The 57671-nt window shown below is 41.8% G+C and carries 51 protein-coding genes, 2 pseudogenes and 1 other annotated feature (2 of these 54 running past the window's edge); of the genes and pseudogenes, 8 read left to right on the top strand and 45 right to left on the bottom strand.

Features of this window, described 5'->3' with window-relative positions; genetic code table 11:
• The 6 genes from flgB to dprA form a co-directional block, all read right to left on the bottom strand.
• Nucleotides 1-252, bottom strand: partial view of a flagellar basal body rod protein FlgB gene (flgB, locus tag CALPO_RS0102515; protein WP_035172013.1) — the 5' portion only. Its footprint begins 147 nt before the window's first position; the window shows 252 of its 399 coding nt (coding positions 1-252); it begins with the start codon at nt 250-252; its stop codon lies beyond the left edge, outside the window.
• Between the two features lie 129 nt (nt 253-381).
• Entirely contained in the window at nt 382-1098 is a 717-nt protein-coding gene (gene codY, locus CALPO_RS0102520; RefSeq protein WP_026485926.1) for a GTP-sensing pleiotropic transcriptional regulator CodY, read from the bottom strand.
• Nucleotides 1099-1113: 15 nt separating this feature from the next.
• Entirely contained in the window at nt 1114-2502 is a 1389-nt protein-coding gene (gene hslU, locus CALPO_RS0102525; protein ID WP_026485927.1) for an ATP-dependent protease ATPase subunit HslU, read from the bottom strand.
• Nucleotides 2503-2525: 23 nt separating this feature from the next.
• Entirely contained in the window at nt 2526-3056 is a 531-nt protein-coding gene (gene hslV / locus CALPO_RS0102530; RefSeq protein WP_026485928.1) for an ATP-dependent protease subunit HslV, read from the bottom strand.
• Between the two features lie 75 nt (nt 3057-3131).
• A complete protein-coding gene (gene topA, locus CALPO_RS0102535) occupies nt 3132-5219 on the bottom strand; it encodes a type I DNA topoisomerase (protein WP_026485929.1) in 2088 nt (695 codons plus the stop codon).
• A 58-nt stretch (nt 5220-5277) separates the two neighbouring features.
• Nucleotides 5278-6360 (bottom strand): DNA-processing protein DprA, encoded by a 1083-nt coding sequence (dprA, locus tag CALPO_RS0102540; RefSeq protein WP_051585788.1) that lies wholly within the window; start codon nt 6358-6360, stop codon nt 5278-5280.
• Nucleotides 6361-6530: 170 nt separating this feature from the next.
• On the opposite strand from dprA, the gene CALPO_RS13065 reads away from it, so the two are divergent.
• Nucleotides 6531-7157 carry a ribonuclease HII gene (locus CALPO_RS13065; RefSeq protein WP_051585789.1) on the top strand — a complete coding sequence of 209 codons (627 nt, stop codon included), beginning with the start codon at nt 6531-6533 and terminating at the stop codon, nt 7155-7157.
• On the opposite strand, the gene CALPO_RS0102550 is transcribed toward CALPO_RS13065, so the two are convergent.
• The 32 genes and pseudogenes from CALPO_RS0102550 to CALPO_RS0102685 form a co-directional block, all read right to left on the bottom strand.
• A complete protein-coding gene (locus CALPO_RS0102550) occupies nt 7152-8597 on the bottom strand; it encodes a multicopper oxidase family protein (RefSeq protein WP_084295131.1) in 1446 nt (481 codons plus the stop codon). The genes CALPO_RS13065 and CALPO_RS0102550 overlap by 6 nt on opposite strands.
• A 151-nt stretch (nt 8598-8748) precedes the next feature.
• On the bottom strand, nt 8749-9102 hold the full coding sequence (locus CALPO_RS14785; protein ID WP_322786091.1) for a carbohydrate ABC transporter permease: 354 nt from the start codon (nt 9100-9102) through the stop codon (nt 8749-8751).
• The gene (locus tag CALPO_RS14790; protein WP_218915135.1) at nt 9103-9618 is read right to left on the bottom strand and encodes a carbohydrate ABC transporter permease; all 516 of its coding nucleotides are present in this window, start codon (nt 9616-9618) and stop codon (nt 9103-9105) included. It lies immediately after the preceding gene.
• A gap of 18 nt (nt 9619-9636) precedes the next feature.
• The gene (locus CALPO_RS0102560; RefSeq protein ID WP_218915136.1) at nt 9637-10530 is read right to left on the bottom strand and encodes a carbohydrate ABC transporter permease; all 894 of its coding nucleotides are present in this window, start codon (nt 10528-10530) and stop codon (nt 9637-9639) included.
• A gap of 96 nt (nt 10531-10626) precedes the next feature.
• Nucleotides 10627-11964 carry an ABC transporter substrate-binding protein gene (locus tag CALPO_RS0102565; RefSeq protein WP_026485933.1) on the bottom strand — a complete coding sequence of 446 codons (1338 nt, stop codon included), beginning with the start codon at nt 11962-11964 and terminating at the stop codon, nt 10627-10629.
• Nucleotides 11965-12255: 291 nt separating this feature from the next.
• Nucleotides 12256-13215: a beta-galactosidase trimerization domain-containing protein gene (locus CALPO_RS14795; RefSeq protein ID WP_218915137.1), complete on the bottom strand. Its 960-nt coding sequence runs from the start codon at nt 13213-13215 to the stop codon at nt 12256-12258.
• Entirely contained in the window at nt 13212-14249 is a 1038-nt protein-coding gene (locus CALPO_RS14800; protein ID WP_218915138.1) for an alpha-L-fucosidase, read from the bottom strand. Before CALPO_RS14800 ends, CALPO_RS14795 begins: the two co-directional genes overlap by 4 nt.
• An 18-nt stretch (nt 14250-14267) precedes the next feature.
• A complete protein-coding gene (locus CALPO_RS0102575; RefSeq protein WP_035172019.1) occupies nt 14268-16568 on the bottom strand; it encodes a glycoside hydrolase family 95 protein in 2301 nt (766 codons plus the stop codon).
• A 126-nt stretch (nt 16569-16694) separates the two neighbouring features.
• A complete protein-coding gene (locus CALPO_RS14100; RefSeq protein WP_084295132.1) occupies nt 16695-17099 on the bottom strand; it encodes a dehydroquinate synthase/iron-containing alcohol dehydrogenase family protein in 405 nt (134 codons plus the stop codon).
• A complete protein-coding gene (locus CALPO_RS15305; protein ID WP_084295133.1) occupies nt 16993-17370 on the bottom strand; it encodes an iron-containing alcohol dehydrogenase in 378 nt (125 codons plus the stop codon). Before CALPO_RS15305 ends, CALPO_RS14100 begins: the two co-directional genes overlap by 107 nt.
• Nucleotides 17325-17858: an iron-containing alcohol dehydrogenase gene (locus tag CALPO_RS14105; protein ID WP_051585791.1), complete on the bottom strand. Its 534-nt coding sequence runs from the start codon at nt 17856-17858 to the stop codon at nt 17325-17327. The genes CALPO_RS15305 and CALPO_RS14105 overlap by 46 nt, the downstream gene beginning before the upstream one ends.
• A 13-nt stretch (nt 17859-17871) precedes the next feature.
• Entirely contained in the window at nt 17872-19347 is a 1476-nt protein-coding gene (locus CALPO_RS0102585; RefSeq protein ID WP_035172022.1) for an alpha-L-fucosidase, read from the bottom strand.
• A 102-nt stretch (nt 19348-19449) separates the two neighbouring features.
• Nucleotides 19450-21273 (bottom strand): L-fucose isomerase, encoded by a 1824-nt coding sequence (locus CALPO_RS0102590; protein WP_035172025.1) that lies wholly within the window; start codon nt 21271-21273, stop codon nt 19450-19452.
• 59 nt (nt 21274-21332) lie between these two features.
• Nucleotides 21333-22598, bottom strand: coding sequence for an alpha-L-fucosidase (locus CALPO_RS0102595; RefSeq protein ID WP_051585792.1), 1266 nt, complete (start codon nt 22596-22598; stop codon nt 21333-21335).
• Nucleotides 22599-22640: 42 nt separating this feature from the next.
• Nucleotides 22641-23492: a carbohydrate ABC transporter permease gene (locus CALPO_RS0102600; protein WP_051585793.1), complete on the bottom strand. Its 852-nt coding sequence runs from the start codon at nt 23490-23492 to the stop codon at nt 22641-22643.
• Nucleotides 23493-23513: 21 nt separating this feature from the next.
• Nucleotides 23514-24395, bottom strand: coding sequence for a carbohydrate ABC transporter permease (locus CALPO_RS0102605; RefSeq protein ID WP_035172027.1), 882 nt, complete (start codon nt 24393-24395; stop codon nt 23514-23516).
• 89 nt (nt 24396-24484) lie between these two features.
• Nucleotides 24485-25801, bottom strand: a complete 1317-nt coding sequence (locus CALPO_RS0102610; protein WP_026485940.1) for an ABC transporter substrate-binding protein — start codon at nt 25799-25801, stop codon at nt 24485-24487.
• A 535-nt stretch (nt 25802-26336) separates the two neighbouring features.
• The gene (locus CALPO_RS0102615) at nt 26337-27395 is read right to left on the bottom strand and encodes a uroporphyrinogen decarboxylase family protein (protein ID WP_026485941.1); all 1059 of its coding nucleotides are present in this window, start codon (nt 27393-27395) and stop codon (nt 26337-26339) included.
• 747 nt (nt 27396-28142) lie between these two features.
• A complete protein-coding gene (locus tag CALPO_RS0102625; protein WP_026485942.1) occupies nt 28143-28943 on the bottom strand; it encodes a polysaccharide deacetylase family protein in 801 nt (266 codons plus the stop codon).
• Nucleotides 28944-29223: 280 nt separating this feature from the next.
• Nucleotides 29224-30084 (bottom strand): carbohydrate ABC transporter permease, encoded by an 861-nt coding sequence (locus CALPO_RS0102630; protein ID WP_026485943.1) that lies wholly within the window; start codon nt 30082-30084, stop codon nt 29224-29226.
• A 14-nt stretch (nt 30085-30098) separates the two neighbouring features.
• Nucleotides 30099-30983: a carbohydrate ABC transporter permease gene (locus CALPO_RS0102635; RefSeq protein ID WP_026485944.1), complete on the bottom strand. Its 885-nt coding sequence runs from the start codon at nt 30981-30983 to the stop codon at nt 30099-30101.
• A gap of 121 nt (nt 30984-31104) precedes the next feature.
• Nucleotides 31105-32424 (bottom strand): extracellular solute-binding protein, encoded by a 1320-nt coding sequence (locus tag CALPO_RS0102640; protein ID WP_026485945.1) that lies wholly within the window; start codon nt 32422-32424, stop codon nt 31105-31107.
• 255 nt (nt 32425-32679) lie between these two features.
• The gene (locus CALPO_RS0102645; protein ID WP_026485946.1) at nt 32680-34293 is read right to left on the bottom strand and encodes a response regulator; all 1614 of its coding nucleotides are present in this window, start codon (nt 34291-34293) and stop codon (nt 32680-32682) included.
• Nucleotides 34280-36040, bottom strand: coding sequence for a sensor histidine kinase (locus CALPO_RS0102650; RefSeq protein ID WP_026485947.1), 1761 nt, complete (start codon nt 36038-36040; stop codon nt 34280-34282). Before CALPO_RS0102650 ends, CALPO_RS0102645 begins: the two co-directional genes overlap by 14 nt.
• A gap of 96 nt (nt 36041-36136) precedes the next feature.
• Nucleotides 36137-36313 (bottom strand): annotated as a pseudogene (locus tag CALPO_RS14575) (transposase); the annotation flags it as partial.
• A gap of 49 nt (nt 36314-36362) precedes the next feature.
• Nucleotides 36363-37311: pseudogene (locus tag CALPO_RS13085) on the bottom strand (transketolase family protein).
• Between the two features lies 1 nt (nt 37312).
• Nucleotides 37313-38146 (bottom strand): transketolase, encoded by an 834-nt coding sequence (locus tag CALPO_RS0102660; protein WP_281172736.1) that lies wholly within the window; start codon nt 38144-38146, stop codon nt 37313-37315.
• Nucleotides 38143-38793 (bottom strand): fructose-6-phosphate aldolase, encoded by a 651-nt coding sequence (gene fsa / locus CALPO_RS0102665; RefSeq protein WP_026485949.1) that lies wholly within the window; start codon nt 38791-38793, stop codon nt 38143-38145. The genes CALPO_RS0102660 and fsa overlap by 4 nt, the downstream gene beginning before the upstream one ends.
• 33 nt (nt 38794-38826) lie before the next feature.
• Complete coding sequence (gene xylB, locus CALPO_RS0102670) at nt 38827-40338, bottom strand: xylulokinase (RefSeq protein ID WP_026485950.1); 1512 nt, start codon at nt 40336-40338, stop codon at nt 38827-38829.
• Nucleotides 40339-40353: 15 nt separating this feature from the next.
• On the bottom strand, nt 40354-41496 hold the full coding sequence (locus tag CALPO_RS0102675) for a TIM barrel protein (protein ID WP_156940119.1): 1143 nt from the start codon (nt 41494-41496) through the stop codon (nt 40354-40356).
• 33 nt (nt 41497-41529) lie between these two features.
• Nucleotides 41530-43899: a glycoside hydrolase family 3 N-terminal domain-containing protein gene (locus tag CALPO_RS0102680; RefSeq protein WP_035172029.1), complete on the bottom strand. Its 2370-nt coding sequence runs from the start codon at nt 43897-43899 to the stop codon at nt 41530-41532.
• 35 nt (nt 43900-43934) lie between these two features.
• Nucleotides 43935-46007, bottom strand: a complete 2073-nt coding sequence (locus CALPO_RS0102685; protein WP_026485953.1) for an alpha-glucuronidase family glycosyl hydrolase — start codon at nt 46005-46007, stop codon at nt 43935-43937.
• Between the two features lie 300 nt (nt 46008-46307).
• Between CALPO_RS0102685 and nadD the strand changes: the two genes are divergently transcribed.
• From nadD to CALPO_RS0102720, 7 genes are all read left to right on the top strand, one after another.
• Entirely contained in the window at nt 46308-46892 is a 585-nt protein-coding gene (gene nadD / locus CALPO_RS0102690; protein ID WP_035172271.1) for a nicotinate-nucleotide adenylyltransferase, read from the top strand.
• Between the two features lie 23 nt (nt 46893-46915).
• Nucleotides 46916-47491, top strand: coding sequence for a bis(5'-nucleosyl)-tetraphosphatase (symmetrical) YqeK (gene yqeK, locus CALPO_RS0102695; protein WP_026485955.1), 576 nt, complete (start codon nt 46916-46918; stop codon nt 47489-47491).
• Between the two features lie 8 nt (nt 47492-47499).
• Nucleotides 47500-48723: an LCP family protein gene (locus CALPO_RS0102700; protein WP_026485956.1), complete on the top strand. Its 1224-nt coding sequence runs from the start codon at nt 47500-47502 to the stop codon at nt 48721-48723.
• An 11-nt stretch (nt 48724-48734) separates the two neighbouring features.
• Entirely contained in the window at nt 48735-49091 is a 357-nt protein-coding gene (gene rsfS / locus CALPO_RS0102705; protein WP_026485957.1) for a ribosome silencing factor, read from the top strand.
• A gap of 6 nt (nt 49092-49097) precedes the next feature.
• Nucleotides 49098-49301, top strand: a binding site (T-box leader).
• Between the two features lie 51 nt (nt 49302-49352).
• Nucleotides 49353-51833 carry a leucine--tRNA ligase gene (gene leuS / locus CALPO_RS0102710; protein ID WP_026485958.1) on the top strand — a complete coding sequence of 827 codons (2481 nt, stop codon included), beginning with the start codon at nt 49353-49355 and terminating at the stop codon, nt 51831-51833.
• A gap of 1 nt (nt 51834) precedes the next feature.
• Nucleotides 51835-52494, top strand: a complete 660-nt coding sequence (locus tag CALPO_RS0102715) for a helix-turn-helix transcriptional regulator (protein ID WP_026485959.1) — start codon at nt 51835-51837, stop codon at nt 52492-52494.
• A gap of 85 nt (nt 52495-52579) precedes the next feature.
• Entirely contained in the window at nt 52580-53419 is an 840-nt protein-coding gene (locus tag CALPO_RS0102720; RefSeq protein WP_026485960.1) for a helix-turn-helix domain-containing protein, read from the top strand.
• A gap of 11 nt (nt 53420-53430) precedes the next feature.
• On the opposite strand, the gene CALPO_RS0102725 is transcribed toward CALPO_RS0102720, so the two are convergent.
• The 7 genes from CALPO_RS0102725 to CALPO_RS0102755 all read right to left on the bottom strand — a co-directional run.
• Nucleotides 53431-54636, bottom strand: coding sequence for a D-alanyl-D-alanine carboxypeptidase family protein (locus CALPO_RS0102725; protein ID WP_026485961.1), 1206 nt, complete (start codon nt 54634-54636; stop codon nt 53431-53433).
• A gap of 89 nt (nt 54637-54725) precedes the next feature.
• Nucleotides 54726-56012: a GTPase ObgE gene (gene obgE, locus CALPO_RS0102730; RefSeq protein ID WP_026485962.1), complete on the bottom strand. Its 1287-nt coding sequence runs from the start codon at nt 56010-56012 to the stop codon at nt 54726-54728.
• Nucleotides 56013-56402, bottom strand: a complete 390-nt coding sequence (locus CALPO_RS13090; protein WP_051585794.1) for a Spo0B domain-containing protein — start codon at nt 56400-56402, stop codon at nt 56013-56015.
• A gap of 101 nt (nt 56403-56503) precedes the next feature.
• Nucleotides 56504-56791, bottom strand: a complete 288-nt coding sequence (gene rpmA, locus CALPO_RS0102740) for a 50S ribosomal protein L27 (RefSeq protein ID WP_026485963.1) — start codon at nt 56789-56791, stop codon at nt 56504-56506.
• On the bottom strand, nt 56791-57126 hold the full coding sequence (locus CALPO_RS0102745; protein ID WP_026485964.1) for a ribosomal-processing cysteine protease Prp: 336 nt from the start codon (nt 57124-57126) through the stop codon (nt 56791-56793). Before CALPO_RS0102745 ends, rpmA begins: the two co-directional genes overlap by 1 nt.
• Nucleotides 57127-57131: 5 nt before the next feature.
• Nucleotides 57132-57443 (bottom strand): 50S ribosomal protein L21, encoded by a 312-nt coding sequence (gene rplU / locus CALPO_RS0102750; protein WP_026485965.1) that lies wholly within the window; start codon nt 57441-57443, stop codon nt 57132-57134.
• Nucleotides 57444-57519: 76 nt separating this feature from the next.
• Nucleotides 57520-57671: the 3' portion of a bifunctional folylpolyglutamate synthase/dihydrofolate synthase gene (locus CALPO_RS0102755; protein ID WP_026485966.1), read on the bottom strand. It continues 1147 nt past the right edge of the window; the window shows 152 of its 1299 coding nt (coding positions 1148-1299); its start codon lies beyond the right edge, outside the window; it ends in the stop codon at nt 57520-57522.

The raw sequence follows: 57671 nt of genomic DNA on the forward strand, positions 1-57671 counted from the left end.
ACCATCTACTTTTTCTACCACAGGCTGCAGATTTTCTACATTTTCATTCCCTATAGGTATGTGCCTCGGATTCGTCACATATCCCGCAAAAGACTTTCCACTTAATGCATCTGCCAAAATGTCCTCAAATCTGACTATAGACCTCTTAAAACCCGGCGTATCAACGTTGGCGATGTTATTAGAAATGACCTGATTTCTTAACCATGCGGCATTTACGGCACTGGATAAGATATTAATTGAATTAATTTCCATGTAGAACACCTCTCAATAATTATTCGACATCATTTTTATATTTCCTTCAAAAATTCTCATATTTTGTGCTGTGTAACAACTTGAAGCACAAAAAAGCGCTGCGAAATCAAACGCAGCGCTTAAGTTCTTTTATTTGATTTTATTCAATTCATCCAACAACTTGTCGTTTAGTATCTTTATATAAGTTCCTTTCATTCCTAAAGACCTTGACTCTATAACCCCTGCGCTTTCAAACTTTCTCAGGGCATTCACTATAACAGAACGGGTGATTCCTACCTTATCGGCAATTTTACTTGCTACCAGAAGTCCCTCGCTGGAATTTAGCTCTTTGAATATATGCCTTATAGCCTCAAGCTCTGAATAAGACAGTGTGGCAATAGCCATCTGGACCATAGCCCTTTTTCTCACATCTTCTTCCACTTCTTCGTTCTTTGACCTGAGTATTTCCATACCTACCACTGTTGCCCCGTATTCGGCCAGTACAAGGTCATCATCGGTAAACCTCTCATATCTGATCATCAAAAGGGTGCCAAGCCTTTCTCCACCGCAGCTTATGGGAACCACGGTAATAAACTTATCGCTTATCACGTCATTTTCGCTGGTTTCATTTATCTCCATGAGCCTCGCGTTGTACTCATCCAAAAGCTTATTGCCTTCAATAAAATTTTCTGCCAGTTTAAAAGAAACCATCTGCCCTAGTATCTTGCCTCTGCGGCTGGTTATATACACATTGGCATCCAATACTTCGCTTAAAATGCGGGCGATATCGTTAAAATCCACCGGTTGCCCACCTGATTTCTGCAGTATCCTATTGACTTTTCGCGTTTTTTCCAGTAAATCACTCATCAGTAACCCACCTCATTAAAGTATAAAATCATTGATATCGTTCTGCGGCATCATTTCATCCAGTTGCTTTTTTACAAATTCGCCGTCGATGATTATAGATTTTTCAACAAACGGAGCGTTGAATGAAAGATCCTCAAACAGTTTTTCCATAACCGAATACAGCCTTCTCGCGCCTATATTCTCGTATTGCTCGTTCATCTCGTAAGCGATATTCGCAATGGCTTCTATAGCGTCGTCGGTTATCTGTACATCTATCCCTTCCGTTGCCAACAACGCTTTGTACTGCTTGACCAGTGCATTTCGAGGTTCTGTCAATATCCTCTTGAAATCCTCAGCTGTCAAATTGTCCAGGTGAACTCTAACAGGAAATCTACCTTGAAGTTCAGGGATCAGGTCGGATACCTTTGAAACATTAAAAGCTCCTGCCGCTATAAACAGTATGTAATCCGTCTTTACAGGCCCATACTTGGTCATCACAGTGCACCCTTCTACTATAGGCAGTATATCCCTTTGCACCCCTTCACGGGATACATCAGGGCCTGAGGAGTATTCTCTTCCAGCTATCTTATCTATCTCATCGATGAAAATAATACCTTCCTGCTCTGCCCTTCTTATGGCTTCAGAAGTCACTTCATCCATGTCGATTAATTTTTGAGCTTCTTCCTGTTGAAATATGCGCCTGGCCTCTTTTACCGTCACTTTTCTTATCTTCTTCTTTTTATTTAAAATCCCTGAAAACAGATCCTGAAAGTTAACGTTCATCTCTTCCGGTCCCAAATTGGTAAAAAACTCAATAGAAGGCAAAGAAGAGTCCTCGACCTCTATTTCTATGAGTTCATCCTCCAATTCTCCGTTTCTTAATTCTTCCAGCACATGTTTCCTTTTGGCCAGCGTTTCCTCATCTGGCATATCCTCACCTTCATTGCGCTGCGTGCCCAGCGAAAACAAAAATTCCATAGGATTGCTCTGAGGTCTCGCCTTTTTCCTGGAAGGCACAAGTTCTTTTACCAATCTCTCCTCGGCTAGTTTTGCAGCCTTATCGCTTACTTCATTTATTTTTTCTTCTTTCACCAGCCTTATAGATGCCTCTACCAAATCTCTTACCATGGACTCTACATCTCTGCCCACGTAACCTACCTCAGTATACTTGGTAGCCTCTACCTTTATAAAAGGTGCTCCTACCAATTTCGCCAGGCGTCTGGCTATTTCTGTTTTTCCAACGCCGGTCGGACCTATCATTATAATATTATGGGGCGTCACTTCATCCTTTAAATCTTCGGGCAATAAAGACCTTCTGTACCTGTTTCTCAGAGCCACTGCTACGCTTTTTTTTGCCTCTGTTTGCCCTATTATGTATTTATCCAGTTCCTGAACGATCTCTTTGGGAGTAAGTTGCTTTTTCAAAAAGGTCGGCCCCCTTTCAAAATTCATAGCTCTTCTACGCTTATATTGTCGTTGGTGTAAACGCATATCCTTGAGGCGATTTCCATGGATTTTATCGCTATATCCCTCGCCGATAAATTTGTATTCTCTATAAGAGCTTTCGCTGCGGCAAAAGCGTAATTACCCCCTGAACCAATAGCTATCACCTGATCGTCTGGCTGTATAACCTCTCCGCTCCCTGAGATCAACAGTATCTGTTCTTTATCGGCCGCAAGCAGTAATGCCTCCAGCTTCCTTAACACCCTATCAGATCTCCATTCAGATGCTAGTTCTACTGCTGCTTTCTTTAAATTGCCGTCGGACTTTTCCAGCTTTTCTTCAAACATATCGTAAAGGGCAAAAGCATCTGCTACAGACCCCGCAAATCCAACCAGTATTTTCCCATTATAAATCTTTCGGATCTTTTTAGCAGTGTGTTTTAATATAGTATTCTCTCCAAATGTCACCTGGCCATCTCCCGCCATTGCGACACTATTGTCTCTTTTTACCGCCACTATAGTGGTTGCTTTTATCAAATTCGCACCCCCTTGATACCAAACACATAAATATTAGCATAAATCGACACCATTTGCAATATTTATAAAAATTTTTTATATTTTCTCATTATTCATGGAGACTTCGTAATTGCACTGCTTGTTGCTGCACTTTATAATGCTGCCGCTCTTGGTATTTTTCTCCACTAAAATGCCGCCGCACTGAGGGCATTTTTCCCCCGTGGGTTTATCCCACGTCATAAAACCGCATGTGGGATTGTTTTCGCAGCCGTAATAAACCCTTCCCGTCCTGGTCCTCTTTACAAGCACCCTGCCACCGCACTCCGGGCATACCACCCCTGCATCCTGGTACAACGGCTTGGTGTTTTTGCACTCAGGGTAGCCAGGGCAGGCCAGAAACTTCCCATACCTGCCGTGTTTTACAACCATGTTTCTCCCGCACAGTTCGCACTTTATATCGGTTTGTTCATCAGGGATGGCGTATGAGCCCATTTTTTCCATAGCATCCTTGAGCTCTTTGCTAAACTGATTGTAAAAGTCCCTTACTAATTCCTTCCACTGTATCTGGCCACTTTCTACGGCATCCAGCTTGTTTTCCATGTCAGCGGTAAAACCTATATCCACTATATCTTTAAAATACTTAAGCATTATATCGTTTACTATATAGCCCAGTTCCGTAGGAACCAATACCTTGCCTTCTTTGACCACATACCCTCTTTCCTGAATGGTAGAAAGGATAGGGGCATAAGTGCTGGGCCTTCCTATACCTTTCTCCTCCAGCGTTTTTATCAGCGACGCTTCTGTATACCTTGGAGGCGGCTGGGTAAAATGCTGCTGAGGCTTTATCTCTACGAGTTTTAACACCTGCCCTTCCGTTAGTTCCGGTATTGTATTTTTATCTTCTTCAGGAGCGTCCTCTGAACTCTCCATGTATACGTGCATAAAGCCAGGAAATCTGATGGAAGACCCCGTGGCTTTAAAAAAGTATCTGCCCGCCTTAATATCCACAGTCAACGTATCGTATACAGCAGCAGCCATCTGGCTTGCCACAAACCTATCCCATATCAATTTATACAACCTGTACTGATCTCTGCTCAATGAGGATTTGACATCTTCAGGTCTCCTTAAAACCGATGTAGGTCTTATGGCTTCGTGAGCATCCTGTATTCTGCCAGATGCCTTAACCTTGGCTTTATCGCCACTGACATAATCGCTGCCGTAGTTCTCCAAGATAAATTTACGCGCCTCATTTTTGGCATCCTCTGATAATCTGGTAGAGTCCGTTCTTATATATGTGATAAGGCCAACCGAACCCTCCCCTTGGATGTCAACTCCTTCGTAAAGTTGTTGAGCCAGAAGCATGGTTTTTTTAGCCGTAAACCCGTACTTCCTCGACGCCTCCTGTTGCAACGTGCTGGTAGTAAAAGGAGGGGCCGGATTTCTCTTCTTTTCGCCTTTTTTAACTCCGGTGACAACGTATTCAGCGCCTTCTAACTCTTTGACAATATCCATCACCTGTTGCTGATCTTTAAGATCGAGTTTTTCAGACTCAGTACCGTAAAACCTGCCTTCAAATACCGTCGAATCGTCGCTTAAAAGAGCTGTTATCGTCCAGTACTCCTCAGGTTTAAAGGCTTTTATCTCGTTTTCTCTATCGCATATTATGCGGACCGCCACCGACTGGACTCTACCTGCACTTAATCCGTATTTGACGTTTTTCCACAGCAACGGACTTATCATGTACCCCACCAGTCGATCCAACACCCTTCGCGCCTGCTGGGCATTTACCAGATCGTCGTGTATAGGCCGCGGATTTTTCACGGCATTTTTAACGGTATTTTTAGTGATCTCGTTAAATTCAATCCTGCAGGGCTTGTCAGGGTCTATATTCAATATCTGCGCTAAATGCCAGGAAATAGCTTCTCCTTCCCTGTCAGGGTCTGTAGCTAGGTAAACCTTCTCAGCCGTTTTAGCCTCTTTTTTTAACCTGTCGATAACCTCACCTTTACCTCTAATGGTGATATACTTTGGTTCAAAGTCGTTTTCAATGTCTATACCCATCTGGCTTTTAGGCAAATCCCTCACATGTCCCATAGATGCCTCGACCTTATAATTTCTACCCAAGTACTTGCTTATCGTTTTAGCCTTAGCAGGTGACTCCACAATTACCAGTGTCTTATTCATAAATATCACCTCGATCAATACAAGTGTATATTATATCAAAAAAATTATAAAATTCAAACTATAAAACCTCATAGATTTTCCCCGGCAACCTCTTGACTTTCCCTTTTAACTCCAACAGAGTCAAAATCGAGTTTACCTTTTCCACAGGAATGCCCGCCACAGCTACAAGGTCGTCAATGTGGATAGTTTCACTGAGCTTAATTAATTCATAAACTTTAGTTTCTTCCGCGCTTAAATCACCTGTACCCTGATGCTCCCTCTCTGGACCTGCGTGAATCCCCCACTGGTATTCCTCAAGTATGTCCTGGGCCGACGTAACCAATTTTGCCCCGTCTTTTATGAGCCTGTGACAGCCTGCGCTCATAGGGCTAAAAATATTCCCCGGCACTGCAAAGACATCTCTTCCTTGCTCCAGCGCTGCCTGAGCGGTGATGAGCGAGCCGCTTTTCTCCCCTGCTTCCACTACTACCACGCCCCTGGACAACCCGCTTATAATCCTGTTTCTCTGCGGAAAATAGCCAGCTACAGGTTGGGTACCCGGTGGATACTCGGATACCACCAACCCCTTTTCCCGTATTTTTTCGTAAAGGTCCCTGTTCTCCGGCGGATATACTACGTCCACACCGCAGCCCAAAACTGCGACGGTTTTGCCACCAGCATCTATTGCCGCCCGTTGCGCTGCGCCATCTATCCCTCGCGCCATTCCGCTGACGACAGTGATACCCGAAACCGCTAGATCGCGGGCTATCCTGTCCGCTGCCTTCAGCCCGTAATAAGAAGGCTTTCTGGAACCCACCACCGCTATGGCGATGCTGTCAATACTTAAATCTCCTGCGTAAAACAAAACCGGGGGTGGATCGTATATATGCCTTAAAAGCTCTGGATAGCTGTCATCGTAAAAAGTCACGTAATCTATTCCCTTCGACCTCATCTTTTTAATATAAAAATCGATATCGTAATCCCTGCTTTTAATTATATTATTACACAATTCGCCGCTTATTCCCGGTACCTCAAGCAATTCACTCGGCGAAGCCTTAAATACATTAAAGGCTGTTTTAAAGTGATCCATTAAGGTAAAAAAGCGCCTGCTCCCTATCCCTCTGCACAGGCTCAATAAAAGAACGTATTTCCCCTCTTCCACACCTATCACCTTTGTATTGAAAATTCTTTACAGTATATAAATAATAACAATATATCAATGCTTTTGCAAGAAAAACATGACCTACGATACATGATATGCGATACAGAAGGATTTTCACAAAATCCATCGAATATATCTATTAAAAACACTCTATGAAAGGAAGACATTATTTGAAAGAACAGGAAAAAGCAAGACTTGACGCTATGATGTGCTATGAAACACAGGCGAGGAATACAGGATACAAGTTTATAGGAGGAATAGACGAAGCGGGAAGGGGACCGCTGGCAGGGCCGGTGGTAGCTGCATGTGTGATACTTCCTGAGGGTCTTTACATAGAAGGCCTAAATGACTCTAAAAAATTGACTCCGTCTAAAAGAGAAAAATTATACCTGGAAATACAAAAAGCGGCAGTAGACATAGGCATAGGCTTAGTGGACCAGGACGTTATCGACGAAATAAACATATTAAATGCCACAAAAAAGGCCATGATGATGGCCATAGACAAATTGCGCGTAAAGCCTGATATAATCCTCACAGATGCCGTAAAGCTGGATGTATCCATACCTCAAATTTCTATCATAAAAGGCGACCAAAAAAGTGCATCTATCGCAGCGGCATCCATAATAGCAAAAGTGTACAGAGACAGGCTTATGATAAAATACCATGAGGATTTTCCTCAATACGGATTTAAAAGCAACAAGGGATACGGCACCAAAACTCATATAGAGGCTATAAAAAAATACGGCATAACTCCCCTTCACCGCAAGAGCTTTACTAAAAAATTTATAGAATCATAATTTAAAATTCACCTCATATGGCCTCATCATTTCGTGGTCCTCATGTTCTAATATATGGCAGTGCCACGGATATATGCCGGTATAGTCGCCAAAGCGTGCAATTATTCTTGTAACTTCCCCGGGGTTGGCTCTTACAGTATCTTTCCATCCCCGTTCATTTAAATCCGGTTTTACTTTTGGACCAGTAAAAACAACTTCACCGGTAGATTTATAGTGTTCCACATCAAAGGGTTGTCGGTCCAGTATCTGAAATTGCACCAGGTGAAGGTGTATTGGGTGGGTATCCACAGTTAAGTTAATAAATCTCCATATTTCTACGCTTTGGAATAAAGTTGTATCATCAATAGGATCATCCCACCGCTTGTTGTTTAACAGCAAAATGGGCCTACCGTATTCATCGACACTTTCTATTAATTCCTGATCTCTTACTTTAATAGCGGAACTCTCTGACAGCCATTCAATACGGCACAAACGGTCGGGTATTCTGGAATTATCATGCACAAAATAAGGGTATCCGACTCTAAACTGCATAATCTGGCCTGTGGTATCCGGATCTACCGGATCACCATCCGGAAACGGAGTGGGAGCATCGTTGAGCAGCAATATTTTTTCTCCTGCATATCTTGAGAAATCTACAATGACATCTGCCCTCTCGGCTGGAGCTAGAGTTATAGTGTTTACCTCAACAGGCCTTTCTAATAAACCCCCATCTGTTCCTATTTGATAGAAAGGTTGGCCCGTGGAAAACCTTAATCTATAAAACCTAGAATTAGAACCGTTTAAAATCCGAAAACGGTATTTGCGGGGTTCTACACTCAAATAAGGCCAAACCTTGCCATTTACTAAAATTGTATTGCCAAAAAATTCTGGGACAATTGAAGGATAAACATCTGCCACAGGAGGCTCTGGTTTACTCGGATAAAAAAGTGAACCATCTTTATTGAACGACCTATCCTGTATTATAAGAGGAATTTCATGCTTTCCCTTTGGCAAATTTAAAGATCTCTCATGTTTGTCCCTTATATAATATATCCCTGCTAAACCAGCGTACACATTAAGGCGCGTAATTCCTATCGCATGATCATGGTACCATAATGTAGCAGCTCGCTGGTTATTAGGATAGTAATAAACACTAGTAGAAAAAGCCGGTCCTGTTTCTCCGTATTTTCTTGTAAACCATGCCTCGGGATGGCCATCACTTACCGCAGGCACATTCCCTCCGTGCAGGTGTACAACTGTCCTGACTTCAGGTGTATTCATACATCCATGAACCGTATGATCTACAGGCAGTAAGTGTTTGTCAGGAAGGCTATTTATCCATTTCACTACGACTGGCTTATTCCTTTGTACCTCTATTATAGGACCAGGGTAAAATCCCTCATACCCCCATACAGTGGTCTCAGGAAAATACCTATGGAGTCTTTGCTTAATTTGTTTCATTTTAACTTCATAATATGGTACATGCCAATTTCGGCTTTTTGGCTGCAATACATGCGGAATAGGAAGTATATCTACGTATTTAGGAACCGTCTTAGGGTCCGAGGGATCTATACGAGAGACAGATAAGTTATCAACTGCTTTTGCCGATATATTATCCTTTCACCGATCCTACCGTTAATCCTCCAACGATGTGCTTTGATAAGGCAAAAAATGCGATCATAATAGGTAAGATAGAAACAGCAATGCCCAAATACATAGCGCCATAATCCCTCTCGTAAAAACCTCTCATCATGGATACCAATACAGGTAACGGGAATTTATCCTGTGTAAATATAAGTACCAATGGTGTGAGATAATTGTTCCATGATCCCACAAAAGTGAATATTGAAATGGTAGCTATAGCTGGCAAAATAAGTGGTAGGATTATTTTGTTAAAAATCATAAATTCTCCACATCCGTCAATCCTGGCAGATTCCATCAGGGAATCCTGGATGGAAGAATCTATTTACTGTCTGATCCAGAATACAGAGCTAGCGCTGGCAATAGAAGGGAGAATCAAAGGCCAATAAGTATCCAGCAATCCCAGTGTTTTTACCAGCTGAAAGTAACCTATAAGGCCTAGTTGACCGGGTACCATCATGGTGGCCAGCACAAACCAAAACAGCGCGTTATTGCCTTTAAACCTGTACTTTGAAAAACCATATGCAGTTAATGCGCTAAAATAGCCACTTAAAGCCGTACAAGATACCGCTATAATTATGCTATTTAAAAAACCTCTCCAGATGTTGATGCGCTGGATCATGCGAACGTAATTGTCTACTAAATAACTACCAGGTGCCAGCAACAGCTTAGTAGCTATTTCATCATTGCTGTGAGTGGCGTTTATTATCATCATATAAAAAGGCAAAAACGAAATCACAGCAACCCCAATCAAAAATACATATATTACCACTACATAGATATCGCTCTTACTTTCTTTTTGTTGAATGTTTGTCTTTTTCTCTAAAACTATATTCTGCACAGCGCCTCACCTCTCTAATCAGTCGTATAGGGATCTTCTGGTTATAATCTTAAACACTATTATAGAGAAGACCAAAATCATCAAGAACAAGGCATAAGCCACAGCAGCTCCATATCCATAGTTGTAATTCTTAAAAGCCGTATTGTACAGGTACATAACCATCGTCAGAATAGACTTTTCAGGAGACCCCATGCCATCTGTCAAAGTCATAGGGACATCAAATATCTGCATCCCTCCAATCAACGACGTGATCGCCTGATACAGTACTACGGGCCTTAATAAAGGCAGTGTTATTGTCCAAAAAGTCCTCCACCTATTTGCGCCATCCACATACGCGGCCTCATACAGCTCTACAGGAATCGCTTTTATACCCGCTATAAAAAATATCATCGTGGGACCAAACCACTGCCAGAATTGAATGAGAGAAACCGTGGCACGGGCATAAACCGGTTCATTTAACCAGTTTATAGGGTCTTTAAGCAGTCCCATAGATATCAACAGTTTATTAACCGTACCTGTCTGCCAATCCAGCAAAATATTAAACAAAACACCTATAGATGCTGCTGTGACAAGGTTGGGAACATAAAATATGGCTCTAAAAATACTGGTTCCTTTAATGGAGTACTGAGTAAGTAAAACAGCGAGAAAAATAGCCAATAACATTTGCGGTATAACATTAAATATCCATATAATCCAGGTATTACCGATGGATTTTAAGAACACATCGTCGTTCAAAAGATTAACATAATTCCCAAGCCCTATGAATTTAATTGCGCTAACCCCATCCCATTTTGTAAAGCTCAGATAAAGAGAATACAACACAGGGTACAGACCAAATGTAAAATAGGCAATAAAATAAGGAGCTATAAACAAGTAACCATAGTTATCTTTTTTTAAAACACTTTTAAACACTATAATATCACCCCTTAAATGCCATTTACTTACAATTAACCTGTACAACCCTGTCGGATAGCAGACAGATATCTATGGGTTGTACAGGTTAGCTTATTAATTCGTTTTCACATCAGGATACGCATTTTTGACGTCTTTTTTAAACTGATTTAAAGCATCTTGTTTGTTTTTCTTGCCATCTACGTACAATCCCACACTGTTGGTAAAAAGGGAATTGATATTAGAATCGTATTCCGTCACGATAGACGGATCAATATTTTGAACACCGTCATTTAAAATCTTGTAATAATTTTGCCCTCCAAGGAACGGTTCTCCAAAGGAATCGGAATTGACAAACTCTTTTATTATGGGTACATAACTTACAAAATCGCCCTTTTCTTCTATATATTGCCTTAAATAATCTTTATTGGATGTGACAAATTTTACAAATTGCCACGCCAGATCTTTGTTCTGGCTCTTTGAATATATTCCTAGCCATGTCCCGCCATTCCAGAATTTTGCCGGCCCATTTGCTAGCGCCCAATCGCCACTGGTTTTTGGAGCGTTAACTTTTATGACATACTGCAATCCCCAGCTGGCCAAAAAATAACCGAAAACAGTCCCTTGTGCCATAGAAGCTGACCAAGCAGGTGTCCATGGATTTATCTTTGCTTCTATATTATTATCCCTGGCTTGTTTGGCCAAATCAAAAACCTTCATCATTTCAGGGTCCACAATCAGGGTATTGTCTTTCACCCACGGATCTTTCCTGATCCCCAACTGTATAGTCTGCAAGTCTTGCCAGCTTGCCAGTAAATGCACTTTGCCGTTGCTTTGCTGGTATACCTTTTTACCCATGTCAAACAATCCATCCATAGTACTTGCCATCTGAGAAATCTGCGCAGGGTCATCTGTGCCAAAATACTTTTTTGCTAGACTTCTTCTATACCAGAACCCACCAGGCGTCGCTTGCCAGGAAAGGGCCCGTATATTGCCCTTGTTGTCGCTACCTAATTTAACCACATATGGCACCATATTAGCCGCTATCTCGTCTGCATTATAAGGCGGTGCAGATAAATTTTCCCAGTAATCGGTTTTAGACCATATCCTTACAAACTGTTGCTCACCGCTAAACATATCAGGTACGCCTACCCCTGCCTGCAAAACCGATCTCATTTTTGTTATGTAATCGTTAAACGGCATTTGCGTAAATTGTACCTTGATATTGGGGTAAACTTTATTAAATTGCTGTATCATATATTTGGGTTCATCAGTAAACGACCACAAAGTAATTGTCCCTTTGTAATCCTCAGGCTTTCTCTCTGCCACGTTAGATGTACTTGTCTTGCCCTGCGAGCTAGTCGAACTTGAACTGCTTTTTGAACATCCGGAAAACCATGGAACAATCATAAATAATGTCAATAAAAGCGCTACAATCTTCTTCCTGGATAACATTTTCCTTCCCCCTCAAAATAAACTTTTAATCCTTTACATCTTTCAATTTTTTACCTCATAGAATTTGCCCCCTTCTCTCTTCTACTTAATTCTCATCTTTTTAAAAAAACTTTATTAAGTTTCTAACCTTATCTTACTCCGCCGTAAAAACATTTTCAAAGTCCAAATTGGCTCAAATTTCCTTGAATTCGCGGAATATTCGCCGTTTTTTTTTTTTTAAGAATTTTTCTCACGATTTCTTCATCTTTCTTCATTTATTGCCTTCATGTACCAAAAAAATAACCCACCGTTTCAGTGGGTTATTATTGCGACCATTTGATGGCCATTTACTTTTGGCACAACAAACTCCACTCTATCACCGTTCATATTGAAATCCAATGGTTTTCCCTCGGGTACGCACATCACTTCTTTTACCTTGCAAGGTGACTTTACCGAGACTTTTATGTTATACAGCGGTATGATGTCTTCTATCGTATCAATCTCCTGGCTCCTCCGCTCAGGTATATAATGGAGTAAATGCAACACCCAGCGATTTTGCTGTTCCTGCTCGTTTAAAGTTACCAGCATGGTACTAGGCCCATTATGCTTTATGAGCGGATCCGGCAATAGGATATTTAAAGCGTTTACAAAAAGCTGTTTGCACCAACGGGGAGCGTTTTGATTGTACTGGGTAAAAATCGGGTGCATGAAATAAATCACAGAACCGTTTTTCAATACGCCAGGATACCCTATTTTACCCGATGAAGGAGTATGCCTATGAGAACAGAAATGTTCCCACGTCCTGTTAAAATACGGTACAACAGCATATGCCAGCACCTCTGCGCCCTGCTCGGCCTCTACCTCCAATCCTCTCATATACATCACGTGTTCCGTTTCTGGCAATCCCTTGCCTATCTCACCTTGTGGAAGTATAAAATCGGGGCTATAAGGCGCCTCGCCTTTTAATCTAATGCCGAAAGATTTTACTGAAAATGCGCTTTTATCTTCATTTAATCCTGACTCAAACGACGCTATAATTGCTCCCCCATCAGCTACATATTTATCCAGTTTTTCAGCGAATTCTTCGGACACAGGTATATTATCCGGCAATACAAGAACCCTGTACCTTGAAAAATCGCTTTGCGAATCGATTATATCAAACTGATAGCCCGCCTCCTCTAGCATGCGATTTGCTCCCATAATGGCAGGAGGCAACCCACCTATCTCAGCACCGTAGAACTCTTCAGGGGTAAAAACGCCTATTTCGGTCACAGGTTTAGCTCCTGTACACCACGGCTCTTTTTTTCCACCTGAGAGTACACGGAGCCGATAAGCTCGTAGACTGCATCGGATAATTTACCGTTGGGTTCCAGCTGGTCGCCGATCATGCACTTAGCATTTAATGCTAACATGCGAAAACACTCGTATTCCAATGCCGCCTTGTTTTTAAAGGAATGAAAATCACCCCATGAGGTATGGAACTTGCCTGTTTGCCCAAGGCAGTCAAGCCCCAAATTCCTAGCGTATCGCATTGTCACAGGAAAATGAAGATATCCCCATCCGCCGCTGGGCAGCGTTTCTAACTCAAAATGGGTATAAGCGTCTACGACAGGTCTATGGGCAGGACCCACATGGCCCTTGTTGTAAAATATAGTGCAATCTTTGTTGTACTGTCTGACAAAATTTGTCATATCTCGCTTAAACTCGTTTATAAGCATCTGGCCAAATTCTTTTCTGTCTTCAAGGGAAGCAGGATTTAAACCTTGCTTTATCATGTCCTCCCTGCAATACCTGCAGGCACAAGGAGTAGGCTGAACAATATCGAAAAACAGCCCGTCCACAGGAAATGTCTCTAATATCTCCAATGTCAAAGCCTTGAGAAAATCCCTGTAAGGGGAATTAACGCAAAGCTTGCGATAAAACCCAGCTTCAAATGTGGAATTCCCAAAAGGCCGTCCGCTCTCATCTACGGCCAACCATTCTGGATGCTCGTCTGCCGTATACTTATCCCATTGTACTGTTATATATATAGGGACCCGTATTCCATGTTTGTGACACGCTTCTATCTGATCTCTTAAAAGATTCTTGTTCACAAGATGAGGATGTATTCTTTCCGGAAATTTTTTAGAATCATAATACAGGTACCCATGATGGCACCTAGCGAAACATGTGATAGAATTTACTCTGGCCTTTTCCAATGTAGTAGCAAATTCCTCAGCGTCAAATTTTACTCCAACCCCTTCTATATCAGGGCTGGTGTGAAAATCAAGGTGAACTTCTCTAAAAGGCAATTCAAATCCCCTCATGGATAAACCCCCTTATCATTATACTCTTTCCACGGTATAACCCTTGCCTGCTTGGGTATCAAACTCTACCACGCATGATTCCGGCCTATGTGCTTCCATCACTTTTCCATCTAATTTCACCACTATTTCACTGTTAGATCTTATCCTGCAACGTTCTCCTAAAAGAGAGCGTATAAACGCCTTTATCAACTTTCCTCCTTCCCAATATATGTCTACTTCAAATCCACCTCTGGCTCTCAAACCTCTTATGTAACCGCTATCCCATGCTTTTGGCAAAGCAGGCAAAAGATTTATCTCACCCGCGTGGCTTTGCAATAACATCTCCGCTATGCCAGCCGTTCCTCCAAAATTCCCATCGATCTGAAAGGGCGGATGGTTGTCAAATAGATTAGTCAGCGTGGACTTTCTCAACAGTGCGAGGACATTTTCATACGCCTGTTCAGCTTCTTCCAATCTCGCCCACATATTTATTATCCACGCCCTACTCCAGCCCGTATGCCCGCCACCGTGCTCCAACCTTCTCTCAAGGGTCTTTTTGGCTGCTTTTACAAGCTCAGGTGTGCCTCTAAGTGTTATCTGATTTCCCGGATGCAGTGCAAAAAGATGGGAAATGTGCCTGTGGCCTGGCTGATCCTCCTCGTAATCCTCAAGCCACTCCTGTATCTGCTCGTATCTCCCTATTTTGAGCTTCGGAATCCGCTTTAATATCTCCTCTAATTGGTTTCTAAATTCTTCGTCTATCCCCAGTATCTCGCTGGCTTTAATGCAACGGGTAAACAGCGCATAGATTATCTCGTTGTCCATAGTTGGCCCCATACACAGTGCTGCTCTATGTCCGTCTAGAAGCCTGTATGTATTTTCAGGGGAAACAGAAGGACACGTGACGAGCTGCCCTTCAGGATTTTCAATTAGAAAATCTACAAGAAAAACTGCCGCCTCTCTCATGATGCTATACGCCTTCTTCAGGTATTCAATGTCCCCGCCGAATTCATAATGCTCCCACAGGTGCAAGCATAACCATGCCGCCCCCATAGGCCAATAAGTCGCTGTAACAGTGCGATCCTGTGGCGCTGTATCTGCCCATATATCCGTGTTGTGATGCGCCACAAAACCGCGGCAACCATACATTGTTTTAGCTGTCCGTTGCCCGGGTTCTACCATCCTTTCTATATGATCTAAAAGAGGTATATAGCACTCCGCTAAGTTGCAAATCTCTGCAGGCCAGTAATTCATCTCGGTATTTATGTTTATTGTATACTTACTATCCCATGGCGGCAACATGCTCTCATTCCATATGCCCTGAAGGTTTGCTGGAAGTGAACCCGGCCTGCTGCACGATATTAATAAATAGCGACCAAATTGGAAATAAAGGCTTATAAGGCCATTATCCTCTAAACCGTTTTTAACCCTCTCCAGGCGCTGGTCGGTAGGCAGTAAGTCAAGTTTTTCATCATAACTTAAATGGAGGTCCACCCTCTTAAATAACCTCTGGTAATCTTTTATATGTTCTTCCCGTACAACCTCATAGGAATTTTTAGATGCATTCACTACCTGGTTTAAACAAGCATTTTTCGGATCTTTCTCTCGGAACGTGGTATTTGCCGCAAGGTATAGGGTAGTTGCGTCTGCCCTTTTTATCAGCAAATTGTCACCTATAACTTCTGTAGTGCCGCCCTCTACAACAGCGCGGACCGCAGCCCTAAATACAATACCGTTTTCGCCACCGCACCTTCCTCCCATGATGAGCGTATCAGGCTTTAAAGGCTCAACTCTATCAAGGTTTCTGAATCTACCCCTATCTAACTGCACCTTAAGCGATAGGCTGCCAGGACTCGTCGAAGTCAAATGAATTACAATAACATTATCAACGTAGCTGGCGAAAACTTCCCTAACGTATGTTGTATTGCCCACAACATATTGCACCCTTACGATACCCGTATCGAGATCTAATTCTCTTATGTAATCTTTAACATCTGCCTCATCGTGCTTAAAACTCAAATATAGATCTCCCAGCGGTTCATAATGGCTTTCTGCCTCGGGCAAGCCTGCCAGTGTGAGATTTGCAAGCTCCTGAGCCTCTATAACCTTGCCTTCAAGTATCAGCCGCCTGATCTCAGGCAAATATTCAAGAGCATCGGGATTATTTCTATCCCTTGGACCACCGTACCACACAGAATCTTCGTTTAGCTGAATTCGCTCTACATCAGTCCTGCCAAACACCATTCCACCCAATCTCCCATTGCCCACAGGTAATGCCTCAACCCACTCTTTTGCGGGCTGACGGTACCACAATTTCAAACCATTTTTTTCTTTTGACATCTTAATAATCCCCCCTTTCACCTTTATTTGTTTCGAGCCAATCTATCTATTCAAATTTGATAAGAACATCCAACTCCCCGTATCCATTAAAGAATACGTGGAGTTGGATAAACGAATTACAAACAGTTACATACACCTGCGTATAAGATATATAATATCTTCCCTGGTTGCCATTTTAGGATGACCTTTAAGGTCCAATTGAAAACTGGTGTACACCGTATCGGCAAAGCACTCAATCTGATCTTCTTTTAACCCGTATTCACCAAAGGTCACATCCGCCCCAATCTCTTTGAACAAACCCTCCAGTATCAGGGGCAACCTAGAGGCTTTCTTATTTACAGGTTCAGACTTTAAAGAAGGATCAAGCATCTCCGCTACCACGGCAAACTTTTCAGCGGCTACAGGCAACGTCCACTCCACCACCTCAGGCAAGCATGCCGCTATTGTGCCTCCATGGGGCGCATTGGTCAGCCCGCTTAACGGCTGCCCCAACGCGTGGGGTACCGTCGTCCCTGCATGGGCTATAGCCATACCACCAAAGTACACGCCAGCGCCATCTCCTTCTCGCCTTTATATTAGAACCGTTCTTCACCGCCTCTACTATATTCCCCGCAAAGCGCTTTATGGACTCTAATGCTACCATCTCTGAAAACGGATGGGCATTCACGTTTATATACGACTCAAAAGCGTGGGAAAAGGCATCTACACCGGTTAACGCCGTAAGGGCAGGAGGCATGGTCATCATCAACTCAGGATCTACAATGGATGCCACGGAAAAACCATAGGGCTTACTATAGTACATTTCTGGTGAATCGCTGGATTGTTTATTACAGCATAAGGCGTGGCTTCACTCCCCGTTCCTGCGGTGGTAGGCACAGATATCAAAGGCAATCCTTTTACCTTGGGCCGCACTACATTGGCGCCCAGCCTCTCTGTGTATTCCCAACAGCTCCCTTCATTGGTCGCCAGCAAAGCTATGGCTTTTCCCGTATCTATAGAGCTTCCCCCACCTATAGCTATTACCATGTCATAGTTCCCATTGCGCACCATCTCTGTTCCTTTATCTATAAGCTCTACCGTGGGGTTAGGAACCACTTCGTAAAAAGGAACGGCTTTCACTCCTACCTCAGTGAGTTTTCTTTCCACTCTCTCTTCTACAGCACTTCCCTTTAGAAACGGGTCAATCACCGCAAAAGCTGTTTTACCGTACTTCTTTGCGATTTCTCCTATGCGATCTGCCTCCCCTTCGCCAAAGAAAATCTCAACCGGAAAGTCCACTTTAAATCTCATATTCTCCCTCTCTCTACTTAATTTCGATCTTGATCCTAAACGCCACAGGATATTCCTTCGGTTCGCATCCTGCAATATCAATAACCAAGGCCTGATCACTGCGATTCCATTTAAGCGGTACATCACAACCTATAAGCTCTACTTTATCGATATGCGGCGTGCCAAACGGTGAGTTTGCACCTAGCGATTTTATACTTACGCGTCCACTTTCAGGCCATTTAAGGACAACAGCGTATAAAGTATCACCTTTGGTAGTAAAGCGTATATCCTCACTTGTAAACGCACTTCGCTTCGTATCTGTAAAAGCGCCATCAGTGACTTTTGTAGGACCTTCCCCAAAGACTTTCCATGGGCGTGTTCCATAAATAGCCTCGCCGTTAATCTTAAGCCAGCGTCCAATTTCCATAAGGATCTCCCGTTCTGGCTCTGGTATGGTGCCATCAGATTTCGGCCCGATATTAAGGAGCAGCGACCCATTTTTACTGACAATATCCACCAAATCACAGATAATTTCATTGGGAGCTTTGTAGTCATGATTTTCGATGTATCCCCATGAGTTCTTTGACACCGATGTGTCTGTTTGCCAGAAACGCTGGCGAATATCAGAAAATTGTCCTCGCTCTATGTCAAATACAGCCGTGCCTTCCTCGTACGCATTATATTTGTAATTTATAGCAACTTCTTTATTCCATTCTACTGCTCTATTGTAATAATAAGCTGCAAACTTCCTAAGATATGGTTTAAATGCTAAGTTCTGTATCCACCAATCAAACCATACAATCTGCGGCTGATATTTGTCAACCAGTTCACAGACACGGAGTAACCAATCCTCCAAAAATTCCTCATCAGGAGGACTCTCCTCAACACTGCCCAAATCTTTGGGTGCAGGCCTGGCCGGACCGTAAAAATCACGGTAACGAGGATCCCTAACATCTGAGTCAAATTTCATTCCACCATCAAAAAACCACCAGTGCTCGGCGCGATGGTTTGAAAGACCAAACACCAATCCCCTTTCTCTGACTACTGCAGCCAATTCTCCTATGATATCTCTCTTGGGCCCCATATTGGCAGCATTCCATATGGAAACAGCGCTATCATACATCTGAAATCCATCGTGGTGCTCAGCCACAGGCACTACATATCGCGCTCCCGACTTTTCAAACAAATCAGCCCATGCCTTAGGATCAAATTTTTCTGCTTTAAACATAGGTATAAAATCTTTATAGCCGAACTGGCTTTGTGGACCATAGGTTTTGACATGATGCTCAAACTCGGGAGTGCCTTGCTGGTACATATTGCGAGGATACCATTCATTTCCGAATGCAGGAACTGAGTATACACCCCAATGTATGAAAATACCAAATTTCCCATCTTCATACCATTGCGGTATCCTGTAGTTTAAAAGAGACTGCCATGTATCAGCAAAAGGTCCTTTAGAAATAACATCGTTTATCTTTTTCATCATTTTCTCTTTTATATCCTCTGTCATAAAAAACCTCCTTTTAAATTTAAAGCGTTTCAATTAGAAAAATTTTTTCACAACTTTGGGTTTCACATAAACTTTACTATCTATAGAAATATACGTTTATACCTAATTTTTACCGTATAGCGGGCCGAAATTCTGACACGCCCTGTAATCGGCACCCTCAAGGTCCATGGTGCCAAAGGCACCCCATGCACTGGGCCTGAATATCTTCTCTTCTGGCACGTTGTGCATGGCAACAGGTATTCTCAGTATAGACGCCAGTGTAATCAAGTCCGCTCCAATGTGACCGTAACTTAATGAACCGTGATTCGCGCCCCAGCTGTTCATCACTGAGTAAACGTCCTTAAACGCCCCTTTGCCTGTAAGCCTGGGCACAAACCACGTCGTCGGCCATGTCGGGTCTGTCCTGTTGTCCAGTATGTGGTGCACGTCTTCTGGCAACTCTACCGTATATCCTTCAGCAATCTGTAAAACCGGCCCAAGGCCCTTTATTATATTAAGCCTGGACATGGTAACAGGCATCCCGCCTTTTGTCACAAACTGGGACGAAAAACCTCCTCCCCTGAAATAGCCCCTGTTTGCAGGCCTCCAGCTAGTAGCATCCAGACACCTTGCCACATCATCAGCTGTAATATCCCAGAAAGGCTTCATAACAGGATTGCCGTCGGCATCTCTCTGCTGGCCTGTTCCATCTAATGCTGCTGAACCTGAATTGATCAGATGGATTATCCCGTTGGCAGCTATGCCTGTTAGCTCTTTACCTGTTACCCTCTTTACGGCCTCGGGACTCCAATAGGTCCTGACATCTGCAAATACCTGGGCTCTATCTGAAAGCAAATGCCCAAAAAGCATTGCCACGGCGTTTAAAGAGTCGTTTTCGGTCGCAAGGATAAATGGCTCTCTGATGCCGTTCCAGTCGAAGGATGAGTTAAGTATCGCCTCGGAGAAGTCGCCGTTGGGAAAATGGTCTGTCCACTGCCTCTGTCCCTGAAAACCTGCTGCAATGGCATTGTGGCCCTCCGACTCTTCCACAAATCCAAGATCCGCAAGCCTTTTGTTGCCTACCATCAAATCCCTTATGATAAGCGTCATCTTAACTACTGTCTCCCACTCTTTATCCTTTCTCTCCCTGGATACCTTAAGGTAATCGGGATTGTTATCTTCTCTTTCAATGCAGTTCTCTCTTACCCATTTCATCCCCCTTTCAAACTCTTCTTTGTCGTAAATCCCTTCTTCCATTCTCCTTACGAGCTCTGACATATCCACGTATTCAACCCTCATGCCCAGATAATCCTCGAAGAAATCTGGGTCAACGATGGATCCTGCAATACCCATGGCTACATTTCCTATAGACAAATAGGACTTATTCCTCATGGTAGCCACTGCAAGTCCCGCTTTTGCGAACCTCAGAAGCTTCTCTTTTACATCGTCAGGAATCGTCCTGTCAGTGGCATCCTGCACGTCTTTTCCGTATATACCAAAGGCAGGCAGGCCCTTTTGGTTGTGGGCTGCCAAAGCAGCTGCCAGGTACACCGCACCGGGTCTCTCAGTGCCGTTGAAGCCCCATATGGCTTTAGGCATATATGGGTCCATATCGATAGTCTCAGAGCCATAACACCAGCACGGGGTGACCGTTATCGTGACACCTACTCCTTCTCTTGCGAACTTTTCCGCTGCTTTGGCAGCTTCTGCAAAACCGCCTATGGTGGTATCAGCGATTACGCATTCAACCGGCATTCCATTGGAACGTTTGAGATTAGACGATAGAAATTCCGCAACAGCCTTTGCCATTCCCATTGTCTGCTCTTCAAGTGATTCCCTTATACCGTTGCGGCGCCCATCGATAACAGGGCGAATGCCTATTTTGGGAAGCGAACCGTTTAACCTGTTGCGCAAAGGCGCAATCTTAATGTCTTTGACATTAGTCATAAAATATCACCCTTTCTGTTCTGCGAGCAAGCAGCGTCTCAGTTATAATTGATTTAATTTTACTCGCTTAATTCCAGCTCTACCACTGTGTCAATGTCATCAGGTAGCCCGGACACAGCTAAATTTAAAAAGGCGTCGTCCTTATAGTCTGTCGCATTCCACGGCTCGCTGATATCCACCTCTGACCCGTCACACAGCAACCGAGCTCTTTTGACCTTGCCTTTAAGCCCTCGCAAATTGATAGGACCTATACCCCTGTCAAATATATGGGCATATAGCTTGTTGCCTTTTTTGGTGTACCTGCCCCATTCTGGCTTTGGCAGCTCTGCGCGACCGCACCCATATATGCTCTCGCCATTCTTCTTCATCCACTTGCCTATCTCAGAGAGGATGTTAAGGGACTCCTCCGGTATCTCCCCTTTTGCGTCAGGACCTACATTTAAAAGCAGATTCCCTCCTTTGCTCACACACTCCACCAGCGCCCTTATAATCTGCTTCGGCGTTTTAAAGTCTTTATCTGCAGCGCAATACCCCCAGTGATTGTTCATCGTTATGCACGCTTCCCATGGAATCGGATTGCCCGCTTCATCCAAAATCCCTTCAGGAGGTATTATCTGCTCTGGTGACGCAAAATCCCCTGCGTATACCTCTGGGTTGACAGACCTGATGTTGCCACCTAATCGATTGTCGATGATAATATCCGGCTGCAGCGAGCGCACCATTTTGACCAGTTCTGTGGCCTTCCATGCCTCTCCTATCTTGTCATCGTAAGAAAAGTCAAACCACATAATATCGATTTTACCGTAGTTGGTCAACAATTCCTTGACCTGGCCGTGCACGTACTCCACATACCTTGAAAAATCCTGTTTTTTGTCTCTGTACAGCTGGTTATCTCTCATGGGATGATGCCTGTCGCCATAGGCAGGGTAATCTTCATGGTGCCAATCCAACAGCGAGTAATAAAAGCCTACGCGCAAGCCTTCCTCGCGGAACGCCTCTACGTATTCCCTCACCAGATCTCGTCCTGCTGGCGTGTTGGTCGCCTTGTAGTCTGTAAGCTGGCTGTCAAACAGGCAAAAGCCATCGTGGTGCTTGGTAGTCAGCACAGCGTACTTCATACCAGCCTCTTTCGCCACCCTGGCCCACTTCCTGGGATCGTAATTTACAGGATTAAACTCCTGGAAAAAGGGATGGTAATCCTCAATAGATAACCTCTCATGGCTGCGTACCCACTCGCCTCTGGCCGGAATGGCGTACAATCCCCAGTGGATGAACATGCCAAATCGGTCATGCATAAACCACATCGTTCGTTCCTCTCTGTTCATTTTAAAATCCCCCATTCTAAAAATTTTAATATTTAAATTATATTACCTTCCTCCCATTCCTGTAACTGTTATACCTTCCACAAAGTACTTCTGAACAAACATAAACAGTATCAAAGGTGGAACTACAGCAATCGTTGCCCCTGCCATTAATAACTCCCATCGCACGCCGTATTGTTCAATAAACATAGCAACACCTACAGGCAGTGTTTTCATAAAATCATTATCCGTTACAACCAATGGCCACAAAAAACTATTCCAATTACCTATAAAGGTAAATGCTGCCAGACTAGCGATAGCAGGACGACCTAATGGGAGGATAATATAAAGGAATGACTTCAGCCTAGAGCACCCTTCTATAAACGCCGCCTCCTCTAATTCCATTGGTATAGTAAGGAAAAATTGTCGCAATAAAAACGTTCCAAACGCCGTAAAAGCTCCAGGTATTATAAGGGCATAATATGAATTTAACCATCCTAAATACTTCATTAATATATACATGGGTATCATTGTGACCTGAAAAGGTATCATCAATGTGCCCAGATAAACAGCAAATAGTGTATCTCTGGCAGGAAACTGAATTCTTGCAAAAGCATAAGCAGCCATTGAAGAAGTCATTAAAACCAAAATCGTCGTAGTAACAGATACAAATATAGAATTTATATAAAATCTTCCGAACGGTAAGTAATTCCATGCTATTTTATAATTCCCCCATGCAAGATAACTGCCAAACCACTTCGGTGGTATAGAAAACAGCTCCTGTGATGGCTTAAGCGACGTAGCAATCATCCACAAAAAAGGAATCATGAAAATTATACCGCACAAGGTGAGAAAAAAATAATTCACAATTCTCCAAAATACACTAAGATCCTTTCTATGAACTAAACTCTTAACCATATTGTACCTCCTTTTCTACCGTCATATATCATATGTCACCCAATTTTTTTGCATCTTTAACTGAATTAGCGTAAGCACAAAAATCATTATGAAAAGTATCCAAGATATCGCCGCTGCATAACCCATCTTAAAGAACTGGAAGCCATTCTGGAAAATGTACATAACAAGCGTTGTAGTAGCGTTCATAGGTCCACCATTAGTCATAATGTATATTTGATCAAAAACCTGGAATGATGTTATAAGGGTCATTACTATGCCAAAGAACAAAGTCGGCGATAACAACGGTATTGTTATCTTAAAGAATTTGCCAATACTATTTGCACCATCTATTTCGGCAGCTTCATACAATGTATGAGGAATAGCTTTAATCCCTGCCATAAAAACCACAGTATTATAGCCTACTCCCCACCATACACTCATCAATACCACAGAAAACATAGCAATTTTCACATCTCCAAGCCAGTTAGGGCCTTTTATACCTATGCTTTCCAATATACCATTAAATAGACCAAATTCAGGCTGGTATATCCATCTCCATATAGAAGCTACGGCCACTCCTGGAGACAACACTGGTAGAAAAAACAGGGTCCTATATATTGTTATGCCTTTTATGTCTTTGCTCAGCCATGATGCCAATAATAGTGAAATAACTATATTCAAAGGCAGATATTCAACCACGTATTTTAACGTGTTTAGTAACGCCTTTTTAAACAGAGGATCTTTCGCAAGTTCTAAATAATTTTGAAATCCCACAAATGTAGGAGGATTTAAAACAGGCCAGTTAAAAAAGCTCAGTATCAGTGAAGCTGCTACCGGTCCTATAGTAAAAACGAAAAATCCAATTATATTGGGTAATAAAAACAAATACGCTGCAATTACATCTTTCTTTTGCCTAACCGTCATAATCAAACCTCCAAACTAATAACAACATCAATTGGGATGAAAAGAAGGTTGTATATGAAAACCTTCTTTTCATCTACATTAAATAGTCATCACTTAGTTACTTTTGAAGATATTTCTCTTATTTGTTGATCCATCTTTGGGATAATATCTGCTGCTTTAGCTTTGCCAAAATAAATCGGTTGCAAAACGTTTTGGGTTATGAAATTGTCTGCTTCTGTCCAATTAGCCGTCACATAAGGTGCAACTTCATCAGCTAAACACTTTTCTAACGCCTCCTGGGCACCAGGAACATTAGCAGCACCTTTATAATACTCTTCCTGAACACTTTTCCTAGCAGGAAATGCCCTTCCATTCTTAGCTAACAATGACAATGCCTCTTTACTAGTAAAATAAGAAACTACTTTAAAAGCCTCTTCAGGATATTTTGTCTTGGCATATATACCAAATCCAGAGCCTTGTACATATGTCGTTCTCTTGCCTGACGTTGGCGATAGTGGCGTAGGAGCTACAGCAAAATTAAATTTTGTATTTTTCTTTGTATTTATTAGACTCCACGGGCCGTCGTAGTACATTCCAATATGCCCCGCATACCAACGGTCAGATAAAGAATTTGCCGTTAAATCCGATAAGGTAGGGGCAACGTGATACACATTTATAAGATCTGCAAACCACTGAATCGACTCAATAGCCTTGGGATTGTTAAATGTGATCTGATCTTTGCTTTTATCGACATAATCACCGCCGTTAGATATAATATAATGCATATTGGTCCACCATGCTCCATCAAGGGCAAAACCAAAGTCGTGATTTTTGGGATTGGTCATTTTCTTAGCAGCATCTAGTAAGTCATTCCATGTCCACTTATCAGTAGGATAAGATACCTTATATTTGTCAAACATGTCTTTGTTATAGAAAAGAATAAGTGGTCCAAAATCATAAGGTAATGCATACGTTTTACCATCATAACACAATTCATTTAACATATCTGCAAAAAAGTCATCTATATCAAGTTGCTGTTGTTTTATATAGCCATCAAGCGGCAACAATGCATTCCTTTGAGCATATTCACGTGCCTTTGTCCAATGTATGCCCACTACATCTGCAGCTGTTCCACCGGCAACTTGTGCAGGTAACTTTTGCCAATAAGTATTCCAATCAACCGTCTCTAACTTTACATTTATATTTGGATACTTTTTTGTGACATCCCGTGCTATCTGCTGCCACAATTCCCTATCCTCAGCCCCAGCCCAAAACTGGACCCTGATTGTGACTTGTTTGTTTTTACCAACATCTTTATTTGATCCATTAGAGGGTTTACTGCCAGATGAGTTACAACTAGAAAGTATCAGTATTAAAGAAAAAATTATAGATAATAATACTATATTTTTCTTCTTTTTTGTTTTCATAAATATCCCCCTCATATAAATGATTTGAAATCAACAGGATCGGCAGAATCGGATTTCATGATCGCTCTAAATCCCCCCCTTGAAAATAATACTTCTAAAATTTAGCAAAAAAATTATATACAAATCACCACCTTCTCTTGAATTTTGGTTGCAGAATCTCCAAAACATGATAAATTAAGGGATTCTCTTCATTTTGCAACTACCTACTTGACTTTAATAACTTAAATCGTTTCAATAACATTTTAACTTAACATAAAAATGTTTTCAAAGTCTAAAATTGCTTAAATCTATCGAATATCAGCTGATTTTCTGCTGTTTCTTGAATTTTTTTCGTGCTATCTCGTTTTTTCTTCATTTTACATGCTATTCATATTTAAATTCCTTCTACTTGTATATAAAACGTTGTCATTATTTTTTAAAGACAAACTTACAACTCTAAGTATCACCAGCAATGCTGTTCACTTTAACTTTTTCTTTTTATTGAGGCCATATATAATCGCATTAAAATACAGTAGTGTGCTATAAAACACCTTTATCATCTGCGACTCAATTTATTATAAATTTCATTATAGTAAAGGGCATTTTCAACAGGAGTATTCGGTGGTATATGATTACCCACAGCCATAAAAAATCCAGGGCAATTCTTACCTATATCCATGCATCTCCTGACTTCATTATATATATCTTCCTTTGTTCCGTTTAACAATATAAGTGTATCCGCATTTCCTATAAAAACATGGGTTTTCCCGTATTTTTCAGCAATATATTTCATATCAGTAGTGGGCTCCATTACAAAACCATGAATACCACAATCCGCAATGTCATCTATAAATTCCGTATAATTACCATCTGATGTGTAAATTATTTTCTTTCCGCTCTCAATAAGCGGTGCAAACAACTTTTTATAATTAGGAAATACGTATTTGCGGTACCACTGAGGGTGTAAAAAAGCACCCGATGTCCATACGATATCGTCGTGTATCATCACTACAGGTACATCAGCTTCTCCCAGAGCATCAAAATACTGATGAATCCATGATGCGTAGCGATTAGTCAACTCTCCAAAGCCCTCTATATCCGTACCTGCAGCCAGAAGCAGCATATCCCAACCAAAAATACCGATAAGCCCTGACATGCAAGATACATAAATACCTGTCATATTTACGCCGTCAGGATAAAACCGGCAGTTCTTTTTATAATGTTCCTCAAAATCCTTCACCAATGCTTTTTTATCCCTGCTCCCGTATATTTCCCACGGATCAAATCTGAGAACGTCTTCAGGACTGTTAAAAGGACAATATACCTCTGAGCTAAAATCAACTCCCCCTGACGCATACGCGGCATGGCCCATCTTAGTCCGCACATCGCCGAAGACGTCGGCATCAATCAACGTGCTCCACACAAAGTCGTAATTCCATGCTTTCATAAAAGCATATTTAGCTTTGCTCTGCACATCTGCTGGGCTCTCAGCATTTACATCAATGCCAGTCACGGTTTTTACCAGATCCCAATGAAATTCAGCCGAATACTCTGTGCGTGGAACTCTCGGCGGCATCTCCAAATTTATAGCGGCCATTCCATCACTATATGACATAGATAAAACGCATCTCTTTTAAATCTTTTATCAATCGTCATACCGCAGCAATCGATTTTTTCTATTCATGGCTTAATTTATTAAATCGTTTCAATAGTATTTTAACTTAATATGAGAATATGTTCAAACTCTAAAATTAATTAAATCTACCGATATCCACTGATTTTCTTTTGTTTTTAAAATTTTTCTCGTGTTATCTCATTTTTTTCCTTTATTTTAAAAGCTATGTCGTTTAAAATTTCTTTACTCTCATATAAAACGTTGTCACCATTTTTAAAGACAAACTTACAATTCCGAGTACTGTCAACTATAATGTCTAGTTTAACTCCTTCTTCCCACTAAGGCCAGATATGATCGTAAAAAAATAAAAGGCAGCATAAGAACTAACATTGCATTCTTTCGCTAACGGCCCCTTTGCTTTTCTTGCTTTGCAAATAATCTTTTACGGCTGATAATTTTTGTTCAAAAGTTACGTTGGATTTTTGTCTCATAAAAAATATGCCCCCCTTGAAGTAACTCTACTACAAGGGGAACATATCACGTCCCTGCCACCAGCCTTTTTTGTCCTATGAGAGGCAGTTCTTGTAGAAAACGAAGGTATAAATATCTTGATACTGTGCTGTTTCGCGCATTGTCATCTTTAATGTCTATGTATCCTGTCTTGCTATTTATTTCTAATAAAAAATCATCCACAAATGTTATACTTCACATAACATAATAGTGGATGATTTTTTATATAACCTTATTTCATTTTAATTTAATTCTCTCACCAGAATCTATTTTTATCGGCTCACCATCTACACCGATCCATACAGGTATTGCTGATGGATTATATACCATGCTGCGATCAGCACTAAATTTTAAACTCCTCAATGCGTCTATATAATCCTTTATTTCAATATTTGTAGCGTACCACACGGTTTCATCAAATGATGCCATTTTGCAAAATTCTTCTATTAGATCCCAATTGCCATTTCTGTCGAACTCGAAGCTGTGTCCCCATACATAAAATAGAGGCATCTGTTCCCATTCTTTTAGGTTCTTAAATTCCTTCAGCTTCTGTATAACATCTTGATCATGATGGCAAGTCGGATGCCATTCTAAAAAATTATTGGGTATCCCAAAGCTTTTAGTAGACTTAACCGTCCTAGAATACTCTATGCCAAATGATGTAAGACTATTTAGCAACGCATCGCTGTAGTCTCCATAAGGATATGCCATACCTCGTACTTGATAGCCTACAAGCGATTCGAGATTTTTCCTATCTTCCATTATTTGATAGGCCAGTTCCTCTGGCGGTATCAACGACAAACACGGATGATTTAATGAATGAACTGCTACTTCATGTCCTTTATACAACTCTTTTATCTCTTTCTTAGACACATAAGGTTCTGTATCAAATCTGCCTGAATTCAAATTGAATGTGCCTTTGATGCCGTATTTGTTAAATATCTCTACCAATCTTCTGTCAAATACCTGGCCATCGTCATAGCTCATCGTCAAAGCTTTTTTCTTTCCACCATGATAATAGCCAAAGCTTATCTTCACCTCTATTCCCCCCTCTAAAGTTTTATAATTTCAATACTCCAATTCTCTCAAATCACCGGCAAGCTCTTGACTTATCTTATACGGTTGACTTCCACCTATATACAACGTAAATAATCCCAGTTCTAAGGTACACCTTCCATCATCGCTATTAAAGCCATGCTCTTCGGTACTTATACAGATGATTTTATATCTTTTAAATATCTACGGCATCATCAGCACTGAAAATTCGGATCTTTGTAAAGATATGCCCCTGTAAAGTAATAATTTTTCTTTTACTATTTTATCCCTTTATTGCTCCTACTACAAGACTCTTTTGCACTTGTTCGCTAAGAAGAACATATATCAAAATAGTAGGAATCGTAGCAATCACAAGTCCAGCACCAATTGGCCCCCACTCAGTCTGATATTGTCCTGACAAAGACATAATACCAACTGTCAATGTCTTTATTGCATCGTCATTTATAAAAGTATTAGCAAACATAAGCTCATTCCACGTAGAAAGGTACGTAAATATTGCTATAGTCGCTAATGCCGGCCTTATAAGAGGCAATATAACGTAATAAAACGACTTGTATATGCTACATCCATCAAGAAATGCCGATTCCTCTAACTCCCTCGGTACAGTGTAAAGGAAGCCTGTCAATATAAATATCCCCATAGGTATAGCGAATGCAACGTATGGTATTACCAGCGATGCATACGTATTAAGCAAGTTCAGATTCTTCAATATTATAAATAACGGAAGCAGTGTAGCATGTAGAGGCACCATCATGCCAGTTAAAAATATTGTAAGAACTAATTTACTGTACTTCCACTTCATCCTTACAATCGCATATGCGCTTGTTGCCACCAAAATGCTCGATATTATAATAGTTAAAACAGTGACTATTGTACTGTTTATAAAGTACCTGCCTACATTACCGCTGGACAAAGCAACAGCATAGTTTGACCATTGCCAAATACGCGGAAATCCAAGTATATTTCCTCCAAATATTTCAGTATTGTTTTTTACAGAGAATAAGAATAGCCAAAATAAAGGATAAATTTGCACTATCGCCCAAATAACTAAAATAGCTTCAAGTACATAAAATCCTATTTTTTTAAACCAACTCTTTTTATTTTCACCAGCTATATTTTCCAATTCACACACCACCTTTAATATGCTACATCTTTTCCAAATAATTTTTGTATAATCAACGTTCCTATTAATGATTCTAAAATGATAAATATAGCCATTGCGCTTCCATATCCATATTGATATCTAAAGAATATCATGTTGTACATCAATGTTGACGGCACCTCACTGGCATGTAACGGACCGCCATTTGTCAAAACATAGATGAGGTCAAATGCTTTAAATGAACCGATAACAGCGAATATGACGCAAACCTTCAATATAGGTTTCATAAGAGGTATTGTTATCCTGAATGCAATCTGTGATTCAGTGGCACCGTCGATTTTTGCAGCTTCATATATATCTGTAGGTATTGATTTTGCTGATGCATACATTAAGAGCATATGATAGCCAATATACTGCCACACTATAGGTACAAAGACCGCCCCGAGAGCTGTCTTAGTATTTCCCAACCACTGATTTGTAAGTGATTGAAGTCCTATCTTAGTCAGTATAAAATTTAAAAGCCCGTAATTGGGATTGTATATTTTCATCCAAAGTTGTCCTATGACGACGGTAGACAAAATAACCGGTATGAAGTAAACAGTCCTGTAAAACTTCTCACCTTTAATCCCCCTTGAAAGAATAAGAGCCAGTAAAAGAGAAATAGGTAGTTGGATAAAAACAGACAATACAGCTAAGATAAATGAGTTTTTCACTGAGATAATAAATCCATCTGTATTGTTTATAAATAGGTTCTTATAATTCTCAAGACCAATAAATACTCCTTTGCTGAATCCGTCCCATTTTAGCAAACTGTAGTAGAAAGAAAAAAATATTGGAAGCAGTACGATGACTAAAAAGACTAAAAATGCTGGAAACACAAATAGGAATATAGCCTTTTTATCGCTTAAGATTTTCTCCATAGGAAACCTCCTAACAAAAGTAATAAAAGCACACAATACATTTTCAATAATATAAATTACTATATCGTTAAATAATTTCCTGCTAATTATCGAGTAATTAGCAGGAAATTGAAAATATCATTTATTTTCCGTTTATCTTCTGTTGCATTTGTTTTGAATACTCTTCTGGAGTAATCTGTTTTGCAAACAATTGAGCAACTAAATCTTTATGTGTCTGAGCAGCATCGCCACTAAGATAAATATCCCAAGCAGGAACACTACCCTTAGCATTTGCAACGATATTATTCATAATCTGTATCTCTAATGGATCAACTTTTGATTGATCTACATTGTCATATTTCCACGCTGGTAAGCCAGCAGCTATCAAATATTCCATATCTGATAACTGTTTTGCAAGATACTTGGCAGCTCTAACTGCCTCATCTTTGTACTTTGAATTTGCACTAACCATTAATGCTCCAACTGAACCGCCAATATACTCTGTAGGATCTCCTTTGCCACCTTCAATTGTAGGGAATCTCACTGCTTCAATTTTACCTTTTACAAGAGATGATGGATCTGAAACAAATGCTGCTGCATCGAAATTTCCTCCAAAGTACATAGCAGCTTTCCCTTGGTTAAATTCTGCTGTGGCTTCATCCCTTGTAAGACCCATAAAACCAGAATCAAACGCACCCGCATTAACCATGTCTTGTAACTTTTGAGCTGCATCTGTAAAAGCTTGATTGTCAAATGATGCCTTGCCGTTTAAAGCATCTCTTGTAAGCTGTACACCACCTTCGCGAAGTGCAATCATGTCGTAGTACCACATTCCAGGCCATTCATCTTTTTCACCTAATGCAAAAGGCGTTACACCTTTAGACCTAAATGTCTTTATAGCGTCGATAAGTTCACTAAATGTGGTTGGAACCTTTACATTGTATTTATCAAAAAGCTCTTTATTTATATAGAGTACACTTGCTTGTTGATCAAATGGGATGCCATATATTTTCCCATTATATGTGACATTGTCAAAAGAACCTGGTAGCAATTGATCCTTTGTGCCATCGTTTAAGTAGCTATCTAACTGAAGAACCTTTCCCGCTTCTACAAAAGGTTGTGAAAACCCTCCAGCCCAAGTCTGGAAAATATCAGGTGCTTCATTTGCAGCAATTGCAGCTTTAATCTTCGTCTTGTACGCATCATTTTCTGTCACGCTTTCTACAATCTGCACATTTGGATTTTCTTTATTCCACTGATCGATGATCTCTTTAACTTTCGTTTTTGCCGGTTCGCCAGTAAATAAATTCCAAAAGGTAAGCGTTATCTTTTTTGACGAACTTGAAGTCTTCGATGAGTTTGAAGTATTCGACTTGCTTAAATTATTAGAACTACACGCCGATGCACTAAGTACTAGAAATAAAGATAACACAATCAGCATCAATTTTTTAAATCCCTTCATTACCACACATCCTTTCTCAAATAATTTTAAAATAGATTACATATACATGATAAAATACTAAATCATCAATATGAATATAATTTTTTTACTACAATCTTCAATTTTTTTACCTTGTTTATTTACTATATAAGGTCAAGTCCAAATTTTAGTGTAAAAATCCCTCTGGCTAAAACCAGGTGTTTCTATCACCAACGTTTGGATTATCAGGAAATACCCTGATTACTCTATATTTTTTTGACAACAACCTTCGAGTCCCTAAGATTTTACAATACTTTTTATCAATTTTTTGTACTCACTTACTTTTAAACCTGTATACTTTTTAAAGCACGATGAAAAATAATTAGGGTCTTGTATGCCGACTGCATTAGCGATTTCAAATAATTTCATGTTTTTTTCTTTTATCAAATTTATTGCTTTTTCCATTCGCTTATTTGTAAGGTATTCTATAAAGTTTATGCCTGTCTCCTTTTTAAATGTCCTGCTTAAATAGCTGGGATTTAAGTAAAAGTGTTTTGCGACGTACGACAGCGAAAGATTACTATCGCCGATATTTTCCTCTATGAATTTTTTAACATTAGCGATTAAATTGTTGATATTGTTTATCTGCTCTTTGTTTATTGCCTTAATTGTATTTCTTACAATTGTTGATATATATTCAATCATGTCAGGCAGCGTCTCTATATTTATGATTTTGTTGTATGACTCTACTTCAGATAAATATATATCATCAAAGTTTTCTTTTAGTTCCAATGACACAGAGAAACAGATTGATATTACATTTAATGCTGTAACACGGATCAACTTGATTGCATTTTCGCTTTTAAGGTCTAAATTAGAAAATATGTCTTTTACCACATTTATTGCATTGTTTTCTAAACCTGATTTCAGGTAAAATCTCAATTCATTAAACAGGTGATTAGTGTCGAGCCCAGTTTTGCTTTCTGTAAATTGCACGTCTCTGTAATGTATGACACTGTTGTTGCCAACTGCTATGCGGTAATTTAATGCATCTATTGCCTCTTCGTACGATACTTTGATGTCACTTATCCTTCCTTTTATATTTCCTATGCCAATATTTACAATACAGTCAACATCCTTGATGATTTTATTTTTTAGTCTTATACAGGTTTTATACAGATCTAATTTTTCGTCGTTATTTAAGATGATAATTCTATTCATTGAATCAGCAAAAACCATTATCCTTCTCAACTCTTTAAAATAACTTTTTACGTAGTTGATCACTTTAAAATTTTGAATCAGACGAGATTCTTCGTTTACATCATTTGAATTGATAATCTCTAAAACGGCAACTTGATAAATACTGCCATTCAAAGGTATATCGAAGAATTCTAGCTTTTCTTTTACCAAATTATCGTCTAAATTGCCATTTATCAGCTCATTTAAAAACCGTTCTTTTAAATAAGGTAGATTATCGTAAAGCTGTCTTTTTAATTCTTCAAATTCTTCTTTCTTTTTTCTTTCATTTTCTATGACTGCTTTTAGCTTATATACGGTATTTGAGACTTCATCTTCGTCTATCGGCTTAAGCAAAAAGTCAAATACCCCTATTTTTACGGATTTTTGAGCGTAAACAAAGTCATTGTAGCCTGTGACAACGACAATCTTTATTGTAGGATATTTTTGTAAAATAGATTCGCTGAATTTTATACCGTCAATTCCGGGCATTTTTATGTCGGTAAAGACTACATTTGGCTTAAATTCGTCTATTAGTTTAAAACCTTCCTCCGCGTTTGACGCTTCGCCTACTATTTCCATTCCAAGCGTGTCCCAATCTATACAACCTTTTAATAGATTTCTTTCAAGATACTCATCGTCAATAATGAGCACTTTTATCTTATCCTTTATCATTCTGCTCCTCCTTGTTTATAGGGATAGTTATTTCGATCTTTGTTCTCTCATTTATTTTACTGTAAATTTTTACTACATCCGCAGAATTGTAATATATTTTCAACCTTTCTATTGTGGATCTAAGGCCAACACCTTTAGACTTACCGCACTCGATTTCTTTTATCTTTTCTTCACTCATGCCTTTTCCATTGTCTTCTACTATAAGCTTTATTTGATTATCACCATGTAAAGCTTTTATTGAAATGATTCCTTGACCGTCTTTGCTTCTTATACCGTGGTTTAAGGCATTTTCAACCAATGGCTGTAATATAAGCTTCGGTATTTTATAGCTTAATGTCCGCTCATCAATATCTTTTTCTACGTTAAACTTATCTCCAAACCTTATTTTTTGTATTGTGAGGTAACTGTTTATTATGTCGAGCTCTTCTTTTATGGTGATTTCCTCGCCATTAATTAAGAAAGATCTATAAAATTTACCCAGTGCTTTGACAATCTTGCTGGCATTTTTAGTATCTCCCATCAATATAAGAGCACTTATTGCGTCAAAAGAATTAAATAGAAAATGCGGCTTTATCTGTGATTGCATTACTTCTAGTTCCAATTTTCTTTTAATTTTTTGCTCGTTAATGATGTCGCTAATTAATTTTTTAATTTCATCGATCATCTTATTATAAACATCTTTTAGCATCCCTATCTCATCATTGCCGGTTATAATATTTACTTTTTCAAATTTTCCATCCTTTATTCCCTTCATAGAGTTTACCAGCTTTATTATGGGCTGTGTAATAAACAGCGATATAAACAATAGCCCTAGAATAAGCAATATGACATTTATTATTATGACAAATAGAAGTATTATATTGTATGTCCAAAATTGACTGTTGAGCTCATTAAATGGTGTTATGCTTATTATATTCCACCCAAATTTATTTTCTATGTGCGAAATGATGTACACTTCTCCGTTAATATTTTTTATAGTGGAGCCATTAGGCCTTATATAATTAAATATCTCGTTATTTAAATTTTTGCTTATATTAGTTGGCTCTATTATGCTGTTGCCTTTTTCGTCTTTTAGTATAATGCTTGATGTATAAGTATTGATGGCGCTGTTTATATATTTACTTAAATATAATTTAGATATGTTTATCATCATTATGCCTGAAGGCTTTTGCGTATTTATATCATTTATTACTCTGATGAAAGAGATATAACCTTGATTGTCTTTGTTATTTTCCAGCAGACCACCAGCATTTACTTCTAAAATGTATCCGCCATTTAAATTTAATAGCCTGTTGTACCAGTTAGTAGATTGTATCATGGGTAAACTTATACTTTTAAAAGAAACGTTATCGACGAAATATTTATTTCCATTGTTATCAAAAATATATATAGACGAAATAAAATCGTTGAAATTTAAAAAATCCGCTAAATACTTTTTCATCGGCTGTATGTAATTAGCGTTATTACCAGCATTGCCGCTTGAAAGGGCAGCTTGTAAAATTTGGCTCGAAATCAGTATTTTTGATTGGTTATCAACTGAATTGATTAACGATTCAACATTGGAATTAATGTGCGAAACGATTTCGTTTGAAACTTGCATAACTTTATTGTTTGTAATGCTATTGTTTATCTCTTTGTATGCTATTGAAAGAAAAGAAATCGAAATTATTAAAACAAACATGTAGTACAAAATTATTTTAGTTGAAATATTAAGATCACCAAGTTTTCTAGTAAACCTTTTCAACATAATATTAACTCCTTTGGAGTAAGGTATTAAATAACAACATTATTGCGACTCTACAATTATCTCTAAAGTTTCATCTGATGGAAGTATTGTTTTTTATTTTATAACTTCCCTTAACTGCCTGTAGAATCCTTCAATTATGTTTGTCGTATACATTATTTTCCTTACTTCATTAGGAAATTTGTAAAATGGCTTAAAACATCCCAATTACTTTCCCAACCTTTATTGCGGATGTTTATATGAAACATATTTAAAGTAATTCCTTAATTGATGTATATGCATCTAAGCCGCAGAAGAATTTTTGATCCTTCTGCGACTTTTTTTATCACCTGCGCTTTTTAATCTCCAACGCCTTTAACGCTTCTTCTACTATATCTTCAGGCGTAAGATGGTACAGCTTCAATAGCTCATCGGGCTTCCCTGACTGCCCAAATACATCTCTTATCCCTACCCGCCTTACGGGAACTGGTACCCTCTCGCTGACTACCTCGCATACCGCTGAACCTAATCCTCCTATCACGCTGTGCTCCTCTGCCGTCACTATCGCTCCTGTCTCCCACGCCGCCTTCACTATCAGCTCCTGGTCTATGGGCTTTATGGTGTGTATGTCTATCACCCTCGCGCTTATCCCCTTCTTCTTTAACTCTTCATGGGCTTCCAGCGCCGCTGCCACCATTATCCCCGTCGCTACTATGGTCACGTCGCTTCCTTCTCTTAGCTCTATCCCTTTGCCTATCTCAAACCTGTAGCTTTTATCATCGTATATCACAGGCACTCCCATCCTGCCAAGCCTGATGTACACCGGTCCTTTGTACTCGCACGCCGCTTTTACCGCAGCCCTCGCCTCTACATCGTCCGCTGGGTTTATAACCACCATTCCCGGTATCGACCTCATTATCGCTATGTCCTCTACTGACTGGTGGGTCGCTCCATCCTCTCCCACCGTTATGCCTGCATGGGTCGCTGCTATCTTTACGTTTAACCTGGGATAGGCTATGGAGTTCCTTATCTGCTCAAAGGCCCTCCCTGTGGCAAATATCGCAAAGGAGCTGGCATAGGGTATCTTCCCATGTGGCCAGGCCAGCTGCTGTACCCATGAGGTCCTGCTCTGATATGCCCATGTTGAAAAACCTATCGGGATATTTTTTCGCAAACTCTGCCGTCTTGGTGGATTTTGATAGGTCTGCATCCAGTACCACTACGTCTTTGTTGATCTCTCCTAGCTCTACCAGCGCTTTGCCGTAGGATTCTCTCGTCGCTATCTTCTCGCTCATCTCAATCCCCCAATTCTGTTAGTGCTTTTTTCATCTGCTCTTCGTTGGGTGCGCTCCCGTGCCATCCTACCTGGTTCTCCATGAAGGATACTCCCTTGCCCTTTACGGTATGGGCTATCACCATGGTAGGTTTGCCCTTGGTCGCCTTGGCTTTCTCTACCGCGCTTTTTATCTGGTCGTAGTCGTGCCCGTCTATCTCCAGTACATTCCACCCAAAGGCCCTCCACTTGTCTGCCACGGGCTTTATGGTCATGACTAGGTCGTTGGCACCGTCTATCTGCAGCTGATTGTAGTCTAAAAACGCCGTGAGGTTGTCCAGTCTGTAGTGGGCTGCGCTCATGGCCGCTTCCCAAACCATGCCTTCCTGTATCTCTCCGTCTCCCAGCATTACGTACACCCTGTAGTCTTTTTTGTCCAGCTTCGCCGCCAGCGCCATGCCGTTGGCCGCAGACAGTCCCTGCCCCAGGGAACCTGTGGTCATGTCCACGCCAGGGGTGCTCTTCATGTCCGGATGACCCTGCAGTATGGATCCTACCTGCCTCAGCCTCATCAGCTCTTCTTTGGCAAAGTAACCCCTCTCGGCTAATACGGCGTACAACGCCGGCGCTGCATGGCCTTTGGACAGCACAAACCTGTCTCTGTCCTTCCATTTGGGATTCTTGGGATCTATCCTCATCACGTCAAAGTACAGTGTGACAAGAATGTCGGTAGCTGACAGCGACCCTCCGGGATGTCCGGATTTTGCCGCTGTCACAGCCTTTATTATGTTCTTCCTGACTTCTGTTGCGATGTGTGCCAGTCTCTGGTTATCCATGAATCTTACCTCCTGCTTTATATCTTCAAATTGGCCTTCTTCCAGTCCTCTTTAAACTTCTGTATCCCTGCGTCTGTCAGAGGGTGTTTTATCATCTGCATTATAACTTTATACGGCACGGTGGCTATGTGGGCACCCAGTTTGGCGGCTTCCAGCACGTGCATGGGATGCCTTACGCTGGCCACGATTATCTCGGTGCTTATGTCGTAGTTCTTAAATATCTCGACTATATCCCGTATGAGCTGCATGCCCTCTGTGCTTATGTCGTCCAATCTTCCCACAAAGGGGCTTACGTACGTGGCCCCTGCCCTGGCTGCCAGTAGCGCCTGGTTGGCGCTAAATATGAGGGTCACATTGGTCTTTATCCCCTCTTTTGAAAGCGCCTTAACGGCTTTGAGCCCTTCTGCTGTCATGGGGATCTTGATCACTATGTTGTTATGGATAGCGGCCAGCTTCCGCGCCTCCTGGATCATGTCCTGGTGGTCTTCGCTTATGACCTCTGCGCTTATAGGGCCGTCTATAATGGATGCGATCTCTTTTATCACTTCGATGAAATCCCTGCCCTCTTTGGCCACCAACGATGGGTTGGTGGTAACCCCTGCTATCACCCCTAAATCGTTGGCCTCTTTTATCTCCTCCACATTGGCCGTGTCAATAAAAAACTTCACACCCATCCCTCCTCAATTACGAAATCCTCACCGCTACAACCTGTACAAATCCTTAACCGCAGGGTATAGAGCTGTATAAAGCCTGTAATTTTTCTCGTACACATCAAATAGGGACTGATTGGGATGCTGAACGCTTACTCTCTTTATAACGGCGTCACAAGCTTCCACTACGCTGGAATAAAGGCCTGTACCCACTCCGGCCAGTAGCGCTACGCCTAACGCAGGGCCTTCTGCTGAATTGATAGTAACTATGTCGGTTTTAAAGACATCGGCCTGAATCTGTCTCCAGATCCTGCTCCTGCCTCCTCCTCCTGATGCCCTTATTTCTTCCACAGGTATTCCCATGCCTTTTATTATCTCAAGGCAATCCCTAAGGCTAAACACGACGCCTTCCAACACAGACCTTATAACTTCCTGCCTCCTGTGTTTGGCCGTGAGTCCAAAGAAAACCCCTTTCGCATAGGGATCCAGGTGCGGAGTACGTTCCCCCATGAGATACGGCAGGTAAATCAACCCTCCGCAACCGGGCTGTGCCTGCTCGGCTTCTTTATCCATGTATACATACGGATCGGTACCCGTGAGCGACCCCAGGGTCTTTTCCTCAAAGCCAAAGTTATCCCTCCACCACTTCAACGAAAGTCCCGCTCCCTGAGTAACTCCCATCACGTGCCACGTGTCAGGTATGGCGTGGCAAAAGGTATGGACGCGGCCTTTGGGGTCAATTGTGACTTTGTCGGTGTAGGCAAACACCACCCCTGATGTACCTATAGTAGAGGACACCAGGCCCTTTTTTACGATGCCGTTGCCTACCGCTCCTGCCGCCTGATCTCCACCACCTCCCACCACCGGCGTTCCTTCTTTTAACCCTGTGCTTTCGGCGGCTTTTTTGCATACCTTTCCGCTCACCACATGGGATTCATACACCTCAGGCAACCACTCTATGTTCAAACCTAGCTTTTCAACGATCTCCCTGCTCCATTTTCTCTCCTTTACGTTTAAAAACAGCGTGCCGCTGGCATCAGACACCTCTGTGGCAAATTCCCCTGTAAGCCTATACCTTATGTAGTCCTTGGGAAGCAGTATATGAGCGATTTTCTCAAAAATCTCAGGTTGGTGTTTTTTAACCCACATGACTTTTGGGGCTGTAAAACCCGTCAAAGCGGGATTGGCCGCTAATTCAATCAAGCGGCCATACCCTATAATATCCGTTATCTCTTCACATTCGGCGCTGCTCCTCTGGTCACACCAAATTATGGCACTCCGCAACACATTGCCGTCTTTGTCCAAAAGCACCGCACCGTGCATTTGCCCTGACAGCCCGATGCCTTTTATTTCATCTACATTAATACCGCTTTTGCCTATGACCTCTCTCAAGCTCTGGCATGTGGCTTTCCACCAATCCTCAGGGTCCTGCTCCGCCCATCCGATCTCAGGCTGTGCCATGTCGTACTCCACCGTGCTGCTGGCAACAGTGTTTCCTCTCTCATCAAACAGCACCGTCTTTGTTCCCGATGTGCCTATATCAATACCTATCAGATAACTCATAATTTAATCCTCCCATCATTTTATCACAGAGCTTATCGGAGGTAAGCTTATGGTCTTAGGCGCTCTGGCTCTTATCAAAATAGCTTCTATTAATCCTCGGTGTTTATCAGGATTGTTCACAGCTTCAACTATCGCCTCATGGTCAAGCTCTTCAATCCTCGCGTTCATACTCCTAATCGCATCAATATTATTCTTCACAGCCACTTCCACAGGCATCCTCTCGGGATTTATATCGATTCCAAAATATCCCTTATATCCGTGCATCTTCAAGACGTACAGGGCAGCTTCTGCCTGTTCAGGGGAAATCACTCCTACGTTCTGGTCCTGATCATAATTACCAGCAGGTTGGCTGTTCCAGTGGGTATGCAGCAGTTTACCGTATTCCATGGCAAGGCTAAAAGCGTAAGGCAAATCCTCGTACGCCATCAGCACGTGGCCTACTTCAGGGTTTAGCCCCACCAGCGAATGGCCTTCACTTAAAATCCTCTTATTTTCCTCGTTTTTAAGCGCTCCCTCCACCTTCTGAGCCACAAGAATCCCTTCAGCCGTGGTGCCGTATATAATCCTCCCACGAGGCTCGTAAGGTTTGGGCTCAATCGCAACCCTCACCCCAGGCACCTGATCCATGGCTTCGGCTATGCCGTACGCAAATCTATCCCTCATGGCCATAAAATCTATACCAAAGGGGTTCTCATAGCCGTCACCGCCATGCCATACTATAGCAAAATCGGTGTTTAACTCCTTGTTGAGCTGCAAAGATATTTTCAGCCTTTCAATGGCTTTATTTCGCACCTCATCAATAGGTGAAGCCAGTGAAGAAAATTCCCATTGCTTCTGATAAAATAGATTGGGTATTACAGTCAATATCCTTATACCTGTGTCTTTAGAAAACTTCTTGTACGTGTCCAGGTTATTCTCATTTATCTCATTGGGGTAATGGGCTTCCAGCGCGCTTACACCGTAGTCTTTAAGGGACGCTATTATATCCAACCTCTCCTCAATAGACCTGGGCGCCGACGCAGCCTCTTTAAACCTGCTGCCTGATGGCGAAAAATACCAAATACCTACTGAAAATTTAAGGTCTAGGTGGAAATTCTTAAGGTGCTCCAGCACCTCATCCGGTGATCTCCTCACTTTTTGATCTCTTACATCAAACACAATAACACCCTCTTCCTTATAGAATAATTTAAATTAAACAACTTCCACTTTTGTGAAAAATTCTTTTGACTCTCCTACCTGGACTGTTTTACCTGTGACCTTAAATTCCCCGGCCACCTTTATGTCCTCAGAAGAACTGCCGATCATCACCTTTACAGTTCCAGGTTGTACAACGTATCTCATATCTTCATCGTAAAATCCCAGCTGGGATACTGATAGTTCAAAAACCACCTTTTTCTTTTCCCCAGGCCGCAGAGAAACCCTCTTAAACCCTTTTAACTCTTTAACAGGTCTCGTTACATTAGAAACCTCGTTGCGCACATAAAGCTGTACCACTTCATCTCCCTCGAGCTTGCCTGCGTTTTGAACGTCCACGCTTATCCTCACCTTGCCGTCACCATATACTTCGCTAGGGGCAATTTCCAAATTGGAAAACTCAAATTTCGTGTAGCTCAAGCCGTAACCGAATGGATACAAAGGTTTTGTGCTCATCTCCACATAATCGCCTTTCCAGTGGGAGCGCCCGCCAGAGGGCTTATGATTATAATATACAGGAACTTGCCCTACAGACCTTGGGAACGAAACGGGAAGTTTTCCACCAGGGTTGTAATCCCCAAACAACACATCTGCCACCGCCGCTGCCCCTTCTTCACCAGGCAACCACGCCTCTATAATAGCGGGAATGTGTTGAGATATCCAGTTTATAGAAAGCGGCCTGCCGTTAACAAGCACTACTACTGTAGGAGTACCTGTGTTGTAAATCGCCTCCACCAGCTCTTGCTGTACCCCAGGCAGATTGAGATCAGCGCGATCCCTGGATTCTCCCGAAGTGCAGTCATCGGTTAAACCGGCCTTATCACCTACTACCACTATGGCCACATCGGATTTCTTAGCCGCCTCAATAGCCTCAGCGAAACCGTCTTTGTCGTCTCCAGTGACCTCACATCCTTTGGCGTAGTACAGCTCGGTTTCAGGAGAAATTTTGCCTTTTATGCCTTCCAATATGCTCTTTATGGGGACAAAATTATCCACAAGGCTGACTTTGTCAGGCACAGGGGTATTAAACACATTAGACTGTTCTTTCGTCTCCACCAGCGACTCTATATGGCAGGGATAAGCGTAATCACCGATGATGTTTCTGACGCTGTCAGCGTTGGGGCCGATTACTGCTATAGATTTTATATCCTTTTTCAGAGGCAATAGATCGCCTTGGTTTTTAAGCAATACGATGGACTGTTGCGCCAGCTTATAAGCCAACTTTCTCTGATCCGGCGTATCAAATACTTCAGCTGCCTTCTCGACGTCCACGTACGGGTTCTCAAAAACCCCTGACAAGAATTTCATTCTCAGTATCCTTCTCACTACTTCGTCAATCAGGGCTTCCTCTACAAGACCTTTTTGTACAGCCTCTTTCAAAGGTAGGCCGTAACAGTCCCTACTGGGCAACTCGATATCAACGCCCGCTTGCAGAGCAATCTTAGCTGCTTCGCCTTTATCCCTGGCCACGTGATGGTATTCGTAAAGCATATTAACACCAAAGTAATCCGACACCACCAGTCCATCAAAGCCCCATTCATTTCTGAGGATTTGCGTAAGCAGTTTCTTCGAACCGTGGCATGGTATACCGTCCAGTTCGTGATAAGCCGCCATAACCGATGCTGTTTTTGCCTTCTTTACCGCGGCTTCAAAAGGCAAAAGGAACACTTCTCTAAGCTCCCTCTCCGGGATGTGGGCAGGCGCCCAGTTCATTCCACCTTCTGAAAATCCATACCCTACAAAATGCTTAACAGTGGCCATAATGCCATCCTTTATATTTCCTCCTTGAAGGCCTTCTATATAAGAGACACCCATTTCCGAAATCAAATAAGGATCTTCTCCAAAGGTCTCTTCCACTCTACCCCACCTGGCATCCCTAGCCACATCCATAAGGGGCGCCAGGGCTTGATGGGCTCCTACTGCCTTCATCTGCTCTCTTATCACAGAACCCATTTGCTTTACGAGCTCCGTGTTCCATGTACTGGCAACGCCGATAGTCTGGGGAAAACACGTGGCTCCCTTTGCCATATACCCGCTGCACGATTCTTCATGGACAAGAGCAGGGATACCCAACCTGGTATTTTCTATCAGATACCTCTGGATTTCATTGGCCAACTGTGCTGATTCTTTAGGACCCAGGTTGCTAGCCCCTCCTATACGGGTTATCTGCCCAATTCCGTCTTTTAGAAGATCCTTTGCCTTGTCAACAGAAAACTCCATGTTATCTAACAATTCATAAACCCACACGCTGCTCAATTGAGCGATTTTTTCATCCAAGGTCATCCTGGACAAAAGATCCTCCACCCTTTTTTCCACAGGCTGGGTAGCGTCTAAATACAGTGCGCTTTCTTTACTGTTGCCCTTCATTGTTAAACCAATCCTCCTTTATAAATTAATAATATTTAATATATTTTTCGGCCATACTTATCTGGGATGCCTGTCTTCCTGTAAAAATAGCTATTTACGACATCCCTCCACTCTTTTGCATTCTCAATTTGTCTATTAAATCTTTCTAATACATCTTCATAGATGTCCTTGCGAATATAATCCTTTATTTTTATCCAGTCCTCCTTTAATTTTTCCGCTTCTTCTGCCCCCTCAAAATGGGTGTTATAAATGTGCTGAATCAACGTTTCTCCGGATTTTAGCACGTAATCATAAGGCACGCGATGGAAGAACAGCAACAGCTCCTCAGGGCATGTCTCCATTGATTCAAACATAGCAGCATTTTCCCTGTGATACTGTCCTGCAAAGCCTGTACCTGATTTTACGCTCCTGTCTATTCCAATAGCTTTGGTGTCAGCTCTATGATAAGTGCCCCACTTTGAGTACTCATATCCGTCCACTGAAGGACCATAATGGGTATGAGGGGTAACCATCCAACCGATTCCAAGAGGAGCGGTATATTTTTCATAAACACGCCACGATCTCATCAGCATGCTAACGATGGTCTCAACAGCAAAAGGATCATTAGTAAGAGCCCTTACGCACCACTCGCGAGCAATTTCCTCAGGGGTAAAGCTGTGATCCCAAGCCAGCATACCAAAGGCGTACAGATTAGCCTGAGCCAGCCAGTGACCCGTCCAGTTTTTATCGCTTCCCACGTTTGAAACCCCTGCGAAACCGCTGTATTTATTATTAAAAAGCGTTCCATCTACGACGTACTTTACCTTAGATTCAGGTCCTTTGGCGTACGTGTCAAACTCGAGGACTTCTTTCCACATCGTGGCAAGATAGCACAGGTCAATTTGCTGTCCGGTGTACTCCTGGGTTATCTGCAATTCAATCAGCTGATTGGTCCTCTCCAGCCCTCCAAATAAAGGAGATACAGGCTCTCTCACCTGAAAATCCATAGGTCCGTATTTAACCTGAAGCACCACATTTTCCGCAAACTTGCCGTCTAGTGGCTTAAAAATGTCGTAAGCTGCCTTTGCCCTATCTGTCTTCGTATCTCTCCAGTCTTGAGTACAATTGTATACAAAGCACCTCCATATAACGATGCCGCCGTATGGCGCCAAAGCCTCTGCCAGCATATTCGCACCGTCAGCGTGGTCGCGCCCAAATTTATAAGGTCCAGGATTAAATTCAGAATCGGCCTTAACTAAAAAGCCCCCAAAATCCGGAATATAGTCGTAGATGGTCTTTGCTGTTTCTTTCCACCATTTGATCACATCTTCATCTAGAGGATCAGCGGTTTTCAGCTTACCGATGTAGATAGGACTCGCAAAATTTATGCTGAGATATATTTTTATCCCGCATTGCCTGAACACATCAGCCAATTTAGCCAGATCCCCCAAATATTTAGGGGTTATAAGCCAGATGGCATTTTTATTGACGTTTACATTGTTTATGACCACACCGTTTATCCCAATAGAAGACAGCAGTCTGGCGTAATCCTTTATGCGGCCTAAAGAGTTCGTAACCTTATTGTCACAAAAAAATATTGATCTTCCTGCATAGCCCCTTTCTACCGTTCCATCCATATTGTCCCAATGGTTTAATAACCTCAATTTGCACTTGGGATTGTCTATTATATGTACTTCCTCCACGTCTCTTTTTAACTGTATGTGCTTTATGAAGCTAAATGCGCCATACACAAGTCCGTGCCCATTTTTTGAGCCTATCACCACTAATCCTGGATTTTCCTTTACAGACTTTATAACATACCCTTCTTCATCTAATTTTTGAATCTCGTCGTCGCTAATATACTTCATGATCAACGCATCAGTTACATTTCCTACGATAATGCCACTTATCGGATTATCACCGCATAAGGCCTCTTTGGAAACCTCCGGTTCAAAACCCACAAGGGATGTAACAGCAGTTTTAAGCTCTTCAACCGCGGTTTGCGTGAATTTATCTTGTCCTACCGCTATGATATTTTTTACTACCTTTGATAGCTTTTCTCGATAGGGTTCGTCATCGATTTTGCTGTATTCAAGCCAGCATAAAGAGTAATCCACTTCTTTATCCATTACCCATACCTCTCCTTTTCCCCCCTCTAACTTTTTAAAAAAAGTTTATTAAGTTGCCAGTTCTATCTTACCTCACTATGAAAATATTTTCAAAGCTTAAATTTCATTAAATTTGACTAAATTCACCTTATATTCGCTGTTTTTTCTTGTTCTTTAAAGTATTGCTCACGTTTCCTCTTCTTTTCTCTTCTTTTTACCTAAATACTTCATTACAGATGCCCTTTTTGCGATTTTATGATATAATATATACAAATCAAAAGGACTAACGCAGAGGAGAGCAAAGTGAAGAGAATAGGTATAATGGGTGGAACTTTCGACCCTATTCATTACGGGCATCTGGTTACCGCAGAAGCTGTTAGGGATGAATTTGATCTGGACAAGGTCGTATTTGTACCTGCAGGCAATCCGCCTCATAAGCGGACGCGGCAGGTAACACCAGGGCAGCACAGGTACATGATGACCATTTTAGCCACAATCTCAAATCCGATGTTCGAGGTGTCGGCTATCGAATTGACGAAAAAAGGCTACACGTATACCATTGACACTATAAGGGAATTTAAAGAGATGTTGCCTGATGCGACTTTTTTCTTCATAACAGGGGCCGACGCTGTACTCGAGATACTTAAATGGAAAGATTCCCAAGAGCTGCTCAAGTTATGTGAATTCGTAGCAGCAACCCGCCCTGGCTTTGATGTCAGCGCACTGGATAAGGAACTGGCTATTATAAAAGAAAAGCACAACAAACACATATATAAGTTAGAAGTGCCATCGTTAGCTATTTCTTCCACAGACATAAGGAAGCGGGTGTGTCAAGGCAGATCTATAAAGTATTTGTTGCCTGAAACCGTAGAAAGGTATATATACAAAAACGGCCTATACAAGTGATACAAGGCAATAGAGGTGAAAACGTGTTACCAGAACAAGAAATATCCAAGAAATTAAAGGCCATGTTGACGCCCCATAGGTATACTCATTCCCTTGGCGTACAGGCTACAGCTGTAGACCTGGCGCACAGGTATGGCGTGGATACCCACAAAGCTGCTATCGCCGCGCTGGTTCATGACTGCGCAAAAGATTTGGACGCAAAATCTACACTCGACCTCATAAAAAAATACGGTTTGATTCTCGACGAGATATATTTAAAGCAGAGAGAACTGGTACATGCCCCTTTAGGCGCCGAAATGGCCAGGGATGTCTTTGATATACAGGATGAAGACATCCTTGATGCCGTAAGATACCACACCACAGGAAGGAAATGTATGAGTTCATTGGAAAAAATTATATATCTAGCGGATTACATTGAACCTGGCAGAAATTTTGACGGCGTAGAGGAAATAAGGCGAGAAGCCAGGCGCAACCTGGACAAAGCGGTGGTTATGGCCATGGACAGCACAATTCTTTACGTGATTCAAAAAGGAGGTCTTATACATACAAATACCGTTTCTGCTAGAAACGATTTGTTATGTAAACTAAGGGAAAGGTAGGAATAGGTATGAAAAAATTGATAAAATACATGTTTATAATGCTGCTTTTGTCCATGCTTGTGGTCGGTACCGGAAGTTATGTGTATTTACACAATATATCAAACATAAACAATACTTCGCCGATATTTGAAACCGCCAACAACAATAGCCCAAAAACATCAAAAGAAAATAGGGCTCTCAATATAGTTATATTAGGAGTTGACCATGCATCCAAAGATGACAAAGGGAGATCAGATACCTTGATTTTTATGTCCTACGATCCTTCTACCAAGAGAGCCTCTCTTATATCAATCCCGAGGGACACGAGGGTATATCTAGACAAATACGGCTACCAGAAGATAAACGCGGCGTATGCATTTTATGGACCAGAAAGATCTGCCCAGGAGGTATCCAAGATACTAGGTGTTCCGGTAGACTATTACGTTCTAATAGATTTTCAAGGATTTAAAAAGCTGGTAGATGATCTAGGCGGAATAGACTTTGACGTACCTGTCAACATGAATTATGACGATCCAGCCCAGAACCTCCACATCCACCTGAAAAAGGGAATGCAGCATTTAAATGGAGAGCAGGCCCTAGGTCTGGTTCGCTACAGGTATGGCTATGCCGACGCAGATTTAGGCAGAATAAAAACTCAGCAGAAATTCCTCAAAGTTTTATTTGACAAAATAGTGAGTCCCTCTTCTATTTTTAAGGCAGGGTCTTTATACGACCTGGCAGTACACTACGTTAAGACAGATATGCCCACTGTTACTATTTTGAGCTATATAGATGACCTTTTCAAAGTCAACAAAGATGACATAAAGATGGAGACCCTTCCCGGCGAACCTCAGTACATCGGAGGAATTTCATACTTCATATACGATGAAGCCAAAACCAGAGAGATGGTAGCCAATTTAAATAAACCCCAAACCGACAATGCCATCGCCAGCGATACTAGCCAATTAAATCCTGCAACCATCAAGGTAGAAGTTTTAAACGGAGGGGGTATAACTGGTGCCGCTACCAGGGTCGCCGGTATGCTAGAGGAATACGGATACGATGTAATTAATATAGCCAACGCTAAAGATATGAATCACGTGACTACACAGATCATTAATAGGACGCAGAACAAGGCCGTAGCAGACAATATAAAGGGGTATTTTAAAAACTCGGTGGTAATAGATGAAAGACCTACAGACAATAAGCCTGATATAACGATCATAGTCGGCAGTGATTACAATAACGATTAGAGGAGGTCTGTATGCTTTCAAAAATAATAAAGGTATTGGACGATAAAAAGGCCAAAGATATAACTGTGCTCAGAATAGACAGGATATCCACCATTGCTGATTATTTCATCATATGCCACGGTACATCTGTTACCCACACCAGGGCTATTGCCGACGAGCTGGAAGAAAAATTGGAGACAGCAGGTATTAAATTGCTGCACAAAGAGGGATATAATTCCGGCAAGTGGATCCTGATGGACTACGGCGCTGTTATAGTTCACATCTTTACAGAAGAGGAGAGAAAATTCTACGACCTTGAGCGCATATGGAGCGATGCAGAAAAAATAAATGTTGACAATTTTCTACAGATAAATTATAATAACACTTAAAAATTTTAAATAGCCGCTCAGAGGAGTAGTAGCAGGTAAGGGCTTAAGAGAGCTGGTGGCCGGTGCAAACCAGTGCTGATATCCTGTGAACTCGCCTCAGACAAAGAGCATTGCCTGATCTCACAAATCAGGCTATAACCAAAAGAGTGGGCTTAAGCCAATGGGGTTTAAGCCAATTAGGGTGGTACCGCGAGACCTCTCGTCCCTAAACCTGGGGCGAGAGGTCTTTTGTAAATAATCAAATGCAGGAGGAGGCAGTATATGGACAACTACAATTTTAAAGAAATTGAAGCCAAGTGGCAAAAAAAATGGGATGAAATGCAGCTTCACAAAACCCTTGAAGACACTAGCAAACCCGAATTTTACATGCTGGAAATGTTCCCATATCCTTCAGGTAACCTCCACATGGGGCATGTGAGGAATTACTCCATCGGAGATGTCATAGCGCGCTTCAAGCGCATGAACGGCTATAATGTGCTTCATCCTATGGGATGGGATTCCTTCGGATTGCCGGCTGAAAACGCGGCAATAAAGCACGGCATACATCCCAGCAAGTGGACATGGGATAATATAGACAACATGAGAAGGCAGTTAAAGCAACTGGGTATCAGTTATGATTGGGATAGAGAAGTCGCCACCTGCCACCCCGATTATTACAGGTGGACCCAATGGATGTTTTTACAGTTTTACAAAAACGGATTGGCGTACCGCAAAAAATCCTATGCCAACTGGTGCCCTTCTTGCAAAACGGTACTGGCTAATGAGCAGGTGGTAGACGGCAGATGTGAGCGTTGTGGGTCAGAAGTGAGCAAGAAAAACCTGGAACAGTGGTTCTTCAAAATCACCGCTTACGCCGAAAGGCTTCTAAATGACATAGAACGTCTGGAAGGTTGGCCCGATAAAGTCAAGGTCATGCAAAAAAACTGGATCGGAAAAAGCCAAGGAGCTGAACTCCTGTTTAAAGTAGATGGCACTGACCAGGTCATACCCATTTTTACCACAAGGCCTGATACGGTCTTTGGGGTAACCTACATCGTGTTGGCACCTGAACACCCCCTTGTAGAGGCACTTACCAGAGGCACTTCCTATGAGGCAAAGGTCAACAAATTCATCGAAAAAGTGCACAGGATGAGCGAAATAGAGCGCACCTCCACCGAAACAGAAAAAGAGGGTATATTCATAGGAGCCTATGCTATAAATCCCATTAGCGGCGATAGAGTCCCTATATGGATTGCCAATTACGTTCTGCTGGACTACGGAACAGGTGCTGTAATGGGCGTACCAGCTCACGACCAAAGGGATTTTCAATTTGCTAAAAAATACAATTTGCCTATAAAAGTGGTAATAACCCCTAAAGACAGCGCGCTAAACGCCGAAGAGATGAAGGAAGCTTATGAGGAACCAGGCATAATGGTCAATTCAGGCCAGTTCAATGGTATAAGCAGCCAGGACATGATGGATAAGATCATAGAATACGCAGAAAAAAAAGGATTAGGTAAGCGCAAAGTAAACTACAGGTTAAGGGACTGGCTCATATCCCGGCAGCGTTACTGGGGAGCTCCTATACCCATAGTGTACTGCGACAGATGCGGGATTGTTCCCGTCCCTGAACATCAACTGCCTGTAATGCTTCCTACAGACGTAGAGTTTACAGGCCAGGGAGAATCGCCCCTTGCAGAGTGCGAATCCTTTGTGCATACCACGTGTCCGGTATGTGGCGGACCTGCAAGAAGGGAAACAGACACCATGGATACATTTATTTGCTCCTCATGGTATTTTATGAGATATACAGACCCTCACAACGCCGAAATGCCTTTTGACAAAGAAAAAGCAGCCCGCTGGATGCCTGTAGATCAATACGTAGGTGGCGTGGAACACGCTATATTGCACCTTTTATATTCCAGATTCTTTACAAAAGTGCTGTACGATCTGGGATATTCTCCTGTAGACGAACCCTTTGTCAACCTCTTAACGCAGGGAATGGTGCTTAAAGACGGCTCAAAAATGTCAAAATCCAAGGGCAACGTGGTAAGCCCAGAGGAGATTGTGGACAAATACGGCGCAGATACCGCCAGGTTGTTTATATTATTCGCTGCCCCGCCGGAAAAGGACCTGGAGTGGAGCGATCAAGGCGTAGAAGGATGTTACAGGTTTTTAAACAGGGTATGGCGCATTGTAGGCGAGTCGTTGCCTTTATACCGCAAAGACGGCCGCAACTTCACCCAATTGAGCCATGCCGATAAAGAACTGAGGTACAAGACCCACTACACCATTAAAAAAGTAACTGAAGATATAAGTACAAGGTTCAACTTTAACACCGCCATAAGCGCTATAATGGAAATGGTAAACGCCTTATATCAATACGCGGATTTAGAGGAAGAACAAAAAAATCCTGACGTGATAAGTGAGGCATTGGACAACCTCGTCATATTGCTATCACCTTTTGCGCCCCATATAACTGAAGAGCTATGGCACAGAATGGGCCATGAAGAAAGCATACACATGGTCCCATGGCCAGATTATGACAGCAAAGCGCTGATAAAGGACGAAATGCAACTGGTTATACAGGTAAACGGCAAGGTGCGGGACAAGATAACAGTGCCAAGGGATGAAAACGAGGACAATATAAAGCAGATGGCCATGGGCACCGAGAAAATAAAAACGTTGGTGGATGGTAAAGACATAGTAAAGGTTATATACGTAAAAGGCAAATTAGTAAACATCGTAGTCAGGGAGGTGTAATATGGCCGAAAATATCCACCCGCTATTAAAGAACCTGATACCTCTAGCAGAAGGAATCGCCAAAACCTTTGGAAAAAACTGTGAAGTATCAGTCCACGATATATCAAATCCCCAGCGTTCTATCGTGGCTATCTTCAACGGACACATCACAGGAAAAAGCGTAGGCGATTCCATGTCCGATGTTCTATTAAAGGCCATAAGCGAGGGAACGCTGGGGAAAGACAGGGTAAACATAAGCAGCAAAAGCAGTGATGGAAAAATCCTTAAATCCTCTTATATATTCATTAGAGATGAAAAGGGTAAAGTTATAGGGGCGCTATGTATAAATTACGACATATCCGAGTTTGTGATGTTTGATAGCATAATAAGGGACTTCTGTCAAACAGAAAATAAAAACGACATGCACTACCCAGGTGAAAAGTCTAAGGACAACGTCAATGACGTGTTGGCGAATATAGTGGATAGCACATTAAAAAGCTTCGGAAAACCTGTGAATTTCATGACAAAAGATGAAAAAGTATATATCGTAAAGCTTTTGGACTCAAAAGGCGTATTTTTGATAAAAGGCGCTATTGACTACGTGGCCAGGATCTTATGCGTATCCCGATATACTATATACAATTACCTTGACGAAGTTCGCGCTACTGACGAAGATTTTTAAAGCCCAACATTTTGGGCTTTTTTTGTTGACGTGTATTGTAGACTTATAATATAATCTAATATGATAGCAGATTGGGGGTGATTCCTTGAGCGAGTTAAAAGAAGTGGGAGAGATCCTTAAAAACAAGCGGCTGGAAAAAAATATAAGTATATCTGATGTCCAGGAATTTACCAAAATTAAGTCTTATTATATAAAAGCTATAGAAGAAGGCGATGAAGATAAACTTCCCGATCCTGTATACGTCAAAGGTTTTATTAAAAGTTACGCGGAAATGGTGGGCTTAAATGGAAATGAGCTTATAAAGGATTTAAAGTTTAACAAAAACAAGGACTATCGTCCCACTGTCGTTACCAATGAAAGCAAGAAGCCAAATATAAAAGCGAAACCTCTTAAGAAAAAAAGAGGCAAGTATATTGCTGCTGTAATTGTATTGGCCCTGTTTGTATACGGATTTTATTTATTAGGCAACTTCCTTGGAGTAAAAATAAACGGGCATAGCAACAACGGTATACAAGATAATTACATCAGCGATAGCACAATTTCAAAGGGCGATAGCCAAAAGCCCAAGAATGAAACACCAACGCCCGCCAACACATCTGACAATAACCCCCAAACAAAGGCAGTCTTAAACCTGGTGAATAAAACCGCTGACAAAATGACTTATAAGGTTGTTACAGATAATAATTCGTACAAGCTTAAAATAGATATCGTGGGCACTGAATGCTGGATGAATGTGTATATAGACGGAAACAGCGTATTTAGCGGGCTGTTGACGTCAGGCCAATCCAAAGAATTTGACATAAACTCATCATCAACAGCAAAAATAAAATTAGGGAAGGCTTCAGATGCAGCCATAAGCATCGATGGACAGGCCGTCCAAAAGGCAGATGTTCCCGGAATATTTTGGTATGAATTTACAAATTAACGGCGAAGTTATTATCTACTTCGCCGTTTCCTCATCCATAAACCCAGGATAAACGCCCCAGGCGCCAGAATGCTCCAGTAAACCCATTTACCAAAGCGCGACAACATTGGACTTATGGTTAAATCTTTTTTTACCGTGCGATCGGCGATAAGGTCTACTTTCCCGATTGATTTACCGCTAAGTTCATAGCTTATGTAGCCCAACTTTTCTCCTTTACGCACAGGAGCTTTTACGTCTCCTGTGTATTTTACATCTTCTTTTACATAGTTAGCTTTATCTAAAGGCAACGTATAAGTAAATCCACTAGATGCCACCAAATTTACATACGCTTTACCTCTGTTTACAGGTACTTTCTCTACATAGTCGCCTTTATGCACAAGCGTCCTGTTTACAAAATTATTTAAACCATAATTGAGCATACCAATAGCATCTTTCCATACGGCAGCAGGATCATCCCCGTAAATGGACACTATAACCCTTCTGCCATTGAGCAAGCCCGTAGTAAGAAGACAACGATTGGCCTGAGAAGTATAGCCTGTCTTTATGCCATCAGCCCATTTGTAATAGTATGCGGTAGGTCTTATCAGCATATTGGTGTTAAGCAACACCCTTTTTTCTTTAAACTTATTGGTAGGAGGGATGGTATATACAGCCGTATCCACTATTTCTCTGAATAAAGGGTTTTTCATCGCATATCTGGCGATCAGAGCCATATCGTATGCCGTCGTGTAATGATTGGGATCGTGAAGGCCATTGGGAGTGACGAAGTGGCTGTTTTTAGCTCCTATCTCCTGCGCTTTTTTATTCATCATGTCCGCAAAGCCCTCAACGCTCCCACCTATGTACTGGGCCACAGCCACAGCCGCATCGTTGGCCGAGCCGATCAACATCGCGTGCACAAGTTGTTTTAAAGTAAGCTGTTCCCCCTCGCTTAAATATATGCTGCTACCTTCTACTCCAACAGCGTCTTTTCCTGCCGTAACCACATCGTCCAATTTCCCGCTCTCAAGGGCTATTATTGCCGTCAATACCTTTGTGGTGCTAGCCGGATAAACCCTGACATCGCCATTTTTATCGTACAATACCTGTCCCGTTTCATAATCCATTATAATGCCGCTTTTGGCTTTTATATTAGGAACCAAGGTGGTGGCACCGAAAGCATAAGAGCTATTCAGCAGCAGCAAAAACGTTAAAATCGCAATCGCAGCTTTTTTCAATGCATTATCCCCCTACAAGATACTAACAAATTAATTATATCAGAAAATCTGCAGCGTGAGAACAAAAACTTTGTAGGGGGTAATAGCTTCTACACCCGGTACTCAAATTCGTAATCCTTTATTTTTACTATGTCGCCGTCTTTTATCCCCATGCTAACCAGCTGATCCATGATGCCCTTTCGCTGCAGAGAGTTCTGCAAATACCTTATAGAATCGATATTCTGCGTATTTACCCTGGACATCACCTTTTCGATAAAACTCCCTTCTATTACATACCTTCCTTCTTCATCTATGTGAATCTCGTATTGAGGCAACTCTTTTTTTCTGTACACCACTTCTATAACCTCATTCACAGGGACTGCATCGCGGCGGGATTCTGATTCTTTTTCTTTTAGGACTTCCACCACCTTTTTCATGAGCTCATTCATGCCCATACCTGTAGCCGCCGATATGCCAATGACATCATAGCCTTTTCTCCCAAGCTCTTGTTTAACTCTTTCGTAGACTTCAGAAGCTCCTGTTATGTCCAGCTTATTAGCAGCTATTATCTGTGGTTTTTGCGCCAGCTCGGGACTATACAGAGCAAGCTCCTCGTTTATCTTGTAAAAATCCTCTACAGGGTCTCTGCCGCTTAAACCCGACACATCCAGCACGTGTATCAGCACCTTTGTCCTCTCCACGTGCCTTAAAAACTCATGCCCCAGTCCTACTCCCTCGTGAGCCCCCTCTATAAGCCCCGGTATATCGGCCATGACAAAGCTATCCTCACCCATATCCACTACGCCAAGATTGGGTGTCAACGTGGTAAAAGGGTAATCGGCTATCTTAGGCTTGGCAGCAGTAACAGCGGATAAAATGGTGGACTTACCTACGTTGGGGAACCCCAGCAAACCCACATCTGCCAGCAACTTCAATTCCAGTATAAGCCTATGTTCTTCTCCAGGTTGTCCGCTTTCCGCAAATTTGGGCGCTTTCATGGTAGCACTGGCAAAACGGGCATTGCCCCTTCCCCCTCTACCCCCTTTGGCGACTATGGCCCTCTGCCCCTCAGCCACCAGATCTACCAGCACGTCACCTGTCTCAGCATCCTTTACAGTGGTTCCAGGGGGAACTCTGACGATTAGGTCCTCACCTTTTTTCCCTGCCATATTTTTGCCTTTCCCGTTTTCACCGTTTTGAGCCACATATTTCCTCTTATATCTGAAATCCATCAAGGTCTTTAGTCCCGGATCTACTTGAAGTATTACGTCACCACCTTTTCCTCCATCGCCACCATCGGGACCACCTTTAGGCACGTACTTTTCTCTCCGAAATGAAATGACTCCACTGCCCCCATCTCCGCCTTTAACTACTATCTCGGCCACATCCACAAACATTTAGCCACCTCCTCTCTCATTTAGAGCGTATTCTATTCCCTTTTTACTTTTTTTAATAAACAGCTCCACATTGGAACCACAGGCTTTTATAGCGTCTACAGGAATATCACCTACATCGACTTCGCTGACTATATCGTCTACCTTAATGACAAGGTTTATACCTTGTTTCCTCAAAGCGTACTTCAGCTTTAAGAGATTTAAAACAGACTCCGGGTCTAATCTGAAAATGCTCCTTTCATCGTCTGCTTCATCCATAACCCTATGTATATAATCAACAGCTCTATCGCTTTTCCCTATTTGAAGATAGCCCAGTATTATTTGCACATGATTTAAAAAGTCATGGCGTTGCTGTCTGTATATATAAATAACGTCCCTATCGTTTAAGTCCAAAACATTCACTCCCCACTTGTTATTTTACACACCATCATCTTTATTACATCAAAAAGGCCCTGCCGAGCAGAGCCTTTTTAAAGGACGATCTTCACAGTATCTTAACCTATAGCAGCCGGAGCTTGTGGGTAAACACTTACCTGCTTTTTATCCCTGCCTTTTCTCTCAAAAGAGACAAAGCCGTCTACCAAAGCAAATAGCGTATCATCTTTGCCTCTACCCACATTTACACCCGGATGTATTTTAGTACCCCTCTGCCTTACCAGTATATTCCCGGCTTTAACGTACTGGCCATCAGCTTTTTTGACACCTAACCTTTTAGATTCGCTGTCTCTACCGTTTCTAGAGCTTCCCACGCCCTTTTTATGGGCAAAAAGCTGTAGATCCATCATCCTTCACACCTCCTATCCACAATTTTTACATATCTACTGTATTGACCTGCTATATCCTTAAGACCTAATACCATGGTCTCAAGAATACCGTCCAGCTTAACTCTATCATCAGTGGAAACATTTATCACTTTCAGCGCGAAATTCCCCGGGCGAACAGATTCCTCAACCTTTGCCCCGGTAAGTTCTTTTACACCTAGTAAAGCCGTCTGCGCAATAGCAGAAACCGCTGCGCACACGATGTCTTTCCCGTAATCACTATAACCGGCATGCCCTGTTATCTCGCAATATACTATCTTACCTTGTCCATCTCTTTTAATCAAAATTTCTATCATATACCTTACGCTAGTATTTTCTGTATTTCCACTCTTGTAAACAGCTGCCTGTGTCCTTTTTTCCTGCGGTAATTTTTCTTGGGCTTGTACTTAAAAACGATTATCTTTTTGCCCTTACCGTGCTCCAGTACCTTAGCCTGGACCTTTGCAGCCTCCACATAAGGGCTGCCTACCTGTAAATTGCCATCTTTAGACACAGCCAAAACCTTGTCAAACTCCACTACATCATTGGGTTCAGCGTTGAGCTTCTCGATATCCAAAACGTCGCCTTCTTGAACCCTGTATTGCTTTCCACCTGTTTCGATTATCGCGTACACCTTTCACACCTCCAAGTTCTATCTCGCCGTAGAAGGTGATGACAGACCTTCTCCGAGCGGCAACGCCATAATTCTATCATAAAGTAGGGATTATGTCAAACCTCAGTATCTCCCTTACATGCCCTATCAAGTACAGCGATCCACAAAACAGGACCATGTCATCTTTTCCTGCCAACTCTATAGCTCTGCGCACAGCCTGCCCTATATCCTCTATTGCAGTTACCTGGC

The sequence above is a fragment of the Caldanaerobius polysaccharolyticus DSM 13641 genome, assembly GCF_000427425.1.
GTDB classification, from domain to species: Bacteria; Bacillota; Thermoanaerobacteria; order Thermoanaerobacterales; family Caldanaerobiaceae; genus Caldanaerobius; species Caldanaerobius polysaccharolyticus.

Bases quoted from the DNA above. Each gene is read 5' to 3' on its own strand.
- codY (WP_026485926.1), bottom strand. From the start codon at position 1,098: ATGAGTGATTTACTGGAAAAAACGCGAAAAGTCAATAGGATACTGCAG.
- topA (WP_026485929.1), bottom strand. From the start codon at position 5,219: ATGAATAAGACACTGGTAATTGTGGAGTCACCTGCTAAGGCTAAAACG.
- CALPO_RS0102550 (WP_084295131.1), bottom strand. From the start codon at position 8,597: ATGAAACAAATTAAGCAAAGACTCCATAGGTATTTTCCTGAGACCACT.
- CALPO_RS0102565 (WP_026485933.1), bottom strand. From the start codon at position 11,964: ATGTTATCCAGGAAGAAGATTGTAGCGCTTTTATTGACATTATTTATG.
- CALPO_RS14800 (WP_218915138.1), bottom strand. From the start codon at position 14,249: ATGAGGGGATTTGAATTGCCTTTTAGAGAAGTTCACCTTGATTTTCAC.
- CALPO_RS0102575 (WP_035172019.1), bottom strand. From the start codon at position 16,568: ATGTCAAAAGAAAAAAATGGTTTGAAATTGTGGTACCGTCAGCCCGCA.
- CALPO_RS14100 (WP_084295132.1), bottom strand. From the start codon at position 17,099: ATGGCTATAGCCCATGCAGGGACGACGGTACCCCACGCGTTGGGGCAG.
- CALPO_RS15305 (WP_084295133.1), bottom strand. From the start codon at position 17,370: ATGTACTATAGTAAGCCCTATGGTTTTTCCGTGGCATCCATTGTAGAT.
- CALPO_RS14105 (WP_051585791.1), bottom strand. From the start codon at position 17,858: ATGAGATTTAAAGTGGACTTTCCGGTTGAGATTTTCTTTGGCGAAGGG.
- CALPO_RS0102585 (WP_035172022.1), bottom strand. From the start codon at position 19,347: ATGACAGAGGATATAAAAGAGAAAATGATGAAAAAGATAAACGATGTT.
- CALPO_RS0102590 (WP_035172025.1), bottom strand. From the start codon at position 21,273: ATGACTAATGTCAAAGACATTAAGATTGCGCCTTTGCGCAACAGGTTA.
- CALPO_RS0102595 (WP_051585792.1), bottom strand. From the start codon at position 22,598: ATGAACAGAGAGGAACGAACGATGTGGTTTATGCATGACCGATTTGGC.
- CALPO_RS0102600 (WP_051585793.1), bottom strand. From the start codon at position 23,492: ATGGTTAAGAGTTTAGTTCATAGAAAGGATCTTAGTGTATTTTGGAGA.
- CALPO_RS0102605 (WP_035172027.1), bottom strand. From the start codon at position 24,395: ATGACGGTTAGGCAAAAGAAAGATGTAATTGCAGCGTATTTGTTTTTA.
- CALPO_RS0102610 (WP_026485940.1), bottom strand. From the start codon at position 25,801: ATGAAAACAAAAAAGAAGAAAAATATAGTATTATTATCTATAATTTTT.
- CALPO_RS0102615 (WP_026485941.1), bottom strand. From the start codon at position 27,395: ATGTCATATAGTGATGGAATGGCCGCTATAAATTTGGAGATGCCGCCG.
- CALPO_RS0102635 (WP_026485944.1), bottom strand. From the start codon at position 30,983: ATGGAGAAAATCTTAAGCGATAAAAAGGCTATATTCCTATTTGTGTTT.
- CALPO_RS0102640 (WP_026485945.1), bottom strand. From the start codon at position 32,424: ATGAAGGGATTTAAAAAATTGATGCTGATTGTGTTATCTTTATTTCTA.
- CALPO_RS0102645 (WP_026485946.1), bottom strand. From the start codon at position 34,293: ATGATAAAGGATAAGATAAAAGTGCTCATTATTGACGATGAGTATCTT.
- CALPO_RS0102650 (WP_026485947.1), bottom strand. From the start codon at position 36,040: ATGTTGAAAAGGTTTACTAGAAAACTTGGTGATCTTAATATTTCAACT.
- xylB (WP_026485950.1), bottom strand. From the start codon at position 40,338: ATGAGTTATCTGATAGGTATTGATATAGGCACATCGGGAACAAAGACG.
- CALPO_RS0102680 (WP_035172029.1), bottom strand. From the start codon at position 43,899: ATGAAGGGCAACAGTAAAGAAAGCGCACTGTATTTAGACGCTACCCAG.
- CALPO_RS0102685 (WP_026485953.1), bottom strand. From the start codon at position 46,007: ATGGATAAAGAAGTGGATTACTCTTTATGCTGGCTTGAATACAGCAAA.
- nadD (WP_035172271.1), top strand. From the start codon at position 46,308: ATGGGTGGAACTTTCGACCCTATTCATTACGGGCATCTGGTTACCGCA.
- CALPO_RS0102700 (WP_026485956.1), top strand. From the start codon at position 47,500: ATGAAAAAATTGATAAAATACATGTTTATAATGCTGCTTTTGTCCATG.
- rsfS (WP_026485957.1), top strand. From the start codon at position 48,735: ATGCTTTCAAAAATAATAAAGGTATTGGACGATAAAAAGGCCAAAGAT.
- leuS (WP_026485958.1), top strand. From the start codon at position 49,353: ATGGACAACTACAATTTTAAAGAAATTGAAGCCAAGTGGCAAAAAAAA.
- CALPO_RS0102715 (WP_026485959.1), top strand. From the start codon at position 51,835: ATGGCCGAAAATATCCACCCGCTATTAAAGAACCTGATACCTCTAGCA.
- obgE (WP_026485962.1), bottom strand. From the start codon at position 56,012: ATGTTTGTGGATGTGGCCGAGATAGTAGTTAAAGGCGGAGATGGGGGC.
- rpmA (WP_026485963.1), bottom strand. From the start codon at position 56,791: ATGGATCTACAGCTTTTTGCCCATAAAAAGGGCGTGGGAAGCTCTAGA.
- CALPO_RS0102745 (WP_026485964.1), bottom strand. From the start codon at position 57,126: ATGATAGAAATTTTGATTAAAAGAGATGGACAAGGTAAGATAGTATAT.